Source organism: Dyadobacter subterraneus (assembly GCF_015221875.1).
Lineage (GTDB): Bacteria > Bacteroidota > Bacteroidia > Cytophagales > Spirosomataceae > Dyadobacter > Dyadobacter subterraneus.
Genome location: NZ_JACYGY010000001.1, coordinates 1 through 57,671, shown reverse-complemented (window position 1 = coordinate 57,671; position 57,671 = coordinate 1). Strand labels below are relative to the sequence as shown.

At 39.6% G+C, this 57,671-nt stretch carries 47 protein-coding genes (1 of these 47 running past the window's edge); 19 read left to right on the top strand and 28 right to left on the bottom strand.

What is annotated here, in order from left to right; all coding sequences use genetic code 11:
- The 4 genes from modA to IEE83_RS00220 form a co-directional block, all read left to right on the top strand.
- Positions 1-358 carry the 3' end of a molybdate ABC transporter substrate-binding protein gene (gene modA / locus IEE83_RS00235; protein ID WP_194118641.1) on the top strand. Its footprint begins 395 nt before the window's first position, so only the last 358 of its 753 coding nucleotides appear in the window; its start codon lies beyond the left edge, outside the window; the stop codon is at positions 356-358.
- A 62-nt stretch (positions 359-420) separates the two neighbouring features.
- Positions 421-1,095 (top strand): molybdate ABC transporter permease subunit, encoded by a 675-nt coding sequence (gene modB, locus IEE83_RS00230; protein ID WP_194118640.1) that lies wholly within the window; start codon positions 421-423, stop codon positions 1,093-1,095.
- Positions 1,076-1,966: an ABC transporter ATP-binding protein gene (locus tag IEE83_RS00225; RefSeq protein WP_194118639.1), complete on the top strand. Its 891-nt coding sequence runs from the start codon at positions 1,076-1,078 to the stop codon at positions 1,964-1,966. Before modB ends, IEE83_RS00225 begins: the two co-directional genes overlap by 20 nt.
- An 88-nt stretch (positions 1,967-2,054) precedes the next feature.
- Entirely contained in the window at positions 2,055-2,732 is a 678-nt protein-coding gene (locus IEE83_RS00220; RefSeq protein WP_194118638.1) for an SGNH/GDSL hydrolase family protein, read from the top strand.
- A 105-nt stretch (positions 2,733-2,837) separates the two neighbouring features.
- Here IEE83_RS00220 and IEE83_RS00215 read toward each other — a convergent pair whose 3' ends face one another.
- From IEE83_RS00215 to thrA, 6 genes are all read right to left on the bottom strand, one after another.
- A complete protein-coding gene (locus tag IEE83_RS00215) occupies positions 2,838-3,737 on the bottom strand; it encodes a nucleotidyltransferase family protein (RefSeq protein ID WP_194118637.1) in 900 nt (299 codons plus the stop codon).
- 292 nt (positions 3,738-4,029) lie between these two features.
- A complete protein-coding gene (locus IEE83_RS00210; RefSeq protein WP_137344045.1) occupies positions 4,030-4,356 on the bottom strand; it encodes a HesB/IscA family protein in 327 nt (108 codons plus the stop codon).
- 143 nt (positions 4,357-4,499) lie between these two features.
- Entirely contained in the window at positions 4,500-5,438 is a 939-nt protein-coding gene (locus IEE83_RS00205) for a homoserine kinase (protein ID WP_194118636.1), read from the bottom strand.
- Positions 5,435-5,827, bottom strand: a complete 393-nt coding sequence (locus IEE83_RS00200) for a HEPN domain-containing protein (protein WP_194118635.1) — start codon at positions 5,825-5,827, stop codon at positions 5,435-5,437. Before IEE83_RS00200 ends, IEE83_RS00205 begins: the two co-directional genes overlap by 4 nt.
- Positions 5,824-6,162 carry a nucleotidyltransferase domain-containing protein gene (locus IEE83_RS00195; RefSeq protein WP_194118634.1) on the bottom strand — a complete coding sequence of 113 codons (339 nt, stop codon included), beginning with the start codon at positions 6,160-6,162 and terminating at the stop codon, positions 5,824-5,826. The genes IEE83_RS00200 and IEE83_RS00195 overlap by 4 nt, the downstream gene beginning before the upstream one ends.
- A gap of 45 nt (positions 6,163-6,207) precedes the next feature.
- Positions 6,208-8,664: a bifunctional aspartate kinase/homoserine dehydrogenase I gene (gene thrA, locus IEE83_RS00190; protein ID WP_194118633.1), complete on the bottom strand. Its 2,457-nt coding sequence runs from the start codon at positions 8,662-8,664 to the stop codon at positions 6,208-6,210.
- A gap of 638 nt (positions 8,665-9,302) precedes the next feature.
- Here thrA and IEE83_RS00185 point away from each other — a divergent pair.
- Together IEE83_RS00185 and IEE83_RS00180 are read left to right on the top strand one after the other, a co-directional pair.
- A complete protein-coding gene (locus IEE83_RS00185) occupies positions 9,303-12,449 on the top strand; it encodes a SusC/RagA family TonB-linked outer membrane protein (protein ID WP_228101613.1) in 3,147 nt (1,048 codons plus the stop codon).
- Positions 12,450-12,470: 21 nt separating this feature from the next.
- Complete coding sequence (locus IEE83_RS00180; protein ID WP_194118632.1) at positions 12,471-13,931, top strand: SusD/RagB family nutrient-binding outer membrane lipoprotein; 1,461 nt, start codon at positions 12,471-12,473, stop codon at positions 13,929-13,931.
- A gap of 105 nt (positions 13,932-14,036) precedes the next feature.
- Here IEE83_RS00180 and IEE83_RS00175 read toward each other — a convergent pair whose 3' ends face one another.
- Positions 14,037-14,798 (bottom strand): hypothetical protein, encoded by a 762-nt coding sequence (locus tag IEE83_RS00175; protein WP_194118631.1) that lies wholly within the window; start codon positions 14,796-14,798, stop codon positions 14,037-14,039.
- A gap of 217 nt (positions 14,799-15,015) precedes the next feature.
- Here IEE83_RS00175 and IEE83_RS00170 point away from each other — a divergent pair, with 217 nt between their 5' ends.
- Positions 15,016-15,270, top strand: coding sequence for a hypothetical protein (locus IEE83_RS00170; RefSeq protein ID WP_194118630.1), 255 nt, complete (start codon positions 15,016-15,018; stop codon positions 15,268-15,270).
- Here the strand turns inward: IEE83_RS00170 and IEE83_RS00165 are convergent, their stop codons facing one another.
- Positions 15,271-18,222: an FAD-binding and (Fe-S)-binding domain-containing protein gene (locus IEE83_RS00165; protein WP_194123235.1), complete on the bottom strand. Its 2,952-nt coding sequence runs from the start codon at positions 18,220-18,222 to the stop codon at positions 15,271-15,273.
- A 238-nt stretch (positions 18,223-18,460) separates the two neighbouring features.
- On the opposite strand from IEE83_RS00165, the gene IEE83_RS00160 reads away from it, so the two are divergent.
- Both IEE83_RS00160 and IEE83_RS00155 read left to right on the top strand, forming a co-directional pair.
- The gene (locus IEE83_RS00160) at positions 18,461-19,921 is read left to right on the top strand and encodes a TlpA family protein disulfide reductase (RefSeq protein WP_194118629.1); all 1,461 of its coding nucleotides are present in this window, start codon (positions 18,461-18,463) and stop codon (positions 19,919-19,921) included.
- A 306-nt stretch (positions 19,922-20,227) separates the two neighbouring features.
- A complete protein-coding gene (locus IEE83_RS00155; protein ID WP_194118628.1) occupies positions 20,228-20,443 on the top strand; it encodes a transcriptional regulator in 216 nt (71 codons plus the stop codon).
- An 11-nt stretch (positions 20,444-20,454) separates the two neighbouring features.
- Here the strand turns inward: IEE83_RS00155 and IEE83_RS00150 are convergent, their stop codons facing one another.
- Both IEE83_RS00150 and IEE83_RS00145 read right to left on the bottom strand, forming a co-directional pair.
- Positions 20,455-21,735, bottom strand: coding sequence for a sensor histidine kinase (locus IEE83_RS00150; RefSeq protein WP_194118627.1), 1,281 nt, complete (start codon positions 21,733-21,735; stop codon positions 20,455-20,457).
- Positions 21,732-22,409 carry a response regulator transcription factor gene (locus tag IEE83_RS00145; protein ID WP_194118626.1) on the bottom strand — a complete coding sequence of 226 codons (678 nt, stop codon included), beginning with the start codon at positions 22,407-22,409 and terminating at the stop codon, positions 21,732-21,734. Before IEE83_RS00145 ends, IEE83_RS00150 begins: the two co-directional genes overlap by 4 nt.
- A gap of 169 nt (positions 22,410-22,578) precedes the next feature.
- Here IEE83_RS00145 and IEE83_RS00140 point away from each other — a divergent pair, with 169 nt between their 5' ends.
- Together IEE83_RS00140 and IEE83_RS00135 are read left to right on the top strand one after the other, a co-directional pair.
- On the top strand, positions 22,579-24,033 hold the full coding sequence (locus IEE83_RS00140; RefSeq protein ID WP_194118625.1) for a TolC family protein: 1,455 nt from the start codon (positions 22,579-22,581) through the stop codon (positions 24,031-24,033).
- Positions 24,034-24,061: 28 nt separating this feature from the next.
- Entirely contained in the window at positions 24,062-28,453 is a 4,392-nt protein-coding gene (locus IEE83_RS00135; protein ID WP_194118624.1) for an efflux RND transporter permease subunit, read from the top strand.
- Positions 28,454-29,059: 606 nt separating this feature from the next.
- On the opposite strand, the gene IEE83_RS00130 is transcribed toward IEE83_RS00135, so the two are convergent.
- From IEE83_RS00130 to IEE83_RS00090, 9 genes are all read right to left on the bottom strand, one after another.
- Positions 29,060-29,632, bottom strand: a complete 573-nt coding sequence (locus IEE83_RS00130; RefSeq protein WP_194118623.1) for a DUF4136 domain-containing protein — start codon at positions 29,630-29,632, stop codon at positions 29,060-29,062.
- A 123-nt stretch (positions 29,633-29,755) separates the two neighbouring features.
- Positions 29,756-30,697 (bottom strand): glycoside hydrolase family 43 protein, encoded by a 942-nt coding sequence (locus IEE83_RS00125; RefSeq protein WP_194118622.1) that lies wholly within the window; start codon positions 30,695-30,697, stop codon positions 29,756-29,758.
- Between the two features lie 191 nt (positions 30,698-30,888).
- A complete protein-coding gene (locus tag IEE83_RS00120; protein WP_194118621.1) occupies positions 30,889-31,449 on the bottom strand; it encodes a fasciclin domain-containing protein in 561 nt (186 codons plus the stop codon).
- A gap of 179 nt (positions 31,450-31,628) precedes the next feature.
- Positions 31,629-32,780 (bottom strand): beta-1,2-mannosidase, encoded by a 1,152-nt coding sequence (locus IEE83_RS00115; RefSeq protein ID WP_194118619.1) that lies wholly within the window; start codon positions 32,778-32,780, stop codon positions 31,629-31,631.
- A 218-nt stretch (positions 32,781-32,998) separates the two neighbouring features.
- Positions 32,999-33,607 (bottom strand): YceI family protein, encoded by a 609-nt coding sequence (locus IEE83_RS00110; protein WP_194118617.1) that lies wholly within the window; start codon positions 33,605-33,607, stop codon positions 32,999-33,001.
- Positions 33,608-33,735: 128 nt separating this feature from the next.
- On the bottom strand, positions 33,736-34,293 hold the full coding sequence (locus IEE83_RS00105) for an RBBP9/YdeN family alpha/beta hydrolase (protein ID WP_194118615.1): 558 nt from the start codon (positions 34,291-34,293) through the stop codon (positions 33,736-33,738).
- Between the two features lie 200 nt (positions 34,294-34,493).
- The gene (locus tag IEE83_RS00100; protein WP_194123234.1) at positions 34,494-35,573 is read right to left on the bottom strand and encodes a formylglycine-generating enzyme family protein; all 1,080 of its coding nucleotides are present in this window, start codon (positions 35,571-35,573) and stop codon (positions 34,494-34,496) included.
- 49 nt (positions 35,574-35,622) lie between these two features.
- Entirely contained in the window at positions 35,623-37,059 is a 1,437-nt protein-coding gene (locus IEE83_RS00095) for a phytoene desaturase family protein (RefSeq protein ID WP_194118613.1), read from the bottom strand.
- Between the two features lie 228 nt (positions 37,060-37,287).
- On the bottom strand, positions 37,288-37,851 hold the full coding sequence (locus IEE83_RS00090; protein WP_194118611.1) for a DUF4142 domain-containing protein: 564 nt from the start codon (positions 37,849-37,851) through the stop codon (positions 37,288-37,290).
- 350 nt (positions 37,852-38,201) lie between these two features.
- On the opposite strand from IEE83_RS00090, the gene IEE83_RS00085 reads away from it, so the two are divergent.
- From IEE83_RS00085 to IEE83_RS00070, 4 genes are all read left to right on the top strand, one after another.
- Complete coding sequence (locus IEE83_RS00085) at positions 38,202-38,651, top strand: response regulator (RefSeq protein ID WP_194118610.1); 450 nt, start codon at positions 38,202-38,204, stop codon at positions 38,649-38,651.
- A 222-nt stretch (positions 38,652-38,873) separates the two neighbouring features.
- A complete protein-coding gene (locus IEE83_RS00080; protein WP_194118609.1) occupies positions 38,874-39,974 on the top strand; it encodes a DNA topoisomerase IB in 1,101 nt (366 codons plus the stop codon).
- Positions 39,975-40,009: 35 nt separating this feature from the next.
- Positions 40,010-40,972 carry a lipid A deacylase LpxR family protein gene (locus IEE83_RS00075; protein ID WP_194118607.1) on the top strand — a complete coding sequence of 321 codons (963 nt, stop codon included), beginning with the start codon at positions 40,010-40,012 and terminating at the stop codon, positions 40,970-40,972.
- A 207-nt stretch (positions 40,973-41,179) separates the two neighbouring features.
- On the top strand, positions 41,180-41,656 hold the full coding sequence (locus IEE83_RS00070; RefSeq protein WP_194118606.1) for a ferritin-like domain-containing protein: 477 nt from the start codon (positions 41,180-41,182) through the stop codon (positions 41,654-41,656).
- Positions 41,657-41,791: 135 nt separating this feature from the next.
- Here the strand turns inward: IEE83_RS00070 and IEE83_RS00065 are convergent, their stop codons facing one another.
- The 3 genes from IEE83_RS00065 to IEE83_RS00055 all read right to left on the bottom strand — a co-directional run bounded on the left by IEE83_RS00065 (position 41,792) and on the right by IEE83_RS00055 (position 44,697).
- On the bottom strand, positions 41,792-42,571 hold the full coding sequence (locus IEE83_RS00065) for an SHOCT domain-containing protein (protein WP_194118605.1): 780 nt from the start codon (positions 42,569-42,571) through the stop codon (positions 41,792-41,794).
- Positions 42,572-42,643: 72 nt separating this feature from the next.
- On the bottom strand, positions 42,644-43,729 hold the full coding sequence (locus IEE83_RS00060) for a M48 family metallopeptidase (protein ID WP_194118604.1): 1,086 nt from the start codon (positions 43,727-43,729) through the stop codon (positions 42,644-42,646).
- 14 nt (positions 43,730-43,743) lie between these two features.
- The gene (locus IEE83_RS00055) at positions 43,744-44,697 is read right to left on the bottom strand and encodes a YjgN family protein (protein ID WP_194118603.1); all 954 of its coding nucleotides are present in this window, start codon (positions 44,695-44,697) and stop codon (positions 43,744-43,746) included.
- Between the two features lie 166 nt (positions 44,698-44,863).
- Here IEE83_RS00055 and IEE83_RS00050 point away from each other — a divergent pair, with 166 nt between their 5' ends.
- Positions 44,864-45,679, top strand: a complete 816-nt coding sequence (locus IEE83_RS00050; protein ID WP_194118602.1) for an alpha/beta hydrolase — start codon at positions 44,864-44,866, stop codon at positions 45,677-45,679.
- A gap of 73 nt (positions 45,680-45,752) precedes the next feature.
- Here the strand turns inward: IEE83_RS00050 and IEE83_RS00045 are convergent, their stop codons facing one another.
- The 4 genes from IEE83_RS00045 to IEE83_RS00030 all read right to left on the bottom strand — a co-directional run bounded on the left by IEE83_RS00045 (position 45,753) and on the right by IEE83_RS00030 (position 48,971).
- On the bottom strand, positions 45,753-47,000 hold the full coding sequence (locus tag IEE83_RS00045) for an MFS transporter (RefSeq protein ID WP_194118601.1): 1,248 nt from the start codon (positions 46,998-47,000) through the stop codon (positions 45,753-45,755).
- Between the two features lie 228 nt (positions 47,001-47,228).
- Entirely contained in the window at positions 47,229-47,768 is a 540-nt protein-coding gene (locus tag IEE83_RS00040; RefSeq protein WP_194118600.1) for an O-acetyl-ADP-ribose deacetylase, read from the bottom strand.
- Positions 47,769-47,816: 48 nt separating this feature from the next.
- The gene (locus tag IEE83_RS00035; RefSeq protein WP_194118599.1) at positions 47,817-48,242 is read right to left on the bottom strand and encodes a response regulator; all 426 of its coding nucleotides are present in this window, start codon (positions 48,240-48,242) and stop codon (positions 47,817-47,819) included.
- 147 nt (positions 48,243-48,389) lie between these two features.
- Positions 48,390-48,971, bottom strand: coding sequence for an ASCH domain-containing protein (locus IEE83_RS00030; RefSeq protein WP_194118598.1), 582 nt, complete (start codon positions 48,969-48,971; stop codon positions 48,390-48,392).
- Between the two features lie 147 nt (positions 48,972-49,118).
- Between IEE83_RS00030 and IEE83_RS00025 the strand changes: the two genes are divergently transcribed.
- From IEE83_RS00025 to IEE83_RS00015, 3 genes are all read left to right on the top strand, one after another.
- Positions 49,119-49,469 carry a four-helix bundle copper-binding protein gene (locus IEE83_RS00025; protein ID WP_194118597.1) on the top strand — a complete coding sequence of 117 codons (351 nt, stop codon included), beginning with the start codon at positions 49,119-49,121 and terminating at the stop codon, positions 49,467-49,469.
- A 195-nt stretch (positions 49,470-49,664) separates the two neighbouring features.
- Positions 49,665-54,245 (top strand): carbohydrate-binding protein, encoded by a 4,581-nt coding sequence (locus IEE83_RS00020; RefSeq protein ID WP_194118596.1) that lies wholly within the window; start codon positions 49,665-49,667, stop codon positions 54,243-54,245.
- A gap of 138 nt (positions 54,246-54,383) precedes the next feature.
- Complete coding sequence (locus tag IEE83_RS00015) at positions 54,384-54,806, top strand: secondary thiamine-phosphate synthase enzyme YjbQ (RefSeq protein ID WP_194118595.1); 423 nt, start codon at positions 54,384-54,386, stop codon at positions 54,804-54,806.
- 33 nt (positions 54,807-54,839) lie between these two features.
- On the opposite strand, the gene IEE83_RS00010 is transcribed toward IEE83_RS00015, so the two are convergent.
- Positions 54,840-55,997 carry a dienelactone hydrolase family protein gene (locus IEE83_RS00010; RefSeq protein WP_194118594.1) on the bottom strand — a complete coding sequence of 386 codons (1,158 nt, stop codon included), beginning with the start codon at positions 55,995-55,997 and terminating at the stop codon, positions 54,840-54,842.
- A gap of 14 nt (positions 55,998-56,011) precedes the next feature.
- Positions 56,012-57,127 carry an acyltransferase family protein gene (locus IEE83_RS00005; RefSeq protein WP_194118593.1) on the bottom strand — a complete coding sequence of 372 codons (1,116 nt, stop codon included), beginning with the start codon at positions 57,125-57,127 and terminating at the stop codon, positions 56,012-56,014.
- Positions 57,128-57,671: the final 544 nt, after the last annotated feature.

The window sequence follows — 57,671 nt, the reverse complement described above, 5'->3', positions numbered from 1 at the left end:
TCCTAAAATGGCTCCATATGGAGAAGCTGCGGTACAGGCGTTACAAAAAGAAAACTTACTAGAATCCTTAAAAAGTAAAATCGTTTACGGAGAAAGTATCGCACAAGCGGCTCAGTACATCACAACGGGATCCGTTGAAGCAGGTTTTACAGCCTTGTCCGTTATTCTGGCTCCTGAAATGAAAGGAAAAGGTCATTATCAAATTGTAGATTCAACATCTTACAAACCGATTGCCCAGGCAGCATTATTACTCCGTCACAGCGATAATTCTCCCAAAAAGGAAACAAGTCAAAAATTTTACGATTTTTTATTTTCCCAAAAAGCCAAAGCCATATTCAAAAAATACGGTTATAAATAATTTAACCCAACCGATACGAGCCACCATTCATACATTCTACCATTCACTTATTCAAAATTAAAATGGACTGGCAACCACTATGGCTCACTTTCAGGCTCGCTATCATTACCTCATGCATACTTTTTGTGCTGGCGCTTCCGTTGGCTTACTGGCTTGCTTTTACAAAATTTAAGGGAAAAGGTATCATAGAAGCAGTCATTGGAATGCCGCTTGTACTGCCACCATCGGTTTTGGGTTTTTATTTATTATTGGCATTCAGTCCGTCACATTGGTTTGGTGCGTGGGTTGAAAATATTTTGGGTTTAAGACTGGTTTTTTCATTTCCCGGTCTGGTAATAGGTTCTGTCATTTACAGTTTACCATTTATGGTTTATCCTTTACGGGCAGGTTTGCAATCACTTCCTGTTTCATTGAGAGAAGCCTCTTTTACCTTGGGAAAAGGGCGGTGGGAGACATTTTATAAAATATTATTACCCAATTGTAAATCAGCCATATTAACTTCGCTGGTACTCACTTTTGCACATACAATTGGAGAATTTGGCGTTGTTTTGATGATTGGCGGAAATATTCCCGGTGTTACGAAAGTCGCATCTGTTGCTATTTACAATGAGGTGGAAGCTTTAAATTACGACGTAGCCAATCAATATGCGCTGGTACTTTTTGCCATAACTTTTGTTATTTTACTCCTGGTATATTCCCTAAATAACCGATTCCTGCGTGTCCGACAAACTTCTTGATATTTCCATCCGGCATACATTGCAAACAGCTCATGGAATTCTTCCAATGGAGGTTTCGCTACGGGCAGAAAAGGGAAGTATTGTTGCGATAACAGGCCCTTCCGGTGCAGGAAAAACAACCTTGCTCCGACAAATTGCTGGATTAGTTATTCCTGATTTCGGGCATATTAAATTCGGAAATGTTATTTGGCAGAATACTGACAATAAAATTTTCCAATCACCACAGCTCCGCAATATTGGTTTCGTTTTTCAGGATTATGCACTTTTCCCGCATTTATCAGTACGAGAAAATTTACTATTTGCTTTAAAAAAAGGTGATAACGAAGACATAGTGGATGAGCTTTTGACATCTGTTGAACTTACACAATTGGCCGACAGAAAGCCACATCAACTTTCTGGTGGACAGCAACAACGTGTAGCATTGGCAAGAGCACTTGTCCGCAAACCGGATTTGTTATTACTCGACGAACCTCTTTCTTCGCTTGACCACAGGATGCGTCTGCACTTGCAGGAATATTTATTAAAACTTCAAAAATACCTGGGTTTTACCATGCTGATTGTCACACACGATCTTGGAGAAATATTCAGAATGGCTAATCAGGTATTCGTTTTAGAAAACGGAAAAATATCAAAACAGGGCTCTCCTTCCGAGGTTTATCTTCCTGAAAATGAAAATAATGATCAACTCGCAATTTATGGTGAGGTGCTTAGCTGTACAATTATGGATGATCATTTGATTATCAGCGCATTGATACAGCAATCTGTAAGAAAAATAAAATTGCCTCTGCACTGGCATTCAGAAATGTTGCCCGGACGATCTTTTGTTCTCAGATATTCTATGGATATTCCTCAAATTGAGCTTATCAGCTAGATTTTTCTCTTGTCAACTTATGGTTAAAAGGATTAGGGTAATTTTTTCCTTTTTGTGTCTTTTCCTACAAAACTAATCATTCAACCTCATGCGAATTTTATTTCGACTTTTACAAATTGCCCTCGTCGCATTCCCTCTTTTGGCGATGAAGCAGGATAAACCATTACGCGTAATATTTTTTGGTGATTCAATCACACAAGCTGGCGTTGGTCCAAAAGGTTATATTACGATGATGACCGAAATGCTTAAAACAAACAACCAAGGCAACAAGTATGAACTGATGGGCGCAGGAATTGGGGGCAATAAAGTCTATGATCTTTATCTCCGGATCGAAGATGATGTTTTATCAAAAAAACCTGATGTTGTTTTTATTTATATAGGAATCAACGACGTTTGGCATAAAAGTTCGTCAGGCACAGGAACGGATCCTGATAAATACGTGAAGTTTTATGAAGCAATCATTAAAAAACTGAAAGCTCAGAATATTCGTATTATCCTTTGCACGCCTACGGTGATTGGTGAGAAAAATGACAATTCAAATATGCAGGATGGTGATTTGAATCAGTATGCCAAAATCATCCGTGACATCGCATCGAGAAATAATCTTCAATTATGTGATCTTCGCAAATACTTCCAGGATTATCTTGTTCAAAACAATCCTGAAAACAAGGAAAAAGAAATTCTTACTACCGATCGTGTGCATTTGAATGAAACCGGGAATAAATTTTTGGCGGATAAAATGATGGAGGCTTTGTTAAAGAAATAAGCAGTCAAATTGAAATAGTAACAAAACAAAAGAGGTCAACTTTTAAAAAGTTGACCTCTTTTGTTAACTAAATTATATTTTCAAAACTATCTCATCTCGCTAATCTTATTCCCAAAGCTTCCCAGGATATTCCCCAGCCTCATGCAAAGCTGACAAAGAAGCCTGAACAGTTGGTTTATCCTCCGGATACGTTACCCCAAACCAGTCAGAAGCACTGCGGAAAACACGGCAGTCACCCAGACCATTTTTGATGATATAACTCATTACCGTTGGAATATAGAATTCAGCTTTTGGTGTATGCAAATTTACACGCGCATATTCTTCAAACAATTCCTTGGTAATAGGAAACATCGAAGGCTTGAAACCCCAGAAATTCATTGAAACAGGTGTTTCCGGTGCTAATTCAGTTTTGACATCTTCTTCTTCAAAATAAATTTTTCCGCCTTCTTCAAATATTTTGGTACGTTCAACTACCGACGATAAATTGTGATCTTCTCTTTCAATACAAACTCCTCTCGAAACTGTACCGTTTTCTGAAAGTGTTCTTTTTAATTCATAACCAATCATCGCATGCTGATTATCATTGGTATCAGTCCGCAAGAATTCCGCCATGGTTTCAAAAGCACCGCGACCGTAAAAATCATCTGCATTAATTACAGCAAACGGCGTATCTGTTTTATCCCATGCACATAAAGTTGCATGTCCGGTTCCCCAGGGTTTTACTCGCTCAACAGTTCCCAAATCCTCAGGTACATAAGATTGTACGCCCTGAATTGCAAAATCGTAATCAATTTTCCCTTTTAATTTTGGAGCAAACAAGGCCTCCGCTTCATCTTTTATTTCTTTACGAACGATAAATACTACTTTGCCAAAACCGCTTCGAATGGCATCATATAAGGAATAATCAATAATGGTTTCGCCATTGGGACCAAACTGGTCAAGTTGTTTTATTCCTCCATAACGGCTTCCTATGCCGGCAGCCAAAATTAAAAGCGTTGGTTTCATTTACTTAGTTGAAAATTGAAAGTTAAAATTTGAAAGTTAAAGACGGTTACGCTACAATTTTGTGTTAGTTACACACGCTATCGAAGCGGTAATTCAGGTAACAAAATTTGAATTTTGTCTTTCTGACACAATTATATCAGGAATTCCCCGGGTAACGTCTTTCCCTTGCACAAAAAAACAATAAAATAAGGAAAATATACTACTTCTGTCATTTTTTTGATTTGATACGACATAAAAAAAGCGCCGTGATAGCTCACAACGCCTTTTACTATTATCCACAAAATCTAAAAATTTATACAGCAAAACTTTCGCCACATCCACAAGTGCGGGTCGCATTCGGGTTGACAAATTGAAATCCTTTTCCGTTCAGACCGTCTGAAAAATCAAGCACTGTTCCGGCAAGGTACAATATGCTTTTTTTATCAACAATAATCTTAACGCCTTTATCTTCAAAGACCATATCCGTAGGATTTGTGTCCGAATTGAATTCAAGATTATACGTCAAACCTGAACAGCCTCCGCCTAAAACACCTACACGAATCTGATAATCTTCCTCGTGACCATCTGCCTTACGCAATTCTATGATCTTATTCTTCGCAGTATCGCTTACAGTAACCATGATCTTATAAATTTTAATGCTCTGGACTATGTAACGTTTAAAATTACGTAGAAAGTTCGTTAAATGTCAATTTTGAATAACACAAAAATCTGAAATTGAAAAACTGAAATGTAATGCTCAGATTTATGACACTTTACTGAATATTAATTTTTGTCCAAAACCACAGGTCCTCCTTTATTGATTAAGGAAACATGTGAAGTTGCTTCAATTCCCGCATTAGCAAATGTCGCCTTCATCACCTCTCCTACTTTCTTGGCATTTTCAACGCCACGGCTTAATGCAAACATGGAAGGCCCTGATCCTGAGATACTGCATCCCAACGCTCCATGATCCAAAGCAGCCTGTTTTACAAGATTAAAATCAGGGATTAAAATAGAACGCACAGGTTCAATTATCACATCTACCATGGAGCGGCCGATCAGGTCATAATCTTCCATCATCAAACCAGCCACTAACCCCGCTACATTTCCCATTTGAGAAATCGTATTTTTCAACGAAACCTCATCCCGAAGAATATATCTCGCGTCCTTTGTATTAATTTCTATATCAGGATGTACCAAAGTGCAGAAAAGATCTCCCGGAACCGGAATTGAAAAAACATCCAGCGGAGCATAACTTCTGATAATTACAAAACCTCCTAAAAGTGCAGGACCCACATTATCAGCATGTGCGGAACCCGAAGCAATCCGTTCCCCTTCCATTGCAAAAGGCAAAAGATCAGCTCTTGAAAGTGGACAATCCAGTAATTCATTTATGGCAACTACACCGGCTACGGCACTTGCTGCGCTTGAACCCATACCACTTCCTAAGGGCATATTTTTGTGTAAAGTAACTTCACAGCCAAAATCTGTAATGCCAAGATGTTTTAGCAAATGCAGCATTACACCTGTTACCGCATTTTTTTCAGCTTTCCGTGGCAATCTTCCATCATCACCAAAAATATCCTTTATAACAATTCCAGGTTCATCGCGACGGCGTATTTCTACAATATCCCCCGGCTCTTCAATAGCAAAACCGAAAATATCAAATCCACAGGAAACATTAGCGACGGTGGCAGGTGCAAAGACTTTAATATAATTCACTTTAAAAAATTGTTTTCCTTTAAATATTGGGTGGTGGCGTTTAGAAATTTTTGCGCATCTTCAACAGATTCTTTTGCATCTTCATAAAATACTTCATCATACTCATAGTCACCAAATTGCCGTTTTTCGAAAGTACGTTTCAATGCAAGACCAAGATCCTTTGAAAATAGTTGCGTTAAAATAAACTCTTTATGAAAAGCATTGTGTGCCCCTGAATGAGATTTAGTAACAAATTTAACAGTAGAAAGTAAGGCCTGAATACAATGAAACATTGAATAATAGGATCTGTTTAGTGCAGCTTCATACCTTTCCTTAGCTAAAAACTCTTTTGAATCATCAAAGCAATCAGAGGCTTTTGAAATAATATTATCGACTGAATTAATCTTCATAACATAATCCCATCCTCATGAACATTTTGATATAAAGGCGACCAATTTTGATTAAAGCTGGATTGAGTCACCGGAATTGCAGAAACTGATATCGAATACTGAAGAGATAATTCAAAAGTGACAGGAGACAAATTACTTATTTCCTTAAATGTTTTAATTTCTTCGTCATTCAAAACAACCAGATAATCTATATCAGAATCCTCATGTTGGTCACCTCTGGCATATGAGCCGTATAAAATCACCTTATCAAGACGATCTCCGTATAATTGACCCATCTGATTCACGAATTCCTCGGTAAGCCTGGCAACCGATTCCGGAACTTTTCTATTGCTCATAGTTAAAAATGGCTTTTTGAAAAATCTCCAACAATTTAAAACGTTCTATCCCAAATAACTACTAATGCTCATAATATCTGCAAACACACCCGACGCCGTAACTTCCGCTCCTGCGCCTGGGCCTTTGATCACCAAAGGCCGATCTTTATAACGGTCCGTTGTGAAAGAAACGATATTATCACTTCCTGACAAAGTATAAAAAGGATGCTGCTGATTTACAGTTCTCAGTTCCACAACCGCTTTCCCGTTTTCAAGCGTTGCGATATACCGGAGTTTTTCTCCATTGGCTTCTGCGTTGGATTGAAGTTTTGCAAAGTAATCGTCAGAGATAATCAGCTCATTGAAAAATGCTTCCACATTTGGTGCGGCAAGGCAATTTTCAGGTAACAACTGAGCCACTTTTACATCTTCTGATTCCAGCGGAACACCTACTTCCCGGGCAAGAATCAATATTTTTCTGGCAACATCTGCACCACTTAAATCGTCACGAGGATCTGGCTCGGTAAATCCTTTTGCTTTTGCTTCTTTTACAACATCCACGAATTTAATTCCCGGACCAAAAGAATTGAATATATAAGATAACGTTCCTGACAGAATCGCTTCAATTTTCAGAAATTTATCACCGCTGGCCATTAAACCCTGAATGGTATTAATGATTGGCAAACCTGCACCAACGTTGGTTTCATACAAAAACTTAACGCCTCTTTTCAAAGCAGTGCGTTGCAGGGAAATATATTCAGCGTAGGATCCCGAATTGGCCACTTTATTTGGCGTTACAACGGAAATACTTGCATCCAATAACATATTATAATACTGAACGATGTCTTTATCAGACGTACAATCCACAAAAACACTGTTTGGAAGATTGAGCTCAATCATGCGCTGGACGAATGCTGGCAAACTGGTTTTTACACCTTCTCCATCAATTCTTTCTTTCCAATGTGCTGAACCGATCCCGTCCGGATCAAGAAGCATTTTCTTGGTATTGGAAAGTCCGGCGATGTTCAGGTTCAAAAATTTTTCTTCTCTTAGATATTTATTCTGTTTTCTGATCTGCTCCAAAAGCGTACTACCAATCAGACCAACACCAACAATAAACAAGTTGAGCGACCGCGTTTCAGAATGGAAGAAAACACCGTGAATAGCATTCAGTGCTTTGGAAAGATCACTTTTTGAAATAACAACAGAAATATTAAGCTCCGAAGAACCCTGCGCCGTAGCAACGACGTTGATACCGTTTTTACCTAAAACAGAAAAAAGCTTTCCGGAAACACCGGTACTTTTCTTCATTCCTTCACCGACAATTGCGATGACTGATAGATTTTTTTCTATTGTTATACTGTCAATATATCCGTAGCTGATTTCAGAAGCAAACTCTTTTTCCAAAACCTCACTGGCTTTTTGCGCATCACGCGGGTCGATAGAAAAACAGATTGAATGTTCAGAAGACGCCTGCGAAATAAGAATTACGCTAATATCATTATGTGATAACGCAGTGAAAAGTCGGCCTGAAATCCCGGCTACTCCGATCATCCCGCTACCTTGAATATTAACCAGTGCGATTTCATCAATCGAAGAAATTCCGGTGATCGGAAAATCTTTTTTACTCGCAATTTTCTGAACATAAGTACCTTCAAAATCAACATTAAAGGTATTCAGTACTTTAAGCGTTATATTTTTTGCAAAAGCCGGCTGCAAGCTTGGCGGATAAATCACTTTCGCACCAAAGTGAGAAAGCTCCATAGCTTCGGCATAGGAAATCGAAGGAATCGTAAATGCATTATGTACTTTCCGTGGATCTGCGGTCATCATGCCGTCCACATCCGTCCATATTTCTATGGAATCAGCATCAAGCGCAGCGCCAAGAATAGAGGCGGTATAGTCAGAGCCACCGCGTCCTAATGTTGTCGTAATACCTTCTGAGGTAGAAGCAATAAAACCGGTAACACATTGCAAAGCAGAAGCCTTGGCAAAATATTCCAGAATGAGCTGATTGGTAACCGCGAAATTCACATCACCCATTCCATAAGTTTCATTGGTACGGATGATTTGGCGTGCATCACAAAATTCAGCTGCAATACCTTTACTTTTCAGGATTTCAGTAATAACAAGCGTGGAAAGTCTTTCTCCAAAACTCATAATCAGGTCCATTGTGCGTGTCGAAAGTTCACGAATCCAGGAAACACCTTTCAAAATATCTCCCAATTCATTGAAAAGTCCACGTACAGCAGCAAACGTGCTACTTTGACTTTTTACATTGATCAGCCCGCGCACGATCACAAAATGACGTTCCTCAACCACTTTCAGGAACTCAACATATTCACCGTTTCCGGCAGCGGCCATCTTTCCAATTTCAATCAGACGGTTCGTGACACCACCCATGGCTGAAAAAACAACGGCGATTTTTTCACCATTTGCCAGATTATTTTCAAGAATACCAATTACCTGCTTGATACTATCGACCGAACCGACCGATGTGCCGCCAAATTTGAGAACCTTCATTTAAAGCTATTACGAATTAACAAAATTTTGAATGAGCTGTGTGGACCACCCATTTACATCAGGTTGCAAATATAGTAATTCAAACGCCTTATAGGTTGATTTTAAGAATGAAAAGCAAGCCAGAGTCCTCTGCTCCTATCTTTTTCTATTAAAAAAGATAAACGTCGTTAGCCATGACGAAAATTATAAAACTGAAATTTCCGGTATTGACTTCAAGCAATATCCTTCTCCATAGTACTTATCAGAAACTCCCTTCGATAGTAACCAAAATTTACAAACTTTATATAATGCAATTAAATTCGAAATGACCTTAAATTTTATATTATTTAAAGAATTATTAAAATTATATACCAATAATTAAGAAATTATATCATTAATATTCTCTTTTTATCATTTTTAACGAGTTTTAATTTTTAAATTTTTTACTTTTATAGAATAATATTCTGAATTAAAATTTATTAATTCATAAATTAAAAATCATGTAGTTTCTAATTTTATAGTTCAATTATTTGAAAATGGAATCTCAATATTCAGTAATTCTCAGCTTTTTCGGTTTAATCTTAATTTTATTTTAATATCAATTTTAATCTTTCACTCCTGTCTTATTTAAATATTACTATTATCAACTTAACTATTTTATGATGAGAAAACTTTTTACAACTGGATTCATGTCCTTTCTTCTTGTGCTGAGCCTGGCTGGGTACGGACAAGAACTGGCCATTAAAGGCAAAGTGACGTCCAAAGGAGACGGTGGCTCATTACCCGGAGCGAGTGTTCTTGTTAAAGGAACTAATCGCGGAAGTACAACCAATTCTGACGGAGAATTTACAATTACCGCGGAGGCTAATGCTATACTTGTTGTCTCTTTCATTGGTTTCAAATCTCTTGAAATTCCCGTTGGTAGTCAGACAAATCTTAATATTACCCTCGACGAAGACGCCACACAATTTAATGAGGTGGTTGTAACAGCACTTGGTATTGCCCGTGAGAAAAAAGCGCTGGGTTATGCAGTACAGGAAGTTAGCGGAAAAAACCTGACTCAGGCACGTGAAACCAACCTTATCAATTCACTTTCAGGAAGATTGGCGGGTGTACAGGTTACCAATTCTAACGGAGCTCCGGGAGCATCCTCGCGTATGATCATCCGTGGAGCTAGTTCGATCGGAAGTAATAACCAGCCGCTTTTCGTAGTGGATGGTGTTCCTATCGACAACAGCAATTTCGGTTCTGGAACAGGTGTGGATTATGGAAATGCTGCGGCTTCTATCAACCCGGATGATGTTGAATCGATCAGTGTTTTGAAAGGTCCAAGTGCTGCGGCTCTTTACGGATCACGCGGCGCAAATGGTGTAGTTTTGATTACAAGTAAAAGTGGAAAAGGCTCAAAAGGAATCGGTGTTTCTTTCAATACCAATACTTCTTTTGAATCTGTTTTTCGTCAGCCAAGCTGGCAAAATGAATATGGACAAGGAGCAAAAGGTCTTTTCTCCTATAAAGACGGACAAGGTGGCGGCGTAAATGACGGTGTGGATGAAAGCTGGGGACCAAAACTTGATGGAAGATTATTACCTCAATTTGACTCTCCTATCGGAGCCGACGGTGTTAGAACAGCAACGCCATGGATTGCTCATCCTGATAACGTTGATCAGTTTTACCAAACAGGAAAAACATATACAAACAACGTTGGTATCACAGGTGGAAATGAAAAAGCGGATTTCCGTTTGTCATTCACTAATTTGAAACAAGATGGTATTTTACCAAATACAGATTACAAACGTCAGACTGTTTCTCTAAATGCTGGCTGGAATCTTACTCCTAAATTAAACGTAAGAGCAACTGTTAATTACGTAAAAGACGGCAGCGATAACCGTAACAATTTCGGTTTATATTTTATCTGGTTCGGTCGCCAGGTTGACATGAATTCTTTGAAGAACTACACAAAACCAGGCAGTATCTATCAGAACAACTGGAATGACAACTACTGGACCAACCCTTACTATCTGGTAAATAATAGTACACGTGCTAATCAGCGTGACCGTATGTATGGCAATATCGTTGCAACTTACAAATTGACAGACTGGCTGACTTTGACAGGACGTTCAGGAACTGACTTTTATGAAGATCGTCGCAAAACAAAAACTGCTGCTCGTCAGGCTAAATTGGGAACTACTTCATTGTACGATGCTTACAACGAAGAGCAGATTTTTGTTCGTGAATCAAACTCCGACTTCTTGTTGAATGCTACGCATAAATTTGGTCAGTTTGATGTTACTGCCAACATTGGAGGCAACCACCGCTCAAACTTTGCTCAAAGAAATTATATGGGCGCAACTGAATTAGCCATACCAAGAGTTTGGAACATGGGTAATTCACGCCAGCGTCCGGTTGTAGAAAACTCATTTATTGAAAAAACAGTAAACAGTTTATACGCTTCGGCCAACTTAGGTTTCCGCAACTATTTGTTCGTTGACCTTACCGCACGTAATGACTGGTCAAGTTCTTTGCCTAGCAACAACAGATCTTATTTCTATCCTTCTGCTGCTGTGAGCGCGATTATTTCTGACATGTTTGACATCAAATCATCCGTTTTATCTTTTGCTAAAATCAGAGCTGGTGTTGCACAAGTTGGTAATGACACTGATCCTTACCGTTTGGCAAGTACTTACAAATACGAAAATCCTTGGGGAAGCACGCCAAGTTTATCAGAAAACAACGCGTTGCTAAATGCTGAATTGAAGCCTGAAATTACTTCTTCATACGAAGTAGGCGCTGACCTGAGATTTTGGCAAAATCGTGTTGGCTTGGATCTTACTTATTACAAGAAAACTTCATCTGACCAGATTCTTGACGTAAACGTTTCTAATGCAACAGGTTATTTGTCAAAACTTTTGAATGCAGGTAAAATTGAGAACAAAGGTTTCGAACTTCAATTGACAGTTACTCCGGTAAAGGCAGGTGCATTCCAATGGGATATTGGTTTGAATTGGGCTCGTAACAAAAACAAAGTTGTTTCACTTGCAAACGGTCTTACTACTTACCAGTTGAACACAAGCTACAACCCGCTAACTCAGGCAACTTCTACAAGCAGTTTCCGTGGATTATCAGTTGAAGCCCGTGTTGGTCAGCCTTATGGAACATTCTTCGGAAAAGGATTTTTGCGTGCTCCGGACGGACAAGTTGTATATGACGCACAAGGATATCCAATGCTTGATCCTGTTAGCCGCGTTTTAGGAAACTTTACTCCTGACTGGATCGGTGGTTTCTCTAACACATTCAAATACAAAAACTTCTCTCTTAGTACTTTGATTGACGTGAAACACGGTGGAGATATTTTCTCTCAATCGATCAATGTTGGTCGTTATACAGGAGTTTTAGCAGAAACTACCTTGGGTCGTGAAAATGGTGTGGTTGGACAAGGTGTTGTAAATACAGGAACTACTGACAATCCGGTTTATGTGGCAAACACAAAAAATCTTTCCTCAGAAGAATATCACCACAAATATTACCTGCTTACAAACAACGAAAACACGATTTTTGATGCGAGTTATGTAAAACTTCGTGAAGTAAAATTCACGTATATGATCTCTGGTAAAGTGATGAAAAAACTTCCTTTCCGTGACATCGCAGTTTCGGTTGTAGGCAGAAACCTTGCTCTTTTGCACAGCAATCTTCCACACATCGATCCGGAAACAAGTTATTACAACGACGGTAATTTACAAGGTATAGAAAACGGTCAGATTCCAACAACAAGATCAATTGGTTTCAACATCAGTTTCAATCTATAAGTAATTCTTAACTGATTTTTTATGAAAGGCATAATACATTCATTCCGCTCAAAATTAATATTGGCAGCAACCCTTCTGTGCGTATCCGCATGTACAGGAGATTTTGATAAACTTAACACAAACCCAAACAGCGCAGCATCCGGCACAGCCGACCTTTTTATGCCGCACGGTATACAAAGTGCTGTTGATATCCAGTCAGGTGGTTCACTTGGGATGGATATCGGAGAAGGATTTTCTCAGCATTGGGCACGTATTCAATACACAGATATTGATCAGTACACAGTTTCCAGTGATGTTTATACTGCCGGATGGTCAGGATTGTACATCGAATCTCTTGCGGATTATACCCGTATTTACAAACTTGGTGTAGAATCAGGAAACACAAATTACCAGGCTGTTGCCGTTATTTTACGTTCATGGGTATTCTCTTTACTGACTGACATTTATGGGGACATTCCATACAAAGCAGCACTTCAGGGATTGGAAGGAACACTTCTTCCGACTTATGATTCTCAAAAAGACGTTTATGCAGGATTGATAGCTGAGCTGAAAACCGCTGGCGAATCAATTAACGTGGCTAATACATCGATGCCAGTTGGAGGAGATATTCTTTTTAACGGAGATATGTTGAAATGGAAAAAATTCGCTAATTCATTAAGCTTAAAATTATTGAGCAGGATGATCGACAAAGCGGATGCTCCGATTAACGTGAAAACGGAAATTTCCAGAATTCTATCTGATCCTGCTAAATATCCTGTAATGGCCTCTGTTGCCGACAATATTCAGCTTAACTATCTGGATGCAACAAACAACCAGAATCCTGTTAATGTTAACCGTAAAACGCGTGATGACCACCGTGTAAGTGCTACATTGGTGGATCGTTTAATTGCTCTAAATGATGCTCGTTTGCCAATTTATGCAAACTTGCCGGCAGATGGAGGAACTTACAAAGGTGTTCCAAATGGCTTGTCTTCTTCGGATGCGAATGCACTTGGACTTACTAAAACATCAAAAGTTGGAAGCTACTTTGTAGCTGCAACTGCACCAGGTGTAATCATGACTTATGCAGAATTACTTTTCCTTAAAGCTGAATTTGCTTATAAAGGAGTAACCATCGCTGGTGATGCTGCCACAAATTATGCAGCAGCTATTACGGCGTCATTCGCACAATACAAATTGGCCGCACCAACGGATTATATCGCAGCAAATGCTTTGAAAGCCGGAGCTGACGGTTTCACGCAGATTATGGAACAAAAGTGGATTGCACTTTACGGACAAGGTCTGGAAGCATGGACAGAATATCGCCGTACAGGAATACCTGCACTTAAAACACCAACACTGAACACAAACCAGAATATTCTTCCAACCCGCCTTCCTTATCCAGGTTCAGAAGAATCTTTGAACTATGAAAATTTCTCATCTGCTCTTACAAAACAAGGTGGCAAAAATGATATGAAACTCAAACTTTGGTTTGCTAAATAAGTTTAAATAATAATTTTCGACTGGTAATACAAAAAAACAGGATGCAGCATAAAAGCTAACATCCTGTTTTTCTTTTTAAACAATATTTAACTTATTGATAAATGGTTAAAATGCCAAACCCAGGCCGGCTCCAACATTTACGACACCAATAAATCTTTTTTCGTTTAACCGGTCAGAATAAGGATTTCCACCAACGTTTGCTACAATTGCGAGATCTTTAACCTCTGCTTTGGCACCAATGACATCACCGCTTACTTGGAAAAACAATGCCTTGAACAACGGTAAACGAATACTGGCACCTGCCCCAAATCCAATGGGCTTAACTATGGTGTGATTTAAACTCACATCTACTTTTGTTGCCGTAGGATCTATATTCCCATCGGCTGTCAGTCCTTGGCCTTTTAAATAAACGGATGGCGTGCTTGCCCTGACTATTCCCCCCTGAACGTGCGCCTCAATTTGCACTCTGTTCATATTTAAATAAATAGCGGGGCCAAATAGAGCCGCTCCCATTTTCCACTCCGAAACATCACTCTGCCAGGTATAATTCCTACCGATAGCCTGAACATAAGAATTAGCTTTTTCAATGATCGGATCGGAATTTGTCTTGTTTACATTTAAACTTCCGGATAACCGCAAGCCAAACCAGCGCCAGATTCTGTGGTCATAATTAACCTGTCCATAATGCCCGGAGCCGGCCAAACCAGCTAATGGGTCATTTAGTTTCTCTCTGGCAAGCTGCCCGACAGGGAGACTATATCCTCCTGTAACGGAAAAAAAGTTTTTAGTATCCTGCGCTTTGCTTTCCTGACTGTTTAAAATCAGGAAGGATAAAATCATGGCTGTGATGAATGAATAGAACTTCATAGTTTAAGGAGTCTGTTTATGAAAAAACATAGATCTTCATTTCGTGCGAATTCACGAAGCTAAACAGAAAACCAACGCTTTTAGTATATTATTTGTTCGTTAAGACATGATTTAGGGTAATTTTTTCAACACAATTTAACCTAAACCTTATTTAATGGTAAGATTTTGATTTGGTACAAAAATGGTAGCGCAAGAACCAAACCAAATCACTACTATCATGGACAGGAAAGAAACAGATCAGGAAGCGAGAGCTACAAAAAATACTAAAAAAGTTTGGCTATGGGTGTTAGTTGCCGGTGTAATATTGATGGCAATTGCCTTTTGGGGAGGATTTTTAAACCACGATGAAAATTTCGGAAAATCGGACACGCCTTCTCAACACGAAACAATGCCTATGGATACCTCGGCATCAGACACAACCATGGAAGTTCATCCGGATACTATTATGAAAAGCGTTAGAGGCACTGAATAATCAATTCAGTGCTTCCCATAATATTTCGATCGGATGTTTTGCCTTACGTCCGGTCCCATCTTTAATCTGATGTCTGCAACTGGTCCCGGGTGCGGCTATAATAACCTCATCCGGTTGCTGACGTACCGTTGGAAACAGCACCAGCTCGCCAATCTGCATTGAAACATCATAATGCTCTTCTTCATATCCAAAAGATCCGGCCATTCCGCAGCAACCTGATGGAATAAGCTGGACTTTATAATTTTCGGGCAAAGACAATGCGATCTTTGAAGTTGAAAGTGACGACAAAGCTTTTTGATGACAGTGGCCATGAAGTTTAATTAGTCGTTGTTCTTTACCAAAAGAAGCTTTTGTAATTCTTTTTGCATCAATTTCTCTTGAAATAAACTCTTCAAAAAGTAGTGCATGAGTGGCAATATTCTGTGCATCTATTTTCAGATGCTCCGGAACCAGATCAATATATTCATCCCGGAAAGATAAAATCGCCGAAGGCTCAATTCCGATTAATGGCGTTTTTTGCGAGATAATATCTTTCAGTAGCTCAATATTACGAATCGCATGTTTTTGCGCTTCCTTAACCAATCCTTTTGACAAATAAGATCTGCCCGATTCTGCATGTTCAGGAATGATCACTTCATATCCCAGCTTTTCCAAAAGCATTACCGCTTTTTTACCAATTTCAACATCGTTATAATTGGTAAACTCATCACAAAAAAGATAAACCCTGGAATGAGTCTCAGTATTCTTACTTTTCGATTTTTTCTTTTCCCACCAATGTTTTAAAGTAGTACTTGAAAGCAAAGGCATAGAACGTTCCGGATGAAAACCGACTATTTTATTCGCGACTTTTCTTAAAGCTGGTGTTCCAAAAACAGCGTTAAAAGCCCATGGCGCGATGGAAGCCAGTTTCATTTGCTTGGCAAAATTGGCGATAAGATTTGTTCGCAATGGAATGGCGTGCGTTTCATAATACTGCTGCGTAAATTCAGCTTTCATTTTTCCAACATCAACGCTGGAAGGACATTCAGATTTACAGCCTTTGCACGACAAACAAAGATCCAGAATCTCTTTTACCATTTCCTGAGAAGTTCTGGTTTCGACGGTTTCTCCTCCTGGCGTTAGATATTGTCTTAAAATATTAGCTCTCGCCCGGGTTGTATCACGTTCTTTTCTTGTGGCCATATAACTTGGACACATCGTTCCGCCGGTTAATTCTGTTTTCCGGCAATCACCAGATCCGCTGCATTTTTCAGCCAGGCGGAGCATTCCTTCCTGTTTTGAAAAGTCAAAAGTTGTAGCAATTTGAGGCTGCGGTTTATCTTGTTCATACCGCAAGAATTCGTTCATCGGTGGCGTATCGACGATCTTGTTTGCATTAAAAATGCCATTCGGATCCCAGATGCGCTTTACCTGACGAAAGATTTCATAAACTTCCTCACCCATCATAAATGGAATGAATTCTCCGCGAAGCCGACCATCTCCATGCTCCCCGGAAAGTGCACCGTTATATTTTTTGACAAGAACAGCCGTATCCGCTAAAACTTGTCTGAATTTCTGTTTCCCTTCACTCGTTTTAAGATTAATCATCGGCTCAACATGCAATTCCCCGGCGCCAGCATGGGCGTAATAGGAAGCGTGCAAACCGTGACTGGCAATCAGTTTTTCAAGATCTTCGATATAATCCGGCAGGTCTTCAACGGCAACGGCGCAGTCTTCAATTAGATTTACGGGCTGTGTATCACCTGGTAGATTTCTGATCAACCCCAAACCAGCTTTTCTGATATCCCAGGCTTTCGTCGCGTCATCACCAAATAAAACGGGATAAGCATAACCCAAACCTTCTGAAAGCAAATCGGCTATCAAAATTTCAGCCTGCTTTTTCACTTCCTCATCTGTATTTCCCCAAAATTCAACCATCAGCAAAGCTGCCGGATCGCCTTCAAGGAAAAATCTGTTTTTGGAATAGATATGATGGCCTTTGGTGAAATCCATGATATATCGGTCCACCAATTCTGAGGCTTTTGGATTGTATTTCATCGCAACACGGTTCGCGTGCAGCGATTCCGCCAGGGTACTAGCATGAACACAAACAACACCAACCGAAGCCGGCGGGACGTCTACCAAGGCAATTTTCGCTTCCGTCACAAAACATAATGTCCCCTCAGAACCAGCGATCAGATTACATAAATTGATCTGATTTTTTTCGAAATTATTAACCAGCGCATCCAGCGCATAACCGGAATTCCGGCGCGTTACTGTTGGTTTTGCAAATTGTTTTTTGATTAATTCCTGATCAACCGGATTTGACAAAATCCCCCACATACCGGCATAAATCGCCTGTTCGCGCTTTCCTGAGGTATTTGCCGATAGTTTTTTGGTATAATCACCGACAACGGAATTATTAAAAACCGTTTCTGAACCATCCGATAGTAAAGCTTTTACTTCCAGCAAATGATCCCGCGTAGTTCCCCAGCTTATCGAATGCAAACCACAGGAATTATTTCCGATCATTCCACCGATCATAGCACGACTGGCAGTAGAAGTTTCCGGCCCGAATAGTAAACCATAAGGTGCCAGATGTTTATTCAAATCATCACGGATCACACCAGGCTGAACTCTCACCCATTTTTCCTCCGCATTAACTTCAAGAATCGCTCCAAAATGCTTTGAAATATCAACAACGATACCCTTTCCAACCACCTGTCCGGCAAGCGAAGTTCCGGCTGCTCTCGGAATAAGCGTTACTTTTTGATTATTGGCAAACTTAATAAGTCTGCGAATATCCTCAACCGTTTTAGGTAGTGCAACGGCAAGCGGCAGTTCCTGATAAACAGAAGCATCGGTTGCATATATTTTCCTTTGAGCAGTATGCAGCGTTGAATCATCGAAGTAAAGTTCTCCTTCAAAATCATCACGCAGGGTATTAAAATCAAGTAAGGTCAGGCGGTTCATCATGGTCTGGTGCCGGAAAAAGCAAAATTTCTTTGTGTTCAGGAATTCCTGAATCACTGTCAAAGATAGCTCTACGAGATGAAAAATGGAATGATCACAAAGACATCGGCCGTTTTGAAGAAAAGAAATCCGATATTGGCACAGTTATTTCAATTTCCTTTAACAGCGAAGTCATTATAATCATTTGATTATAAATTCCTTATTATACAAACGAACAACAAAACCAATCTCTGCATTCATGAAAAAAATTACCACACTTATTTTTCTTCTTTCCAGTCTGTTATCTTTTGCGCAAAAGACCTCGACCATCACATTAACTGCCACCAAGCCCGATGAAGGCATTGTTTCTCTTGTTTTGGAAGATGTACATTTTCACCCCAACCTGGGAATAGGGCTGGCTGACACAAGACTGGAACCACTGGCCATGGTCAATTTTAAAGAGAAAAACTCGGAACGCGTGAGTACTGCATTAAGCGAACCGAAAATTATGCGACTTCAATATAGCGGAGGTGGTGTAAATAAAACCTGGATGTTATTTATTCAGCCGGGCGATGATCTTACAGCAAGTTTTGCAGGAAATGCCGACGTTACCTTTACAGGAAAAAATGCTGCTTATCAGAATTTTCTGAAAACTTATTTTCTTGAAAACCAGTATCAGTATTTGCCGTTTTTTGGTTACAAACCATCTCAGATTGATAATAAAAGTGTAGCGCAGCAAAGCGATAGCTTGCAGAAAGTAAGACAAACTGCTTATGCCACATTTAAAACTTCAAATCCGCCGTCACCCGCTTTCGAAGCCTATGTTAACGCAACGACAACTACTGAACCTTTCCTTATACACAGATTGCTTCAGGAAAAAATCATGCGTAGAAACAGAGCGAAAAAACTGGATCCGGCACAGCAGAAAGAATTGGAAGATTTAACTTTGTCAAACTTTAAAATATTACCGGATGAAGCCTTGCTGAGCCAATCATACCGCGAAGAGCTTAGAAACTGGATACTTATTCCAACAACCCGGAAATTTCCTTTGGATTCTGCTACACGTTATGAACTTAGTCCGCAAGCTGTAACAGATGTTTATAATTTCAGTAAGACCAAATTAGCAGGACATCCAAAACAGGAAGAATATCTTCAGACTTATTGGTTGAACTATGCTGCAACGGCCATTCCAACCATTGAAACCAGCCAGACTTTACTAACAGATTACAAAGCGAAATATCCAAAATCGGAGTACACAGATTATTTCACCAAACTTTTGGAAACAAAAGCAAAACTTACTCCGGGCTCAAATGCACCAGATTTCACATTGTTGGACAGCGATAGTTCAGCTGTAACTTTGAGAAATCTGGAAGGTAAACCAACGGTGATGGTTTTTCAATTCAACATTGGCGCACACGAACCGAGTCTGAAAGCAATGGAAGCGAAATACGGCGATAAGGTAACTTTTGCTTATGTAACGCTTATTTCAGGCATGCCGTTTGGAAGCTGGAAAACTTACGCACAGGACAGAGCCGGCGTAAAACATTTGTGGGCTTCGGAAGACAGTGCAGAATCTTTAAGACAAAATTATGCAGTGGATATTCGTTATCCGTTTGTAGTAATTAACGCTTCCGGGAAAATCGTCGAACGCTGGTTACCTCAGGAATTTCCAAATAATCAGAGTTTGGAGAAGGCTGTGATTAAGGCGATTGGGAAATAATAATTAATTGAGCTAGTATAGAGAAGAGAAGTTGTCAATATGGCAACTTCTCTTTATAGATTGAATTTATTTATATTTTGGTAATAAAATTGAATCCATCTTCTTTCCTAAAATATGGAACTCATAAAAGAACCTTAGAATCTAGATTTATCAACAAAGTCAGAGCTTTAGGCAGAACAAGTGCTTATTGACTTTCGGAAAGTTATGCAGGATATTAAAGACAAAAACTCTTGCAAAAAAAAGGCGTAAAGAAGGATAACGAGAAGAAAGAGCTTGCGTAACATTCACTAAAAAACACACACAACTATGATAGTTAAACCAATCAAAACGAAAGAAGAATACGATTACGCCATAGCAAGAATTGACCAGTTATTCGATTCACCAAAAGGAAGTATTGAAGCGAAAGAACTGAACTTACTCGTACTTTTAGTTAATAACTATGAAGCAGAAAATTATCCTATCGACGAACCTGATCCGATAGAATATATCAAAATTCGAATGGAGGAAATTTCAGTTGTCTGAGCTTGCAAGCACTACCCAGCTAGCTCCTTCATCTCCTGCCGAATAATAATCGAGTGAATCGTTTCGTGATAAGTATATTCAATTTCCAACCAATAATTATCACAGATCTGCTTTACAATCGCCAGCCCAAGTCCTACTGATTCTGCTCCGGATGATTCTTTTTTAAATCGCTCAAATAGCCTTTCCGGATCTGTACTCAGTTCACTACCTGTATTGCTGATCTTTAAATAGTTTTCATCCGATTCAAGAAAAAGCTGGCCATTCAAATAATTATGGCGGATGGCATTACTCAAAATATTATTAAGTAAAATATCAGCAAGCGACGGCGACATATTGATATCAAAACGACTTCGCAAATCCATTTTCACCTCAATTTGCTTGTGGGTCAAAATATCTTCAAAATCTGAAAGTTTACTTTTCAATAAATCAACCAGATCCAGATCTTCGGTATCTGTAAACTGCTGATTTTCTATTTTAGCTAAAAGTAATAATCCCTGGTTTAACCTCGACATTCGTCTCGAAGCATGATAAATTTCTTCGATCCAATACGTATGATTTTCACTCAAATCTTTGGATTGAATAAATTGCTCAACTCTGGCATTGATCAGTGCAAGCGGAGTCTGGATCTCGTGGGAAGCATTTTCAGTAAATTCTTTCAGGCTTGTATAATCATGCTGCATCTTGTCAGCCATCTTTTTCAACACATCATCCAGCTCGCTAAATTCGGTTACTTCACTTTGGGGAAGCTGTAATTTTTCTTTTTTTGTTAAATCAAATTCCTTGATTCTGGTCAGCGTATCATAAAATGGTTTCCATAATTTACCGGAAAGTCGCCGTTGAAACAGGAACATACTGATCATGAGCAATCCCAAAAAAGTAACCATCGCCGCAGAGATTGCCTCAATCAGTTTATAGGATTCGATCATTGATTTCCTGATCGCAACACGGTGTGGAACGCCTCCTATTATTGTATAAAATGTCAGTTGGCGAAAAGGTGAAATCCCCTCATCGTAGCGGTTCTGAATTAAAGTATCTTTGAAAATGACGGTATGACTATACTCGCCGGTGACTGGCATCACTTCAATTTTATTTTCAACAAAATAGGAATTGTTGTTCCAGGTATCATGTGAGCGGATAAACGATTCGAAATCCTGCATCTCAACTTTCAAACGCGTTTCCACTTCGTCATAAATCATATATTTAATGATCCAGTAAAACGCAATTCCGACGGCCAGATAAATGACCAGCGAAACCATCAGATAAATGCGGCTTGTTTTTTCCAGGAGTTTCAAGAAGCTGCGAATTTATAGCCAATACCATAGATAGACTGAATATAATCTTTTCCGCCCTTTTCCAGAATTTTACGGCGAAGATTTTTAATATGCGAATAAACCATATCCAGAGAATCCGCTGAATCCATGTGATCCCCCCAAAGATGTTCCGCGATGGATTCTTTGGTAAGTGCAACATCGATATTGGAAAGAAAATATAACAATAGATCATATTCCTTTCTGGACAAAAGTGTTTCCTTTTCTCCAACAAAAACTTTTCGTGCCTGTAACTGGACCCGGATTTCCCGCCATGCCATATCATTATTTCCTCCAAAATTCCGGCGACGTATCAATGATTTTACACGGGCATTCAATTCGGAAAGATGAAAAGGTTTGGTCATATAATCGTCAGAACCGATTTCCAGCCCCTTTATCTTATCCTCCAAAGTATTTCTTGCGGATATAATAATGATACCGGTCGTGGCTGCTATTTTTTTTAAAGTTTGAATAATACCAAAACCTTCACCATCTGGCAATGTGAGATCAACAATGGTACAATCATATTGATATAGGCTGACCTTTTCGTCGGCCTGCCAGAATGTATTAGCAACCTCGCAAATGAATCCTTCTTTTGTCAGATAATCCACAATGCTTTCCGCCAACCCTTTCTCGTCTTCGACAACTAATATTTTCATTTAAGAATGTAGTTATTATCGGGCAAAACTATATCCGGATGTTGGAAATATTTAGGAAATAATTTTATTCTATAAGATTAGTAGACTTTTCTCCTGAATTCCCAAATGTTTCCCAAATTGGCTTTTAGCTTCGTTTAAAATTTCCTGACACCCATTATAGTATATTTCCATGTTCTATCAAATTCTTCAAAAAATCCCATTTTGGGGGGCAAATTTTCCCGAAGAGGGACAAAAGCAAAAATTCCCGCGAAGGATTTATCTGTTTTTGCTTCTTAATTTATGTTCAGCAATCACTTTTAAGGCTGTTGCTCAAAAAGTTACGTTACAACAGGTTCTGGAAGAGGGCAAGCAAAACTACCCGTTTCTTAAAGCAAAACAAGCAGAAATTAAAAGCGCCGAAAGTCGTGTTAAATCTGTTAAAACGGACTACCTGCCTTCCTTTATTGTCCAGGATCAATATACCTTTTCCACGGGTAATAGTGTGAACGGTGCTTTTTTACCAAATGAAGGAAGCGCATTGTCTCCTTCGGGCGGGATTCGGACCGAGAATATCTACAAAGGTGCTTTTGGTAGTTTTACAACGGCCATGGTTGACTGGAAAGTTTTCAATTTTGGTAAAGTGAATGCAAATGTAAAAGCTGCACAAGCCGATATCAATCGCTCACAGGCTGATTACGAAAACGAACTTTTTCAGCATCAGGTAAGAATTGTAGATGCATATCTGGTTTTGCTTATCAATCAGAAACTGGTTGAAGCACAACGTCAAAATCTGGAAAGAGCGCTGGTTTTTAAACAAGTTACCGATGCAGCCGTAGAATCCGGCATGCGTCCGGGCGTTGACAGTTCTCTGGCCGGCGCTGAGTATGCGAAAGCAAAATTATTACTGCTGGAAAGCAGAAGAGCTGAAAAAGTACAGCGACTTCGACTTTCAGAATTAAGCGGACATCTGGAAGACAGCATTCAGGTTGATACCATGCGGTTTTATTCTCAATTGCCGGTAACAGTAAATACAGAAAGTACTTTTCTAAAAAATCCATCCCTGCTTTTTTCACAATCACAAATTGACGCATCCTATGCCCGCAGTCAGGCGGTTAGAAAATCGTTTCTTCCCTCTATTTCTTTAACAGCTGCTGGCTGGGGAAGAGGTTCTGGCGTTTCCAATACAGACAATGCTTACCGGACAGATTTTAGCAGTGGTGTTAGTTATCAGGTTTACAATTATCTGTTTGGTATTTCAACCCGTTGGAATTTAACGAGTATTCTTAAAGTTAAAAATGATTACAGAGCGGAACAATTTCAGGTTGAACGCTTTAAAGAAATATTCAATACACAGAAAATTCAGCTCGACAGACAATCGAGAGAAGCGCAGATGCAGCTTGAATTATCTCTGGAACAGGCAAAACTTACACCGATTCAGTTAGATGCAGCGCATACTGCATTTAACCAGGCGGAAGCCAGATATGAAAGCGGACTTACGGATTTGTTTACATTGGCGCAAAGTGTAACAACATTAAATCGCGCAGAAGTTGACCGCTTCATTACCAATGGAAATGTCTGGCGGGCATTGCTTATGAAAGCAGCGGCTTCCGGAGATTTATCGCTATTCCTGAACCAGTTAAACTAATTACTCCTTTTCTTTAAGATCAATAGTTATGTATCAACTCATTCGAACCGCCTTACGACAACCCATTTCCATCGTGGTGGTTGTCATCGGCATCCTGTTTTTCTCCATTTTATCCATCAGGACCATTCCTGTGGATATTTTCCCAAACCTGGATTTGCCAACCATTTATGTTGTGCAGCCTTACGGTGGTATGGCGCCCGACCAGATGGATGGTTTCATCGCCACCCGCTATCAGGATCACTTTCTGTACGTTTCGGGTATCCGGGATGTGGATGTAAAAACGATCCAGGGACTTTCACTCATCAAACTTTCTTTTTATCCCGGAACGGATATGGCGCAGGCGGCTGCCGAGGTTGCCAATAATGTGTCGCGGGCCAAAGCGTATATGCCTGAGGGTACCGTACCACCACAGGTGGTTCGTTTTGATGCGAGCTCGGTTCCAATCGGACAAATGGTTTTTGAAAGTAAGTCGAGATCGCTGAATGAAATCCAGGATTTTGCTTCTTCACGCGTGCGTCCGATGTTTTCCAGAATTCCGGGTGTTTCCAGTCCACCGCCATTTGGAGGTAACCAGCGTACTATCGTGATCCGTGTTGATCCTGAAAAAATCAGAAGTTACCACATGACACCGGAAGAAATCATTAAATCGATTGTCATCAATAACCAGCCTTCGCCGGCAGGAAATATTCGTATGGGCGACCGCACGCTAATGACGCCCGTTAACTCTCTGATCAAAAAACCGGAAGATTTTCTGAATATCCCCATTCGCATTGGAGCCGGACCGACCGTTTTCGTCAGAGATGTTGGAATGGTTGAAGACGGTGCCGATGTTACAGTAAGTTATGCCTTGATCAATGGCCGTCGTGCCGTTTATATTCCGGTGGTAAAAAAATCGGATGCTTCCACTTTGGATGTTGTAAATAATATCCGGGCTGCCTTGCCTCAATTGAGAAATGCGGTACCGGAAGATGTGAAAATTTCATACGAATTTGACCAGTCAGTTTACGTTACAAACTCTTTGAAAAGTTTGATTACGGAAGGTATTCTGGGTGCATTGCTAACCGGTTTAATGGTTTTACTCTTCCTCAGAGACTGGCGAAGTGTAATTATCGTGGTTGTAACCATTCCGATTTCCATTCTTTCTGCCGTGATTCTGATGAATCTGTTTGGTCAGACAATCAACATTATGACATTGAGCGGACTTGCGCTCGCGATTGGGGTTTTGGTTGATCAGGCAACGGTGACGATTGAAAATATTCACCAGCATCAGGAAATGGGAAAACCCAAGGAACAGGCGATCTGGGATGCCTGTAAGGAAATTGCATTTCCTGAATTCCTGATTTTACTTGCGATTCTTGCAGTATTTGCACCTTCTTTTGTCATGAGCGGTATACCAAGAGGAATGTTCTTGCCACTTTCATTGGCCGTAGGTTTTGCCATGATCGCATCGTTTTTACTTTCCCAAACATTGGTTCCGGTTTTGGCAAACTGGCTTTTGAAAGATCATCCAAAACACGAAGCACCAACACTGGCGCTTGACCACCAGGAAGTTCATGATGTAATTGAAGAAGGAGCGCATCCGTCTTTACCACCAAAAGGTTTTGAAAGATTCAAGTTGAGATATCTTAATGCTTTGACTGGAATTATGTCAAAAGGGAAACTGGTTGTTCCGGTTTATTTAATCGGAGCAGTGCTTTTGATTGTTGGCGGATTTATTTTGATTGGAACCGATATTTTACCGCATGGAAACAGTCACCAATTCCAGATGCGTCTGCGGATTGCAGACGGAACGCGTGTGGAACGTACCGAAGAAGCGACTTTGAAAGTACTTGATCTGATCAAATCCGAAGTTGGAAAAGAGCATGTTGAAATTTCCTCTGCTTATGTCGGAACTGTTCCTTCCAGTTATGGTACTTCCAACATTTTCGTTTTCAACAGCGGTCCGCATGAAGCCGTTTTGCAGGTTTCTTTACATGAAGATTTTCCGGTAAAAATGGATGCTTTGAAAGAACGTTTGCGTGAAAGAATTGGAAAAGAACTTCCAAAACTGCAAATTTCATTTGAACCGATTGAGCTGGTTGATAAAATCATGAGCCAGGGTTCTTCAACCCCGATTGAAGTAAGTGTAGCGGCAAAAGACGTGAAGGAAGCAGGAAAATTTGCCAAGAAAATCCAGGCTGAAATGAATCATATTGTTTTCCTCCGTGATGTTCAGATTGCACAACCGCTGGAATATCCGATTTTGGATGTAACAATTGATCGTGAAAGAGCAGGACAATTAGGAATTACTTCAACGCAGGTTGCCAGATCCATGGTTGCGGCAACTTCTTCCAGCCGTTTTACAGATAAAAACTTATGGCTTGATGATGCAAAAGGATTAGCCTATCAGGTTCAGGTACAGATTCCGGAATATCAAATGACTTCTGTGCAGGATATTGGAACAATCCCATTGAAAAGCGGAGCGAGTAATCCGTTATTGGCTGATGTTGCCACTTTTTCAGAAAAAACAACACCGGGTGAATATGACCGTGCCGGTCCAAACCGCCTGGTAACGATCACAGCGAATCTTCAAAAAATTGATTTGGGTACCGCAACAAAAGCTGTAACCAAAGCCATCAAAGATGCAGGTGAACCGCCACGTGGGGTTATTGTGGAATTGAAAGGTCAGTCAAATTTATTGACCGATACTTTATCAAGTTTGCAAACCGGTTTGATGATTGCCGTAATTATCATGTTCCTGCTTTTGGCTGCAACCTATCAGTCGTTCAAACTTTCGCTGGTTGTACTTTCTACAATTCCTGCGGTGGTTGTTGGTTCAATTGGATTGCTGTTAATTACCGGCGCGACTTTAAATCTTCAATCTTATATGGGTCTGATCATGTCCGTCGGGGTATCCGTGGCGAATGCTATTTTGATGGTAACCAACGCTGAAAATCTAAGACTTGAAATTGGTGATGCGGGAAAGGCAGTAACGCTAGCAGCCGGCAGCCGGATCCGTCCGATTTTGATGACCAGTATTGCGATGATTGCCGGTATGATTCCGATGGCTTCCGGTTTGGGAGAAGGCGGAGATCAGATTGCACCACTTGGTCAGGCGGTAATCGGAGGTTTGATCGCATCGACATTAGCATCGCTTTTGATACTTCCGGCTGTCTTCACTTTGGTACAAAGAAAAGCAAGCGTTCATTCCGTTTCCCTGGATCCAGAAGATCCTGAAAGTAATTTCTTCCGTAAAAACCTTCAACCATCCATTTCCATGAATACCATCAAATCAATTATCATACTTTTTATTGTTTCAGCAACGCTTGTTTCCTGCGGTTCTGAGGCTGAATCCGAGAAAAAATCGGAAGAAAAACCAGCGGAAGTACAAGCCACAGAAATGGCATCTGTACAAAGTTTACAGCCCTCCAAGAAAATGGCTTTGCCTGGTGAATTACTGCCATGGAACAAAGTAAACATCCATCCAAAAGTGAAAGGATTTGTAAAAACAGTTCAGGTTGATCGTGGTTCGATGGTAAGAAAAGGACAGGTTTTGGCAATTCTTGAAGCTCCGGAAGTACTATCAGAATTGAATCAGGCAAAAGCACAATTGATTGCAGCCGAAGCAAATCTAAGTGAAATCACTAGTAAATATCAGATCAGCGGAAATACCTATAATCGTATTTTGCGTACGAATAAAACAAAAGGCGCCGTGTCTATAAATGAAATGGATGTAGCACATTCAAGAGTTTTGACGGATAGTTCTGCCGTAGCTGTGGCAAGCGGAAATGTTCAGGCGGCTCGTTCCTTTGTTAATTCAAAATCTGAACTGGCAAAATATCTGATCGTTTCTGCTCCTTTCGATGGAATAATTACAGAAAGAAATATAAGTCCGGGCGCTTTGGTTGGACCGGGAGAAAGCGGTTCAAAACCTCTTTTTGTTCTCGAAGACAATACAAAATTACGTTTGACACTATCCATTCCTGAAAACTTAACCAGCGCAATACCCGACAAAGGCTCAGTAACTTTTACTGTAACTGCGAGTCCGGAAAAAAAATATACAGCAAATTTTGCCAGAAGTTCAAGAAGTTTATCCGAAGCAAATCGCTCGATGATCACAGAATTTGACTTTAATAACAGCGGCCGGGAATTGAAAGCAGGAATGTATGCGCAGGTTCAATTGAATACTGAACGTACCGGTAAAACTTTATTTGTGCCAAGAACCGCTGTTGTAAGTTCAAGCGAGCAGGTTTTCGTAATTCGCGATAAGGATAGCAAAGCTGAATGGGTAACCGTGAAACCGGGAACGGTTGTAGATTCTCTGATTGAGGTTTTTGGTGATTTACACGAAGGAGATCAGATCATCAAAAAAGCATCTGAAGAATTCCGGAATGGGGAAGCTTTGCAGGTGGCGTCAAAGACCGTTGCAAAGAAAAATTAAATAAGTCCAAGCAGTGAAGCAGCGCAATATTTGTAGCGAACGATACCTCGGACTGCAAATAAGGTGCAGCGCACCGCAATAAAAATCCACACCATTAAATAAAAAATGGGAGACAACAAAGCCGCAGAGCGGCAAAATACTTGTAGAAACTCAATAACCCCGGACTGCCAAAAAGGTGCAGCGCACCGCAATAAAAATCCACACCATTAAATAAACAAATGGGAGACAACAAAGCCGCAGAGCGGCAAAATACTTGGTAGAAACCGATAACCCCGGACTGCCAAAAAGGTGCAGCGCACCGCAATAAAAATCCACACCATTAAATGAACAAATGGGAGACAGCAAAGCCGCAGAGCGGCAAAATACTTGTAGAAACTCGATAACCCCGGACTTCCCAAAAGGTGCAGCGCACCGCAATAAAAATCCACACCATTAAATGAACAAATGGGAGACAGCAAAGCCGCAGAGCGGCAAAATACTTGAAGAAACCCGATAACCCCGGACTTCCCAAAAGGTGCAGCGCACCGTAATAAATATCCACACCATTAAATAAAAAATGGGAGACAGCGAATCGCCATCTCCCATTTTTCATTTATTCAAAAGCTTTTATTTTGAACTATAAGTATCCAGAGTTGCCTGTGGAAATGTTCTCAAAATATCAGCCATCGTGTTTTTCACCATCGTTTCACGATCATCCTTTTTTGTAGGCGGTTTCACTTTTCCGGAAGCCCAACCCTGCCAGATCATTTTTTCATTATTTTTCTGATAAATATTCAGGATAAAACGACTTTCCTGATAGTTGTAGGTCGAAATATTATTTCCGCCACCATACCACCACATATAAGGTGAATACGAGTTGTTAGAACGTACCTGCTGACGCTCCTTAACATCCGTCATAAAACGAACTACAATTTCCGGATTCTGATCCAGTTTATAGCCTTTCGACTGCATTACTTCAATCACAGCATCTCTTAATCGTCTCTTGTTCAAATCACTGCCCAACAATGGATCTTGCTCATTATTACGCTCAGGCGCTACATTGAAAGTTTTGAATTGTTTAAGATTTACGGACGAGTCATAGTCATAACTCGTTTGAAGTGCCTGACTACAGGCAAGCATTAAAGTACCCGCCACAACCATCATCGCGATGGATTTTGTCACTTTCACTATCCTTTTCATACAGTTAGATTTATTTTAGTTTACGATATATCTGACAACACTTTAACGGAAAGGTTTAATTTTTGCCTTCAGATACCTATTTAACTTGAAAACATATAAAATTAATATATAGTCAGAAAAATTTCATTTATTACTCTTTTCCAAACCATTAAAAATCGGCTCGCTAACGGTAAAAATCGTTCCATGACGAATTCCCGACGGAAAACTTACCTGATCAGAAACATCTTCCCAGTTCTTCATATCCTTCGACCTGACAGCGCCATATGTGTGGTCGCGGTACTTATCGAAATATACGTAGGTGTAATCTTTTATATTAATTGCTGTTGGACCTTCCGCCCAGTAATTTCCTGTAATTGGTGGTGACGTTTTTACAGGATATGGTCCTGCCGCATGTTTTGAACTTACCACCCGAATATTCTTTTCTGCCGGTTTCGGATTTTCGTTTTTTACAAACATATAATACAATCCATTTTTCTTTGAAATTGTAGCATCGATCACAGTAAAATCCGGATTATAAAAAAGTTTTGTTTTGCTGAAAGTTTTAAAATCTGGTGTCGTGACGGCGTAAATTCTATGATTTAAACCTTTTTCACTTTCTGAATCCGCAACGTTACTATGTCTTCCGGGGATTGTTGTTGCCCAATATATGATATAGTTCTTCTGTTCATCATCATAAAAAACTTCTGGAGCCCAGCTGTTTTTAGCCGTTGGCTCATGATCCATAACCGGAATTGCCTTTTGTTCTGACCAATGAATTAAATCTGCGGAAAATGCATAACCGATAATCTTATCATGCCAGCCGGTTGTAAAAACCATATGAAAAATTCCGTCCGGGCCTTTGATTATACAAGGATCCCGCATCAGTTTATCCTTTCCAACGGTGGGTCTTAAAAATGACTTTTCATTTTTAAGAGGTTGCCATTTCAATCCATCCCGACTGTATGCAAAATGTAAACCATCCTCTCCGTTATCCACAAAATAGGAAAAGAGAAAAACGTCATTTTGTGCATTTGCCGGTTTATAAAAAACAGTAAAACTTATGAGAATTAAGAATAACGTCCGCATGGAAATTGAGTTTTTGAATCTCTAAGAAAAGAAAAACGCATCTAAAATTACTTTCAGATGCGCATAATAATTTCTATTATTTCCTGATTATGCTGATCTTTTAAAAAATCAGCCCTTTCATTTTTCCAATTCAAACGGAAAAAGAAAGGACTGAACAACCACTACCAACTTCACTTTTCAACAACACGATTTTAAGGCATCAAAACTTTGTCAATTACATGGATTACTCCATTTGACTGGTACACATCAGCCGTTGTAACTTTTGCCATATTACCTTTTGAGTCTGTAATCATCAGATTTTTTCCTTTCATAGTGAAAGTCAATTCTTCACCCTGAACCGTTTTTGCCATAGCTTTTCCACCGCCATCTTTGATCATCATGGCCACAGCTTTCGAATCTACTTTTCCAGGTATTACGTGGTAAGTCAGGATCGAGGTAAGCATGTCTTTGTTTTCAGGTTTCAACAGGTTGTCAACAGTACCTTTTGGCAAAGCGTCGAATGCTGAATTTACCGGAGCAAAAACGGTGAACGGGCCAGTGCCTGATAATGTTTCCACCAAACCTGCCGCTTTTACAGCTGCAACAAGCGTAGTATGATCTTTCGAGTTAACGGCATTTTCAATAATGTTTTTAGAAGGATACATTGCTGCTCCTCCAACCATTACTGTTTTTTCTTTTTGAGCAAATGCGCCAAATGTTGATAATAAAGCGACTGCTAATAATCCTGCAAATTTTAGTTTAAGCGTTTTCATAAGTACGATTTAGTTTGTTGATTTTTTATCATATACGCCACCAAAATCGCCTTGGATTGATTTATAGAAAGAAATAATATTAATTAATAAATCAAAAACGCTTCTAACACACAGTTTTCAGAACAATGAGTCTGAACTGCTGAATGTTAGAAGCGTTTTCCCGTTATAAAAATAAACTGTTATTTATTCGGGATCGGATCTCCCGGACTTTTCATTTTTGGATCAAAAACTGCAACACCAACTCTTGAATCGGCGCAGCCGTAATACAAAAGCCACTTTTTCTTAAAGTAAACCATGCCTTCAATAAATACAGTTCCCGCCACATATTGTCCGCTTTTTTCAAACGGCTCCATTGGTCTGAAAAAAGGAACATCCATGCGGCTGATTAACTTGGAAGGATCATTTTTATCAAACAAAACCTGCCCTGCGCAATAGCTATTTGGTGTAAATCTCAAATCTCCATCTGCGCCCTTATCATTTTTTCCATTGTATAACAAAACAATTCCTTTGTCCGTAACGATAGCAGGCGGGCCACATTCCGTAAGATTACTATCAAAAAATCCTTTTCTCGGAGAAATCAGATTGATCAGATTTTCCTTATCGTCTACCAAAGGTGTCCAGTTTATCAAATCCGTGGAAGTGGCGACATTGACATTTGCCTCACCAAAATAAAGCCAGTATTTCCCGTTTATTTTGGCAATAACCTGTTTGTCATTTACCAGTTTTGTAACAATAGAACCAGACTTTGACCAGATATTATTGAATTTGCCATTGTACGCTTTTACAAAAGCAGGACCATGTTTTTGCCATTTTACCAGGTCTTTTGAGGTCGCTATTCCAAGTCTGGCTTTATCACGATTCCATTGGGTATAAATTAAAACATAAGTACCGTCTTCGGTTACTGCAACGCGTGGATCTTCACAACCTCCCGGCCATTCCATCGCTTTTTGATTATCATCTCCCGGATAAAAAACGGGAGTCTTTTTTCTTTTAAAAGTAATTCCGTCGGTACTTTCTGCATAACCCAAACGGGAAGTCCTCATCCCGATTTCTCGTCCCAATTTATCCTCAGCACGGTAGATAACCACAATTTTACCATCCTTAATCGTTGCTGCCGGATTGAATGTATCGTTCGATTCCCAGGCAACCATTTTTTTCGTCATAGGATCCAGAAAGCGCGTAGTGGTATCAGGCGAAATCACCGGATTGACATTTGCCGGCCTCACAAACCCACCGAAAGCCCAATCCGGAAGTTCATTTTTTGTTTGTGCATGAGCCTGCATAGACATAATCAAAATCGCAGGAAATAAGCCTTTTGTAAAATTTCTCATTAGGGATAGTTTATGATGACGAATTTCTTAGGAAAGAATGAAAGCGCGCGCTCCTACTTGGATGGGAGCTGTTGGCTATTAGCTTTTAGCAGTTAGGATGGCTTTTAAGACGATTGGACTTATTGAGAATATTATTTTTTCAGTTGATTTTAAACAAAAAAACTACCCGCCGAACTCAATCAACGGGTAGTTTCAATAAACTCAGTTCGAGCTAAAAGCTATTTAGCTATCAGATTTACATCAAGAACGAAATCATTTGAAATTGCTTTGTCGCCCAGGTTTTCGAAGAAATTGGTTGAGCGGAATTTGATGTCATATTTTGTACGGTCGATAGTAATTTTCGCTGTTGCTGATGCGCTTTTTCCATCTGCTTTTACTGTTGCAGGAAATGTAATATCGCTTGTAATTCCTTTGATTGTCAGCTTTCCTGTAACATCATATACGTTCGCACCTTTGGCTGTAACCGAAGTGATATCAAGTTTTGATGTTGGATATTTGTCGACTGCAAAAAAGTCCGCTCCTTTCAAATGTCCGGTTAATTTTCCGTTAGAATCGTTGTCGGTCAAATCCGTAACTGTCAGTGATTTTGTGTCTAAAACAAAACTTCCGCCTTTCAGTTTATCCTTATCCAAAATCAATGTTCCGCTGCTAATCGGCACATTACCAGTATGTTCTCCTGTAACTTTTTTACCAACCCATACCACTTTACTGGCTTTGGTATCAATACTCAAAGTTTTGTCAGCAGCTTTTGACTTAGCCGGGCCACCTGCAATCGCAGCGGCATTTACCCATAGACCTACCAATGCGAACACAAAGATTTTTTTCATCGTTTTTTTATTATGGATTAAAGATTTGTTTAAATATCTGAATGAATTTCGGGAAAGGTAATCAGGCGCGGAAATCGCGCCCGATACACTGTACTAGCCCAATTACTACTTGATGTTATTCTTAATTTCTATTTGATACCGACAAATTCGGAACGTACCAGTTGTTTCAGGATTTCCTTTCCCTCAGGCCAGTCTTCCAGTTTTGAAACGGCGTTGATATGTCCTTTTTTTCCAAGATTTATAAATTCACTTCCCCATGCATTTGCAAAAAACTGCGAACGTTTTATCGATGCATAAATGTCATTGGTACTTGCCACAACGATGCTTTTAAACGGTAATGGTGAAAAAGGAATTGGAACAAATCCTTCCACAAAATTCAATCTTTTCGACAACTCCGCATCTGCCGGAGCAACCAGTAAAGCGCCTTCAATCCATGGTGACGAATATTTTGCAGCCCAATGTGCTACCGTTATGCATCCCAGACTATGTGCTATCAAAACTGTCGGGGAAGTTAATTTGCTGATATGCTCCTGCAATCTTTCAACCCAGTCTTCACGATTTGGCCAGTCCCAGTTATTTTGCTCAATCCTGCTGAAAATATCAGGCTGCTGAACTTCCCAAATGGTTTGCCAATGTTGCGGCCCGGAACCCGCCAATCCCGGAACTGTCAAAAAACGAGTACTCATACAAGCCAATCCGTTTCAGGTGATTTAATTTTCGATCCCGAAATTAAATTTTATATTACAAAGTAATGTCTAATTCCTGATAAAAACAATAGAATACTTAATCTATTAAGTTAATAGATTATAATTATTTTCAAAAGAATAAATCTTTTGAATTTTGACAGACATAACTGTATAAAAATGAACGAATCATACTTTTAAAATTATTTTGCAGCCATTACGCAACGAAAACCTAAATTATTACTTCCGCTTGTAACTTCACCTTTCCCACGGCTTCCTGCTTTGTAGCGAATGCAATATTCGTCACTGCACAAAAACGATCCGCCTCGCTGGACGCGTTTTACAGCACCTGGTTCGTCAGGATCGTAGCTATCCGTTGGTCCTTGCGGATTTTTAGCAGGACTTTTCTGATAATAATCCGGACGGTACAAATCTTCGCACCATTCCCATACGTTGCCATCCATGTCATACAAACCATAAGGATTTGCAGGAAAAGTTTTCACAGGAGCGGCCGCCGCATAACCATCTTCTTTTAAATTATGATCAGGAAAACTTCCCTGATAAATATTGGCAACCCATTTATTGTTAGGTTTCAGCTGATCACCCCAGTAATAAGTATGATTTCCTTTTCCTCCCTGCGCTGCAAATTCCCATTCAGCTTCCGTTGGCAAACGTTTTCCCGCCCACTTAGCATAGGCAGTTGCGTCTTCATAAGAAACATGAACGACAGGCAAATTTTCACGACCTTTGATCGAACTTCCTTTTCCTTCTGGTTGCGACCAGCTTGCGCCAGGCACATAATTCCACCATTGCAGCGGATTTTCAAGAGAAACTTTTTGTGCTGTTGGTGTAAAAACCGCTGAACCCGGAACAAGTTTATCCGCAGGAACACCTGGATAATCAGCCGGATTTAGTGGACGTTCAGCAACGGTTTTATAATTTGTAGCTTTTACAAAACGGGCGAACTCAGCGTTTGTCACTTCATGCTCGTCCATGTAAAAAGGATCAACACTAACTTTATGCATCGGTCTTGAATCCGGAAATTCATCAGCACCCATCAAAAACTCACCGCCTTTAATCAATACCATACCATCTTTACTGCCCTTTCCTTCAACAATATTTTCCTGACTTGCCAAAATTGCGGAAGCACGTGTAGGCATTCCGTCTGCAATGCATTTAGCCAGACTATCCTTTGTTTTTTCTTCTGCCGTTTGTTTTGTCTGGCAGCTTAAACCGATGACCGCGAACGACATCAACAAAAATACTTTTTCAAAAACCTTCATCTCAAATTTTATTTTATTTACTATCATTGATCTGTTTTACCAGAGTTATTCAACTTAATGAAATCTTAAAAATGTCTTTCAAAGCCGTTTTTGCTGCATGATATCCACACATTCCATGAACGCCGCCGCCTGGTGGTGTGGATGACGAACAGAGATATATTCCTGTATTGGAAGTCCTGTAAGGCGATAAACTTAAAACCGGGCGGGTATATAACTGGAAAACATCCTGTACTCCGCCGTTGATATCACCGCCAATATAATTCGGGTTGTATGCTTCCATTTGTTCCGTATTCATCGTGTTTCTGGCAATGATGACATCCTTAAAACCTGGTGCAAATCGCTCCACCTGATTTTCAATTGCAGCCGTCATATCTTCCTTCGAGCCGTTTGGTACGTGGCAATATGCCCAGGCAGTATGTTTTCCTTCCGGCGCACGACTGTTGTCAAAAACACTTGGCTGGGATAAAAGCACATAAGGCTTTTGAGATTGCTTCCCTTCAGCTGTCATTTTTTCACCCTCAGCTATTTCTTCCAGCGTATTACCCAAATGGACAGTTCCGGCACCTTTGCATGCTTCTGCCTTAAAAGGAATTGGCTCACTTAAAGCCCAGTCAATTTTAAAAACGCCCATGCCGTATCGATATTTTTCTAAACGGTTTTTATACGAGGTACTTAACTTTTCCCCTGCAATTTCAACCAGTTGTTTAGGTGTTACATCAAACAAAACCACTTTTGCCGGCGGAAGCTGATTTAAAGATTTAACCAAAAAATCAGTTTGAATTTCACCACCCAGAGCCAGAAACTTAGCTGCCAAAGCATTCGCTATTGACTGAGAACCACCTTTGGGAATTGGCCACCCAGCTACGTGCCCAGCCGCCATTAACATTAGTCCTATCGCTGATGTCGTCAGGTTTTCCAGTGGTTGAATTGCATGCGCGGCCATACCTCCCCAAAGTCCCCTAGCCTGTTTTGTCTTAAATTTATTCGCCATAAACACAGCAGACGGAATTGCCTTTAATCCAAATTCTGCCAACGCCAATGGATATTTAGGTATCGGAAACGGCCCTAATAAATCCGGTAATAATTTTGGTAAATCCCTTACAACCGGACTCATAAAATTCAGATAAGCTTCTGCATCCTTTCCCAATCCCTCTGCCGTTTCTTCAACAGATCTGTCAAGAATTCCGGCAGTTCCATCGTCAAAAGGATGCGCTGCTGCGTGTTTTGGCTGAATTAATTCTAATCCATATTGATCCAGCGACAAACTTTTAAAAAACGGAGAAAGCATCGCCATTGGATGAACCGCTGAACAAACATCATGTAAAAAGCCAGGCAATGTTAGCGCCTGTGTTCTCATTCCGCCTCCTATCTCCTTTTTGCCTTCCACCAATAAAACAGAAAGTCCCTGCTGTTGTAAAGTAATTGCAGCAGCAAATCCATTTGGACCTGAGCCTACAACAACGGCATCATATTCTGTTTTCCGCACAATTAATTCTATTAAACCAGTCCCCAATTTCAAGTAATTGATACCTGAATCAACCCAGAATCAAGTTCATAACGAATTACTCTATAAAATTGGTAGACAAAATAACTTTATATACTTCCAAAAAGCAAGAATTAATTAAAATAAGCGATTGACTTTAAATAATACCCACAAAAAAAGCGGAACGATCTGAGATCGTTCCGCTTTCACACAAAAAAAGGATTTTGATGATTATTTAAGCGTTTCCTTTAAGCCTTGAACCGTTTCCAGGTGATGATTTAAAGTTGGCAATTTTTCTGCTGCCCACGTTTTAATGTCAGCATCTTTACCGTCTTTCGCAGCATCTTCAAATTTCTTGATGTCGTCTTTATGGTCATCAACCATGGCAGACACATAAGCTTTGTCAAAATCCTTTCCTGTTTTTTCAGAAAGATCATTGTACATTTTTTGACATTTCTCACTCAGTGTTGTTGGCAAAGTAATGTTCTTTTTCTCAGCCAATGCTTTCAATTCATCATTTGCTTTTGAATGATCTTTTACCATCATTTTTCCGAAATCTTTTACACCTGGAGACGCTGCATTTTTTTCAGCAAGTTCTCCAAGTTGTACTTCAAGCATTCCGCCATCTGCTGCGGCAACTGCAAATTCTGTATCGTCTTCTATTTTAGTATCGTCGAATTTCTTCTCGTTGGCATCTTCTGCCATTTCTTTACTGTCTTCTTTTTTTGAAGAGTTACAAGCAGAGAATGTTAATATGCTGGCCAGGAACAGCGCGCTTAATGTGATCTTTTTCATAATTTCTTACACTTTAGGTGATATTTAGCACTAAAAAGTAAAAAATTATGCCATCCAAATTTTCTTTGGTATGTCCTGCAAAACAATGTTTTACCCAATTGAATAACAAATCCCGTATCTCATAGTGACGATTTTATTCAACATGGAGATTTTCGTGGGGAAAAATTCAAAAAAAGTGACTAAGTATAAGCAAAGAGCAGCCACAAAAATGTTTTTTGCAAAACTTATATTAATTTTATGTCCTGATTAACCTATGAAAAGTGCCCGTTCTATGATATTTGGTAACTTAATGTTATCAGATGTAAAGAACAAACACCAGAACTGAACGCAATTAAGGAGTACCCCAAAATATGAACCCGGATAAATTCTATAATATTTTTTTAGCTGATGATGATGAAGATGATACCTTCCTTTTTCAGGAAGCACTTGAACAACTTTCCTTATCGTCCAGCCTGGTAACAGCTGAAAATGGTTTGGAATTAATGAAAAAATTGAATTCCAGCGACGTCGCTCCTGACATGATTTTTCTTGATATGAACATGCCGGTTAAAAATGGACTTGAATGTCTGTCGGAATTAAGAGCAACGGAAACTTTCAGACAAACGCCGGTAATTATCCTTTCAACTTCGGTAGCAGGCTATCTTCTCGAATCAGCCTATAATGCTGGCGCCAATTTATATGTCCAAAAGCCGACAAGTTTTTCAAGCCTGATCAGCATTCTGGAACAATGTCTGTCTAAGAAAAGTGATTTTACTTCCCAGCCAGACATAAATGATTTTCTGGTTGCCAACAACAACTAAGTTCAGCGGAACTATCGATTTAAATATTCTCCACATTTCTTAAATTGAGTAGATACTTCCGCAACTATTTTTTGGCTTTCTTACATTCTTTAAGGCTTACCAGACTTAAACACCTAATAACCAATAGCTTAATAAATACCGCAAATTCTTACACATTCGTTTTTTCGTACTGGTACTGAATTATTAAATTATCGCAAATAATTCACTTAACAGTACAAAATCATGTCTGGAGCCGTAGCCGTTGGAACACTTACAGAATTGCCTGCAATTTCCTCAAGACAAATAAAAAAATTAAAAAAAGATCCTGCGCTGACAGCCGCTGCGGCAGGACTTCATTATATTTCAGGGAGTGATGCACCGGGATACATCCGAAAAGGAAAATCGCCTCGGTTTTATTATGTTGAAAAATCAGGCGCAAGATGTAAGGATAAGGAAGCAATTTCCAGAATAAAATCACTGGTTTTGCCACCCGCCTGGCAGGAAGTCTGGATCAGCAAAGATCCGGAAGGACATCTTCAGGCAACTGGTATCGACGAAGCCGGACGTAAACAATACCGCTATCATCCGCACTGGAATTTGATCCGTAACCAGACAAAATATTACCGCTTATTAACCTTTTCCGACTCCTTGCCACAGCTTCGTGAAAAAGTAGAAAGTGATTTACGCAGAAGAACTTTTGATCTGGATAAAGCTATTGCCCTGGTTATCAAACTCATGGACAAAACCTGTATCCGTGTTGGAAACCAGCGTTATAAAATTAAACATGGTTCTTCCGGGATCACCACGCTGGACGCAAGGCATGCAACGGTGAAAGGAAAAACGATCCGTTTTATGTTTAAAGGTAAAAAAGGTGTAAAACAGGACATCACATTGAAAGATATACAATTAGCCAGATTGGTAAAACAGTGCAAGGAAATGCCAGGCCGCAGACTATTTCAGTATATCAACGAAAAAGGAGAAAAATGTGCTCTGTCGGCCAGCCATGTAAATGAATATATCAGAATTCATACCGGTGCCAGTTTTTCGGCAAAGGATTTCCGTACCTGGATGGGTACAGTGACAGCTTTTGAGTTTTTGAGCGCACAATCGGAATACAAAACAAAAAGAGAATTTAACAAAACGGTTAACACTTGTCTGGACGCTGTGGCTGCACATTTAGGAAATACACGTACCGTTTGCAGGAAATATTATGTACATCCCGCTGTTTTCCTGGCTTATGAAAAAGGAAAAATCCAGCGCATTTTCCATAAAGAAGTTGATCATGCCAAATATCTTTCTGATAATGAATTGCATGTAAAAGCACTATTGGCACATCCGGCTTAAATCCGGTGCAGGTTTGAGATCGTATGTCTCTAACTATGCGAAAACTACTTTTTATACTGATCATTTTGTCCCCTCTGGTTTCCCTTGGCCAGAGGATAGATAATCTTGCATCATTCAGAAATGTAACCGGGGAAAAGTATTTCCGGATTCATTATGACAATGATTTTTATACCAAAACTGATTATTATTATACTCAGGGTTACAATCTTGAATTTGTAAATCCTGCCCTTAAAAAGAATCCCTTATCCCGGATCTTGTTACAATTAAAAAATAGCCGTACTAAATATGGAATGTCGCTGGAACATTATGGTTTCACTCCTACAAGTATAAAAAGCAATGAAATCCTTAGGAATGACCGTCCGTTTGCAGGCGTTATTATGTTGGAAAGTTTTGCTGTTTCTGTTGACACTTTGCAAAAATCCAGATTGTCTTCTATACTCAGTACGGGTATGCTTGGACCGGCTGCTTTCGCCGGTAAAATGCAGAAGAAAATCCATAGCTGGACGGGCGATCCGGAACCGCTGGGCTGGCAGCACCAAATCAGAAACGAAGTGGTGATTAATTATGAATTGAACTACGAAAAAGAAATCTTCAACATTCCCAATATTGTTTCGTTAAACACAAATTCCGCTATTCGTATTGGAACACTTTCTGACAAAATTCAGGGTGGAGCAACATTGACAGTCGGACGGTTTGATTCTCCGTTTCAAACCAGAGAAAAAAGAATTAAAACCAATTATCAGCTTTATTTTTACACACAGCCTTTGGTCAGTCTGGTTGGATATGATGCTACCATGCAGGGCGGAATTATCAATCGAAGCAGTCCATATACCATTAGTGCCGGACAAATTAACCGCTTTACTTTTCAGAATTCTTATGGTGTAATATTGAGTTTGAGAAATCTGTATGTTGAGTATTACAGGACGTATCTAAGCAAGGAATTTGAAACCGGAAGAACCCACAAATGGGGCGGACTCAAAATTGGATTTGCATTTTAAAGAATTCAATTAACTTACTATCAATTAGTTAAAATAAAAATTTGCAATAAGCACCATACGTAAAAGTACCTTAATTACTCACCCCGCGGGAAAAAACAGCAACACATCACCCCGGTTTTAACATATAAAAACGTCTTCTGGTACATATGTAAGGATGGCATAAAGTTTTTAAATGTTCCATCATTATTCATTTAAAATTACACTGTTATGTCAACTACGAACGAAAATCTTATAGAAGTGTTAAACGACTTGATTCAAATTAATAATGACCGTATTGAAGGTTATGAAAAAGCAATCAAGGAGACAGATGATATCGATGTGGATCTGCAAGGTTTGTTCCAAAAAATGGCAAATGAAAGCAGAGGATATGTATCGGAGCTAACATCACAAGTTTCTGCACTTGGCGGTGAAGTGGCAACAGGTACTACAAATTCAGGAAAAATCTACCGTGTATGGATGGATGTAAAAGCAACTTTTACAGGCCATAGCAGACAAGCAGCGCTTGAAAGCTGTGAAGGTGGTGAAGATGCAGCACAAGAAGCTTACGAAGATGCATTGGCATCAGATGCTGAAATTCCAGCTGATGTAAGACAATTGATCACTGATCAAAAAGCTTCACTGAAAACTTCACATGATTTGATCAAAAAATATCGTGATGCACATCAGGCAGTAAATAGCTTGTAATAATTGCAAAAGATAAAAAAGGCCGGATTGAGAAATTCTCAATCCGGCCTTTTTGTATAAAATCAAAACTAAAACTCAATAAACTAAGAGTTTCAATCAAGTTAACCTTAACAATTTACCATTAAGAATTAACAATTATATCCTGGCTAGCAACTCAGCCTTTTTAGTCTTATACTCTTCTTCCGTGATATGCCCTTTTTCAAATAAACCAGACAATTTTTCAATTGTTGCAAAAATGGAATCCTCAGAAATTGGTGCCAGTGTTGGTTTCGAAGTATTTTCCTTCTCATTCCATCCCTCAGATTTTACAACGTCATAAGCCAATCCTGGCGTTTCCTGTGTGAGATTTCCTGGTTCTGAAATTAATGGCAATGTTGAAATATCAATCGGACCATCCTGGCTTGTTAATAGATAAGATTGTCCCGATCCTTGCTGTTGTGAAACTCCGGAAATCTGGTGATGTTTTGTATCATAAATTGAACGGTTACCATTTTGTTCGATGACCAAACGATGCACCGGACCAAAATATGCATAGCGGAAATTGTTTTGAGATCCGCTTGCCGTTGGATTACCAAAAACGGCTGGCCATGGTTTATCTGATACTCCATTTCTACTTTCAACAGTTTGTTCCTCTGGTTCTTCAAAAAGAATTTCTGTTGAAACGAGTTGCGCAAGTTCCGTACAAAGCTGATCAACGGTGATTTTCAGAGTCCGGTTAAACATATCGCCAACCATCGTCATTCCACCTTTCATCCATTGCCCGCTACCGCCAAGTTCCGGAATGTTAAACTGCGCCATCGTGGCATTACCACTAATCACAGCTTTCAGCATCGATAAAACACTGTCCTGACTTAATTCATATCTTGATGCTATATCTTCAATTTTCTTCTGACCTTCTTTCGTAAGCGCTTTCATATGACTTTCAATTTATTTCAAACCGTTATATTTCAATTAAATATAACAAAAATGGTGCCATACAGCGTGTTTTCATTTAAACTGATCTGCAATTTCGCGCCATTTCTCTTCAAGCTTATCGTTATTTCTGACTACTCGTTGGTGGAAGGCAGCATCTTTTGCATACTTGATTCTATTGTCGGTAAGCGGATGTGTACTCAGGAGATTTAATGTTTTGGAGTCATTTGATTCAGATTTTAACAAAGTGAACAGGTCAGCAAAACCTTTTAAACTTAAATTATTAACCTGTAAAATTTCCACTGCTTTTTCATCTGCATCCTGTTCAAGCTTACGGGAATAACTCAGATTCAGCAGCATATTTGAATTATCAGCCAGAACTGCTGCAATGCCGTTTACATCATTGAATATCAGGGATATCAATAAATAACCAGACAAACTGCGGAAAATACTTTTCAAGGAATGCCGGTAATGAACGTGCGCTACCTCATGCGCCAGAAGCGCCGCCAATTCTTCCTTTGTTTTCATTTTTGATAATAATTTATCAAAAACAACAATATGACCGCCGGGCAAGGCAAAGGCATTCATCTGGTCTTCTTTCACGACAGTGACTTCAACCGGATAATCCGTTTTAAAATTAATTTCCTTGACAAAATCATTAACACTGCGTGTCAGGCTATCATTCTTGTGATACTGCGTAATAATGTTGTCGTACATTGTTTCCCCCATTTGGGTCTCAATGCTTACAGGAATGTTTTCAGCAACAGTTTCGGCGAACCAGGGAAGAATATAAAAATAAGCAAGTGCAATAAAACCAACCAGCGCACAGGCAAGTCCGGTAATTATCGTGGTGTTTTGACTTAATAAAAAATTGATCTGTTTACTGAAAAACGGTTTCCCCGGATATAATTCTTTCAGCGCAACCAGCAAGTTTTCGTCCTTACATTCAATAGTCTGTTTAGGAAAATCACCATACCTGAAAATGTAAAGTGAATTGAAACCAAGATCTCTCTCAATTCCATCGATTTCCCAACGAACAATTTGTTCGATTGAATCCTGGTCTGTAAACTGAATAATCCAGTGATCTGGTTTTAAATGCAAAATTGCCTGATGCGTTACGGACAACTTTCCGTCAAAGTACAAAATATTGAAATGGTACATAAAAGTGCTTTTCCTTATACCAAACCAATATCAATCATATCTGAAATATCTTCACCGGTTGCATCGCGATAATCCATTTCAGTTTGTTCGATGGCATTGACATCCAGTTTTCCTTCGATCAGAATGTTCGAGAAAATAAAGTTAATGGTGCGTACAGTTGCCCAGGGAGTTCCAAGTCCAAGGGTTAATATGACAATGAAGAAATTTCCAAAGATCAATTTAAAATATCCGCCAGCGGTTGTTGTTGAGCGGAATTGTACGATCTCTCCGTTTTGCTCCATTTGAATATTATCGACGAAGAAGCGGAATAAATCTTTTACATACCAGAAAAAATAAATACCTAATGTAATGAAAGTCAGAAAATAACCTTTCAGATTCAATCTGAAATAATCCGTACCTCCGCCGTTATAGGAAAATGAAACACTACCAAAACGCAGGTGTCTAAAAATGTATTTTCTGATTTTTACAACAAACCAGAAATAGTAAATTCCAAAGGTAGAAATGGTAATAAGAGCTCCGATGATAAATTCCTGCAAAAATTCCTTCCGGTCGCCGCGGTAACCAAAATGAATTCCGCGCCATGAAGAACGGGACGCTCTGTATTTTGTAGAACCGTGAATTGCAATTGGAATAAGTAAAATGAAAGCAGCATAAGTAACCAGAAAACCAACACTCATGATTAACGGCTGTTTCGACAAAATGCAGAGTATCAAAAATGCATAGATCACAATAAAAATCCCGATCGCTTTGATAAAACCGATAAACATTTCTTTGCCGGTTCCGTGAAATGTGAAACGGCTTCCTTCAAATTCTGTTTCCTGATAGACATATTGAAGAAGTGCGGCCTTTGCCCATGGATAGTATAAACCAAGGGTGAAAATTGTTAAAAGCAGATTGACAATGTAAATCCCAAACAGTTTGCTGCCTTCTCCGTGAAAGGTAATTTGGCCTAGATCTTTTTCTTCCATTTTTAAAATTGAGAGGATGAGGCACTAAATATAGGATAAATAATATAAAATCTATTTTTATTACTTTCAAAAATAAGCACGTATTCCAAATTTGATTCTCTCCGAGAAAAACACAGTAACCGCCGGCGATTTGTATCTTTTAAATAAAATTACATTAAAATTGAAAATGAAATATTTACTGATTTCCCTGCTTTTTATCTTTTCAAACAGTGTTCTTAAAGCATCCAAAGTTGACACCGTTTCTACATACAGTTCTTCCATGCGTAAGAATATCAAGGCGGTCGTTATTACACCTTATGCGATAAAATCATCTGAAAAACTTCCAGTTTTATATCTTTTGCACGGTTACAGCGGGAATCAGGCGGATTGGATAAGTAAGGTAAAAGAAGTTGCCGGGTATGCGGATCAATATAAACTGATCATTGTTTGTCCCGATGGTAATTTTTCAAGCTGGTATTTCGACAGTCCGGTTGATCCTACCTGGAAATACGAAACTTATGTAAGTTCCGAGCTTGTTTCCTGGATTGATTCACATTACAAAACGATCAATAACAAATCCGGAAGAGCGATTACCGGTTTAAGTATGGGCGGGCACGGTGCATTATTTCTGGCACTCAAACATCAGGATGTTTTTGGCGCAGCAGGAAGTATGAGCGGCGGAGTAGATTTGCGACCCTTTCCTTTAAACTGGGATTTATCTAAAAGACTTGGCTCTTATGCAGAATTTCCGGAAAGATGGGATAACAATAGTGTCATTAACCTGACACATCTTTTAACATCCAAAACACTGCCATTGATCATTGATTGCGGAACGGAAGATTTCTTTTTTCCTGTCAATGTAAAACTGCATCAGAAACTTCTGGACAATAATATTCCACACGATTTCATTACCCGAAAAGGTGCGCATAACTGGGAATACTGGTCAAATGCAATAAGTTATCAGGTTTTGTTTTTCTCCAAATTCTTTAAAATCGCAGCGTAAATTCTAACAAAAAAGCGGAGAATAATTTCTATTCATTAGAAATTATTCTCCGCTTTTTTTATGTGTTTTTATATCAGGTCAGCCTCATCGCAAACAAATCTTTCGACTTGCTGTAAACATAAGTAACTACTAAAAGTGTAATGGCGCCACCAACCAAAACGGTTGGAATTGGTCCAGCCAACCTTGTGGCTAATCCGGATTCAAATGCCCCAAGTTCGTTGGAAGAACTTACAAAAATCCCGCTTACCGAGGCGACACGTCCCCGCATTTCATCAGGAGGGAAAATCTGCATGATTGTTTGACGGATTACCACACTGATACTATCACAAATTCCAGTTGCAAATAACGCCGCGCAGGACAACCAGAAATTAGTTGAAAGAGAAAATATGATTGTAAACACACCAAAACCAGCAACGGAAATCAACATATTTCTCCACGCCTGATGTGTTGGTGGAAAATGTGCCATCGCAAACATTGTGATCAAGGCGCCAACGGATGGCGCAGCCCGCAACAATCCGAGACCTTCGGGGCCAACGTGTAAAATATCTTCTGCAAAAACGGGTAAAATAGCGATCACACCACCAAATAATACAGAAAACATATCCAGTGAAAGCGCGTATAGAATAATTTTAGTACTGAATACAAATCGTAAACCATCTCTCAGACTTTGCCAGATTGTGATGGTCGATAGTTTATTATTAACCGGATTTGTCTTAATCAAAGTGATCAAAACCAGACAAACTACCATGGTGATCATGATAGCGAGCAAAGTATGTGTCAACCCCATATACACATATAGAAAACCTGCAATCCCGGGGCCGATAACCGCGCCGGCTTGTGAAAATGTACTGCTCCAGGTCGAAGAATTGGAATAAATTTCCCGAGGAACCAGAAATGGTTTCAATGAAGAAGAAGCCGGGGAATAAAATCCTTTTGCCAGCCCGATCAGGAAGAAAACCGAATACACCGACCACAAATGCTGATTTGTCGATAAAGCGGCAATCCATTGAGGTTGAAACAGGAAATATAAAATTGCAGATCCGGCAATGATGACAGATAAACTTACCCGAAGAATAATCCGTCTGTCGTTCCGGTCAGCGACGTGGCCGCCGAAAAGTGAAACTGCAATAAAAGGAACAACTTCGGCCAGACCGATCATTCCCAATGCCAGAGGATCGTGTGTTAACCGATAAAGTTCATAACCAATAATCACCTCCTGGATCAGGAGCGCGCATCTGTATAAAAAGCTATTGGCAAGAAAAAAGCGAAATTCGGGATAGCGAAGTGCGGAGTATGCGTCGTGTTTGACTGGTGTATTCAACTTATTGTCAAATTAGTTAAAAGAACCAACCCTGAATCAGAATGGGTTAGCCCATATATTAATTAACAATAAATTACAATCTGAGTTCTCGGTTTTAATATTAGTTTAAAAAAAAGCACGTCCCAGATTATTTATATTTATTAAATTTCAATAATCAGTAAAATTGTACCAATTCTATCATTCTATCATTCTATCATTCTATCATTCTATCATTCTATCATTGAAAAACTAGCTCTTCACCAAACCCAGTTCCCTTTCCAAAAACAAAAAGTTTTCTTCATCAAAACAAACAAAAATTACCTTTTCGATTTTATCGTTTTTTGTTAAAAATCTCGAAACCGTTTTGACAGCAACCTGGGCGGCTTCAAATTTTGGATAACCATAAACTCCGGTACTGATATTTGGAAAAGCAATGGATTTAGCGCCACTCATGACAGCAAGCTGTAAGGAATTAATATAACAATTGGAAAGTTTTTCAGCTTCGTCTTTTCCACCGCCATTCCAAACAGGTCCCACGGTATGGATTAAAAATTTTGATGGTAACTTGCCCGCTGTAGTAATGACTGCCTCACCGGTTTTGCAGCCTCCTTGTCTGGCTACGATTTTTTTGCATTCTGCAAGAATTTCAGGTCCGCCGGCTCTGTGAATAGCTCCATCCACCCCGCCACCGCCAAGCAAAGATGAGTTTGCTGCATTGACAATGGCATCCACAGAAAGTTTGGTGATATCACCTTTGATAAGTTCAATTTTGGATGTAGCGTTTATCATAACCTTTGACAAAATTACGTCTGCTGCTAATTGTTTAAACTTCAAAAATTATAAAAACTCTGCCGGCGAAATACATTCTCTCCAATAGTCCACAATGGTGCGGATTGTTCTTTCAAAATCTTCAAATGAAGCAGGTTTCTTAAAAAATCCCTGAATAGAAGTTGAATATGCGTCGATAACCAATTGTTGGTGAGCACCCGTCGTAAAAAACAGATAAGGAATACATTTGACATTGGCATGTTCATGATTATGCACATTTTCTCTTATTTCAAGGCCATTCATTTTTGGCATATTGATGTCAGACAAAATGAGCAAAGGTTTCAAGTCAGTCGATTCCAGAAATTCCAATGCTTTTATCCCATCTTCAAAAAATAACACTTCGTTATTATAGGGAAGATTTTTAAAAGTTTCTCCTATCAAAAACTGATCTTCCAAATCATTTTCAATGACTATTATAGGTCCGTCAATATTCATAATTTGCCAAGTCTTTAGTTCCGATTTTAAACTGATTAAAAACTTGTTAAAAGAACCATTCCCATCAATAGATTTAACCTTCTAAGTTTGAAGATAGATTCGAAATCAATAAAAAAGCCCGGAAAGTCCGGGCTGATTAAAAAAACATTACTTGGTTATTAATTTCAAATATTCCTCTCCGAGAGGAGATAAAGTATATCCTGGCTCATGGCTGATGGTAAGGCCAAGCGCTTTCAGTTTTCTGATATTCAGTTTTAGCCACTCTTTTTCCTTTTTTGCTTTTATTGCCAAATCAGCGGCTCTCAGTTTCGGATTTTCCTGAATTGCAATTAAAGTTTTTGTTGTCCACTTCCCTACCTTACTGAATTTATCCAGATTATCCAGCGCAGCTTTCAACACTTCCAGCTCGTCCTCGCTGATACTGGCTTTTTCTCTTAATTCGATCCTCGGATCTTCTGAATCAAAAACAACTTCAATTTTATAAATATCTCCATCTTTCTGACTTTCTAAAAGTTGTTTTAATGGCTGTGCAGCTGCAAATCCGGCTTTTTGTGCATCTGCATCTGTAATTTTATCAAGATCGGTTTTTTCCGTTGAAACAATCCGGATCACACCTACGCTGGTTTTTACAAGGCTGCCTGCATTTACCTGAAGCTTTTTCCATTTACGGAATGCCAGTGAAATGTTTCCTGCCTTTATTCCTTCGAGATGTTTTTGTTTAATGAGCATAGTTAATCAATTTCAAAATTTTTATAAAGATAACCTTTCTAACCCAAAAAGTCTGATTTCGAATATTGTCAAAGGTTTAGTGACAACACTGGCAGGATTATTTATTATTGAAAGGCATAAATATTCACTTCCTTAACGAACTCAACCATGACTAACCCAACACTACAAAACTGTATCGATCTTTGCAACGCATGTGCCGCCGCTTGTAATTACTGCGCAAGTGCTTGTTTGAAAGAAAAAGACGTAAATATGCAGGCAAAATGCATAAATCTCGATTTACAATGTTCTGCTTTATGTTACGCCACTGCACAGTTGCTGACATTAGACAGCGAATTTGCTGATGATCTTTGTAAAGTATGCGCCGATGTTTGCAATGCATGCGCCGCAGAATGTGAAAAACATGCAGCAATGGGAATGGAACATTGTGAACTTTGTGCGGAAGCTTGTAGAAATTGCGCCAAAGCTTGTGAAGAAATGGTACAATTAGAAGTTCAATAAATAAAACGATATTTCGTTCTATACCAAATAAACAGCGAAAAGCTCCATGTTGTATAAACATGGGGCTTTCTTGTTTTCAATACAATTACTTTGAAAATTTTTGTACGAACTATTTCTATAAATTTCACAAAAAATATCTACATAGATTGCGAACAAACTGTATATTAGAAAAAAAATTAATAACCAGCGCTTTCTATGAATAGACTTTGCCTTAGCTTAATTTTCTTTTGTACCCTCTTTATCATCAATGCCCAGGGTACCTTTACTTTGCCAGGTAGAATTCAGGCTGAAGATTATGTACAAAAAAGTGATGTTGCCACGGAATCCACAGCTGATGAAGGAGGTGGCCTAAATGTTGGTTATATTGATGATGGTGACTGGCTTGATTACCAGGTCCAGGTTACAACTGCCGGAGTTTATACATTTAAATTCCGCGTTGCCAATAGTTATGGCAACGGAAATCTTGAAATACAAAATGCTGCCGGCAATGTTCTGGGAAATGTCCTGATTCCTCAGACTGGTGGCTGGCAAACCTGGACTACCGTCACTGCACGTGCAATTCTTCCGGCGGGTAATCAGACAATCAGAATTTTTGCAAGAAGCGGTTTATTTAATATTAACTGGTTTGAGGCAGAACAAAAGAATTTCATTCCCGGAAAATTTGAAGCAGAAAATTATACTGCTATCAATGGTGCCGGAACCGATACAGCCGAAGATGACGGAGGAGGTATGGATGTAAGCTGGATTGGTGACAACAGTTGGATGGATTATAGCGTTGACGTAGTTACGGCGGGGATTTACACATTTAAATTTCGTATTGCCAACGGTTTCAGTGACGACGCCTCCATTGCTTTAAAGTCTGCGGACGGAACAGTTTTGGGCGAAATTAATAATCTTCCGAGAACTGGCGGTATGCAAAGCTGGGCAACAACAAATATGACCGCCTACTTACCAGCTGGAACACAAACGCTACGCGTTTTTGCTAAAAAAGGAATTTTCAGCTTGAACTGGTTTGAAGTAGCCGGAGCCAAAGCGCTCCCAGGCAGGATTGAAGCAGAAAATTATGACATATCAAGTGATGTAAGAATCGAAGACACGGGAGACTCTGACGGCGCCAAAAATGTAAGTTATATTGATGACGGAGATTTTATGGATTACAACGTCAATGTTGCTGCTGCTGGCGCGTATAATTTTAATTTCAGAATCGCTAATCGATATGGAGATGGAAAAATTGAGATAAAAAATGCCTCTGGAAATATATTGGGACAAGTTGATGTACCTCGCACCGGAGACTGGCAGACATGGAATACGATCAGCGCAACTGCTACACTTCCGGCAGGTAATCAAATCATCCGCATTTATGCAAACAAAGGAGCTTTCAATTTTAACTGGTTTGATGTAAGCAAAACCAATCTTCTGCCGGGAAAAGTTGAAGCTGAAAATTTTAGTGTCGCAAATGGTACAGGTACTGAAAATACAGAAGATGCCGATGGCGGAAAAGACGTGGGCTGGATTGGAGATAATAATTCCATGGATTACAATGTGAAAGTTGCAACGGCTGGTTTATACACTTTCAATTTCCGAATTGCCAATGGTTTCAGTGACGATGCATCCCTGGAACTAAGATCCGGAAACGGGACTGTTCTCGGGCAAATCAATAATCTTCCCCGAACAGGTGGAATGCAAAGCTGGGCGATAACCAGTATGATTGCATCACTATCTGCCGGAGATCAAACGCTGCGCATTTATTCTAAAAAAGGCACCTGGAGCCTAAACTGGTTTGAAGCAACAGGCTCGAAATCACTGCCAGGTAAAATTGAAGCTGAAGATTTTGATGTTGCAAGCGCCGTTCAATCTGAAACAACCGGTGATGTTGACGGCGTCAAAAATGTAAGCAATATTGACGATGACGATTTTATGGATTATAATGTAAACGTGGCAAATGCTGGCAGGTATACATTTAATTTTCGTGTTGCCAATAGCTACGGTGAAGGGATCATTCAGGTTAAATCTGCAAGTGGTGCTATTCTTGGGCAGGTGGATGTACCACGCACAGGAGGCTGGCAGAATTATACCACATTATCAACAGCGGCTACACTTCCAAAAGGTAGCCAGGTACTTCGGATTTATGCCCAAAAAGGTACTTTTAATTTCAACTGGTTTGAAGTTGTAAGCGGGGCAGTAACACCGGAAAAATCTCCTTCTATTATCACATTTGCAGATCTTGCGGATAAAACTGTGGGTTCCGGGCCTTTTGACTTAATAGCTACAAGTACCAATACTGAATCACCTGTTACTTTTTCATCATCTAATCCTTCGGCTGTATCCGTATCAAATGAAACCGGTTCGTGGAAAGCAACAATTGTTGCAGCCGGTTCAGCAGTTATCACTGCTTCACAGGCCGAAAGCGCAGGTTTTTTAGCAGCCGAAAATGTTACCAAAACACAAAATATTCTTCCCGTTGTAAGCAATCCTGAAAGTCCGTCAACAGCAACCAAAATCACCATTGATCCGAAACGCTGGTATCAGCTTAACAACACAGCAAGAGGATTTGACGGACTTTTTGACGGAGATACGCAAACGGAAGTGCAATTGGGATGGGGATTGGCTCTAAGCAGCTGGGATGCCTATTATCCTTTGCTCGATGGAGAAGAAATTACTTTGGAAAGTATTAAATTCTTCGACTTTGTGGGCGATTTTTCAGCTAATCCAATGACCTTGTCCGTAATAACTGATCAGTGGGAACGTATACCAGTTGCTACTTTTACAGGTCAGGAATATAATGGGTGGGTAGGCCCATACCCAAACAGGCAATTGTCCGGAGATGCTAAATTCAAGCTGGATACTCCAATAAAAAATATTCGCTACCTGGTAGTCAATATAAAAAGCGGTCTGCCCACTGAAATGGAATTCTACGGCACATATAAAGCCGGCAATCAGGTAGCAACACCTGTCCCTGCAAAAGACATTAAATTGAAAGACTTGTTTGGTGTTAACGCATATGAGTGGAATTTTGAAGATGGAAATACGCCATGGGAAATAAATGAGACGAAGATGACCGTTGCCAAAAGTTTCTCCGGTGTAAGACATTACATGGATTGGGATAAACTTGAATCACGGGAAGGTGCTTTTTCTTATAATCCTACACTGAGTGGAGGATGGAATTATGACGCAATTTATGAACGCTGCAAAGCAGCCAATATAGAAGTGCTGGCTTGTCTGAAGCAAATTCCTTCATGGATGCAGGATACATATCCGGCTAGTGAAAGAGATGGAGAAAATGTTCCTGTACGTTATGGAAAAGACTTTTCTGATCCGCTTTCTTATATTGAACAAGCAAAAGTTGCATTTCAATATGCTGCACGCTATGGCAGTAATACCGCTATCGACCCTGCCCTTCTTAGTGTTTATACAGTTCCAAGATGGACTAATGACAATCCCAATACAATCAAAATTGGAATGAATGTTATTAAGTACATAGAATGTGACAATGAGCGTGATAAATGGTGGAAAGGCCGGAAGGCTTATCAAACCGCTCGAGAATATGCGGCCAACTTATCTGCTTTCTACGATGGCCATAAAAATACAATGGGCCCTGCTGTTGGTATTAAAAATGCTGATCCTAATATGAAAGTTGTCATAGCCGGACTGGTTACCGGTTCTGATTATGTAAAAGGAATGGTAGACTGGTGTAAGGAGTTCCGTGGATACAAAGCCGACGGATCTGTAAATTTGTGCTGGGATGTTGTGAATTTCCACTTGTATACGGATAATGGCTCTTCTTCTCAAAGTGGAACTTCAACAAGGGGTGCTGCTCCCGAAGTTACAATTGCGAATACTATTCTTGATGGTTTTGCAAAAGTGTCACATGATGTATCTCAGGATATGCCTGTCTGGATAACCGAAGCAGGCTATGACATAAATCAGGAAAGCCCTTTAAAAGCAATTCGGATCGGAGCTAAATCGGCATTGGAAACACAAGGTGACTGGATTTTAAGAACTTCCTTGTTCTCCGCACGTCATGGTGTTTCAAAAGTTTTCTTTTATCAGATGTACGATGATAACGATGGTGGCGGAATGTTTGGCACCTCCGGATTAATCAATGGAGATATGACAAGAAGACCAGCCGCTGATTATTTCTTTCAGGTCAACAAGGTTTTTGGAGAATATAGTTACAAAGAAACTACCTATCAGGATCCAATTGTAGACCGCTACGAACGTGATGGAAAATCTTTATATATTCTGACTGTTCCTGATGAAAAAGGCCGGACTGTCAACCATACGTTACATGTTGGTGATTTCTCCCATGCAAAAATTTATCGCCCAAAAGCCGGAAGTGATAACTTAGACGTGGAAGAAGTTGAAGTTGTTGCGGGAAATATAAATGTGACAGTAACCGAAACACCAATGTTTGTTGTAGGTTCTGCCTCAAATGCCAGAATAGCCGCAACGGATTCAGCTGCCACATTAGCTTCGCTGGTCACTACGTTGCCAACTACGGAAACCGCTTTAACCCTACACCAATCTGTTCAGGTTTATCCGAATCCAACGGCTCATTTTATTTCAATTGACGTTATGAACAAGAATGATTCGCCTGTTGAAGTAAATATGTTTGATGCTGGTATAGGAAGATTACACAAACAATTGCGTGTTAATAAAGAAAACCAGTCAGAGTTAAAAGGAATCGATATTTCGACCTTACCGATAGGCGTTTATATCATCGAAATAAAACAAGGAAATGACCGTGCCTTCAGAAAAGTGATAAAGGGGTTATAATAACAGAGAATTTATATATTACTATATTGATAAAAGTTGACCGGCTTCTGGTCAACTTTTTTTTGGCTCACGTTCCAGGTTTTAGAGGATCAATTTTAGTATTGATAATTTTATCAGATTTATTAAAAAGGATAAACCATGAAAATATTTCAGCAAGGATTTCAGTTAAAAGAAAAAAGGCGCGGGTTCCATTTGATTACAACCGAGGTTATATACGCATTACCCCAGATTAATGAAATAAAAACCGGGATGTGCCAGGTATTCATTCAGCACACTTCGGCTTCTTTAACAGTTAATGAAAATGCTGATCCGACAGTAAGAAAAGATTTTGAAATGTTTTTTAACAAGACAGTCAAAGAAAATGACCCGGATTATGAGCACGACTATGAAGGTTCAGATGACATGCCGGCGCATTTGAAAGCTTCCATTCTTGGCACTTCAGTAATGATTCCCATACGCAACGGGAAATTAGCTTTGGGAACCTGGCAAGGCATTTATCTTTGTGAACACCGTGATCATGGCGGATCCAGAAGTTTAATTGCAACAGCGTGGGGAGAATGATTTTCAAAATCAGTTTTGAAAATTAAAATTCTGTTATTTCAAATACTTATCAAACCATTTGAATGCATCTGCTTGCATTTCCTGATCAAATTTGTGTGATCCATCGTAAAACCTGGCGCTGTAATGTTGAGAAGCATTGGCTTTTTCATAGACTTCCCTAAGAATCAAATCTGCTTTTTGCATTTCGAATAAAGTATACAACTCATCCTGATTATTATTTTGTACCAATGTTGGCAACGGAACACGTAGTCCAAGTATTTCAGGAAAATCCAGGTAGTTCGGTAACAAAGGTGCATAAGTCATCCAGGTGTGTGTAAACGATTTATGCAAAATCAAATCATTCCATGTCGTCATAAAACCTACACAAACAGCGCATTTAATTCTTGAATCAAGACCACCCAGATAAACAGTGCGTAAGCCACCACCTGACAAACCGCCGCAGCCAATTTTCTCAGAATCCACATTTTGCCGCTCCGATAAAATAGAAAGAGCGATCTGATCTTCTGCCAGCACAACACCGGGCCAAGTTGTGCCTGCACTAAAAAGAGATTTTGACATTACATGTTCATGTTCTGCCGACCATTTGTTATAAGTTTCAATATTTTCCGGCTTTTCTGGGTCGTTATCCGTTTTGTTATTCAAATCCAATGTCCCGAAAGTCAAACCATCGACATCTTCATAATGTACACGTCTGCTCCCAAAAGCGAAAGTGTCATGTACCAAAACAACGTAACCTCTTTTGGCAATTTCATTGGCCCAGGCTTTTCCACCATAATCGGTGAGTTGATGATCCTGGATTAAAGGATGCTGATCGTCGGAGGTTTTGACAATTTTACGGTAACCAAAATACTTTTTTGCCGCATGATCGTGTAATGCCAGAATTCCGGGTAAAGGTCTATTTGCATTAACGGGTTTAAGCAAAACAGCTTTCGTAACTCTTCCATAAGGAAGTTGCCAGGACAGTTCCTCTATTTCTAATCCGTCATAAATATATTTTTTCTCGCTGGTTACTGTTGGTATTTCCGGAAGTGTTGGTTTTGCCAGAAGCTCATTTACTTTATCTACCGCCTTACTTTTCCATTTATCAAGTGCTTCAAAGTTTGAATTCCTGTAAGAAAGAGCTGGTATTTCTTTTTTTAGCGACGTGGCCCATTGTCCATAATCACCAATAATAGTTTTAAAATTATTCATGGAAGATTTAGGGCTTATATCTTTATAAAAATTTTATTTCGGTATAAAAAATAAAGAAAAAACCAAACGATTAAGAGTCCGCCCAACGCGTTCCATACTTCATGCCATGGTTCTGCGCTATGCATATAAAATCCTTCAAAAAGTAAACGTGAAGAAGCGTTAAAATCGATAAATCGTACGGCCAGATATATAGCAAGAGAATTCATTCCTATAACCCGAAAGAAGAATGCCCATTTTTGATATCCCTTTATGTCTATTATCCAATAAAAGAAGGAGAGCAAAAGAAAGGCCATTCCTGCTGTAAGCATAATAAAAGAGCTTGACCATAAGTGTTTATTAACAGGAAAAATAAAATTCCACAGTACGCCAGATGAAATACCAATTAATCCAAAGGAACACATCCATGATAACTTTGTACCCGGAGATTTTTGGCCAAGTAAGATATCACCTGCAATTGTACCAAAAATAGTAAGGCATATGGCGGGAAATGTGGTTAATAATGCCAATTCATCATATGTATCCTGTTTCAATCTTCCTGGCATAAAACTACGGTCAAACCATCCTACCAAATTACCATTAAATGAAAAATCACCCGCACCATATCCGGGAACCGGAATCAGAAGTAAGGCAAGATAATAAAGCACCAGAATAGAAAATGCCCAGTAAAGGCGTGACATAAATGAATAGTTTAAATATAGAATTGCAACCAGGAAAGTTGCGATACCAATTCTTCCTAAAACGCTTCCATATCTAATATGCGCGGGATCAAAAATATTGATGGGAGCATTTTTATCAAGAATCCCCAAAAGGATCAGAACTAACATTCTTACAAATACTTTTTTAAGCAACTCCGATTTGGCAACATTGCGGGAAATAGCACCTGTGAGACTAAAAGATAAAGAAGTACCGGCAAGAAAAAGAAACAATGGAAAAATGAAGTCATAGAATGTAAATCCATTCCACTCTGGGTGTACAAACTGAGCTGCCATCGAATCTACAAATGCTATGTTCGTTTTACCTTTTAATAAGAAAATAAACGTTCCGCCACCGGATATCATCAACATATCAAATCCTCGTAATGCATCAATAGAAGCAAGCCTTCCTGGCAATGAACCGGTTCCGGTGGTCATAATAACAATTATAAGAATGTCTTTGGACTACAAAGTTTAGAAGTGGCTATTTCTAATGTATTATGCTGATTGTAAGTTCGATTATAATACTGAGGGAGGTTTTGACATCAGGATTAGTATTGAATAAGAACTTACAAGGGATTGTGAAGGTTTTTACTGTTCTGATATTTTTGAATTTATAAAGAACAAAAAAGACCATCCTTTCGAGATGGTCTTTTAATTGTGTAATAGTATTGTGGCGGCTACACTAGGCGTGCCCCCTACTTTACCAGATTTGACCGGGTCGCGCAGACCGGGTCACGTTGACCCAAGTATCATCGGCGGTTCCGGGCTTAACTTCTCTGTCCCGGGCCGGGCTCACGGGCGAGCGGACCACGCAGCCTGGGAAGAGGTGAAGCGAGTGTCGCCCCAGACCAGGCCAATAGTAACCAACAAAAAAAGCCTCACATTTCTGCGAGGCTTTGATTATAATAGTATTGTGGCGGCTACCTACTTTACCAGGTTTGACCCAAGTATCATCGGCGGTTCCGGGCTTAACTTCTCT

Coding starts and splice junctions, on each gene's coding strand:
- modB (WP_194118640.1), top strand. CDS start 421: ATGGACTGGCAACCACTATGGCTCACTTTCAGGCTCGCTATCATTACC.
- IEE83_RS00220 (WP_194118638.1), top strand. CDS start 2,055: ATGCGAATTTTATTTCGACTTTTACAAATTGCCCTCGTCGCATTCCCT.
- IEE83_RS00215 (WP_194118637.1), bottom strand. CDS start 3,737: ATGAAACCAACGCTTTTAATTTTGGCTGCCGGCATAGGAAGCCGTTAT.
- IEE83_RS00210 (WP_137344045.1), bottom strand. CDS start 4,356: ATGGTTACTGTAAGCGATACTGCGAAGAATAAGATCATAGAATTGCGT.
- IEE83_RS00200 (WP_194118635.1), bottom strand. CDS start 5,827: ATGAAGATTAATTCAGTCGATAATATTATTTCAAAAGCCTCTGATTGC.
- IEE83_RS00195 (WP_194118634.1), bottom strand. CDS start 6,162: ATGAGCAATAGAAAAGTTCCGGAATCGGTTGCCAGGCTTACCGAGGAA.
- thrA (WP_194118633.1), bottom strand. CDS start 8,664: ATGAAGGTTCTCAAATTTGGCGGCACATCGGTCGGTTCGGTCGATAGT.
- IEE83_RS00185 (WP_228101613.1), top strand. CDS start 9,303: ATGATGAGAAAACTTTTTACAACTGGATTCATGTCCTTTCTTCTTGTG.
- IEE83_RS00180 (WP_194118632.1), top strand. CDS start 12,471: ATGAAAGGCATAATACATTCATTCCGCTCAAAATTAATATTGGCAGCA.
- IEE83_RS00175 (WP_194118631.1), bottom strand. CDS start 14,798: ATGAAGTTCTATTCATTCATCACAGCCATGATTTTATCCTTCCTGATT.
- IEE83_RS00170 (WP_194118630.1), top strand. CDS start 15,016: ATGGACAGGAAAGAAACAGATCAGGAAGCGAGAGCTACAAAAAATACT.
- IEE83_RS00165 (WP_194123235.1), bottom strand. CDS start 18,222: ATGAACCGCCTGACCTTACTTGATTTTAATACCCTGCGTGATGATTTT.
- IEE83_RS00160 (WP_194118629.1), top strand. CDS start 18,461: ATGAAAAAAATTACCACACTTATTTTTCTTCTTTCCAGTCTGTTATCT.
- IEE83_RS00155 (WP_194118628.1), top strand. CDS start 20,228: ATGATAGTTAAACCAATCAAAACGAAAGAAGAATACGATTACGCCATA.
- IEE83_RS00145 (WP_194118626.1), bottom strand. CDS start 22,409: ATGAAAATATTAGTTGTCGAAGACGAGAAAGGGTTGGCGGAAAGCATT.
- IEE83_RS00140 (WP_194118625.1), top strand. CDS start 22,579: ATGTTCTATCAAATTCTTCAAAAAATCCCATTTTGGGGGGCAAATTTT.
- IEE83_RS00135 (WP_194118624.1), top strand. CDS start 24,062: ATGTATCAACTCATTCGAACCGCCTTACGACAACCCATTTCCATCGTG.
- IEE83_RS00130 (WP_194118623.1), bottom strand. CDS start 29,632: ATGAAAAGGATAGTGAAAGTGACAAAATCCATCGCGATGATGGTTGTG.
- IEE83_RS00125 (WP_194118622.1), bottom strand. CDS start 30,697: ATGCGGACGTTATTCTTAATTCTCATAAGTTTTACTGTTTTTTATAAA.
- IEE83_RS00120 (WP_194118621.1), bottom strand. CDS start 31,449: ATGAAAACGCTTAAACTAAAATTTGCAGGATTATTAGCAGTCGCTTTA.
- IEE83_RS00115 (WP_194118619.1), bottom strand. CDS start 32,780: ATGAGAAATTTTACAAAAGGCTTATTTCCTGCGATTTTGATTATGTCT.
- IEE83_RS00110 (WP_194118617.1), bottom strand. CDS start 33,607: ATGAAAAAAATCTTTGTGTTCGCATTGGTAGGTCTATGGGTAAATGCC.
- IEE83_RS00105 (WP_194118615.1), bottom strand. CDS start 34,293: ATGAGTACTCGTTTTTTGACAGTTCCGGGATTGGCGGGTTCCGGGCCG.
- IEE83_RS00100 (WP_194123234.1), bottom strand. CDS start 35,573: ATGAAGGTTTTTGAAAAAGTATTTTTGTTGATGTCGTTCGCGGTCATC.
- IEE83_RS00090 (WP_194118611.1), bottom strand. CDS start 37,851: ATGAAAAAGATCACATTAAGCGCGCTGTTCCTGGCCAGCATATTAACA.
- IEE83_RS00085 (WP_194118610.1), top strand. CDS start 38,202: ATGAACCCGGATAAATTCTATAATATTTTTTTAGCTGATGATGATGAA.
- IEE83_RS00080 (WP_194118609.1), top strand. CDS start 38,874: ATGTCTGGAGCCGTAGCCGTTGGAACACTTACAGAATTGCCTGCAATT.
- IEE83_RS00075 (WP_194118607.1), top strand. CDS start 40,010: ATGCGAAAACTACTTTTTATACTGATCATTTTGTCCCCTCTGGTTTCC.
- IEE83_RS00070 (WP_194118606.1), top strand. CDS start 41,180: ATGTCAACTACGAACGAAAATCTTATAGAAGTGTTAAACGACTTGATT.
- IEE83_RS00065 (WP_194118605.1), bottom strand. CDS start 42,571: ATGAAAGCGCTTACGAAAGAAGGTCAGAAGAAAATTGAAGATATAGCA.
- IEE83_RS00060 (WP_194118604.1), bottom strand. CDS start 43,729: ATGTACCATTTCAATATTTTGTACTTTGACGGAAAGTTGTCCGTAACG.
- IEE83_RS00055 (WP_194118603.1), bottom strand. CDS start 44,697: ATGGAAGAAAAAGATCTAGGCCAAATTACCTTTCACGGAGAAGGCAGC.
- IEE83_RS00050 (WP_194118602.1), top strand. CDS start 44,864: ATGAAATATTTACTGATTTCCCTGCTTTTTATCTTTTCAAACAGTGTT.
- IEE83_RS00040 (WP_194118600.1), bottom strand. CDS start 47,768: ATGATAAACGCTACATCCAAAATTGAACTTATCAAAGGTGATATCACC.
- IEE83_RS00035 (WP_194118599.1), bottom strand. CDS start 48,242: ATGAATATTGACGGACCTATAATAGTCATTGAAAATGATTTGGAAGAT.
- IEE83_RS00030 (WP_194118598.1), bottom strand. CDS start 48,971: ATGCTCATTAAACAAAAACATCTCGAAGGAATAAAGGCAGGAAACATT.
- IEE83_RS00025 (WP_194118597.1), top strand. CDS start 49,119: ATGACTAACCCAACACTACAAAACTGTATCGATCTTTGCAACGCATGT.
- IEE83_RS00020 (WP_194118596.1), top strand. CDS start 49,665: ATGAATAGACTTTGCCTTAGCTTAATTTTCTTTTGTACCCTCTTTATC.
- IEE83_RS00015 (WP_194118595.1), top strand. CDS start 54,384: ATGAAAATATTTCAGCAAGGATTTCAGTTAAAAGAAAAAAGGCGCGGG.
- IEE83_RS00010 (WP_194118594.1), bottom strand. CDS start 55,997: ATGAATAATTTTAAAACTATTATTGGTGATTATGGACAATGGGCCACG.
- IEE83_RS00005 (WP_194118593.1), bottom strand. CDS start 57,127: ATGACCACCGGAACCGGTTCATTGCCAGGAAGGCTTGCTTCTATTGAT.